Source organism: Streptomyces sp. NPDC012466 (genome assembly GCF_042955215.1).
In the GTDB taxonomy this organism is placed as follows: Bacteria; Actinomycetota; Actinomycetes; order Streptomycetales; family Streptomycetaceae; genus Streptomyces.
This window is the reverse complement of record NZ_JBIBEQ010000009.1, coordinates 115,344-171,342: the sequence shown is the minus strand read 5'-3', so window position 1 is coordinate 171,342 and position 55,999 is coordinate 115,344. Positions and strand designations below refer to the sequence as shown.

The 55,999-nt window shown below is 71.1% G+C and carries 54 protein-coding genes (2 of these 54 only partly in view); 39 read left to right on the top strand and 15 right to left on the bottom strand.

The genetic code is table 11. The features are described from left to right. Window positions 1-278 carry the end of an HU family DNA-binding protein gene (locus tag ACFY9E_RS30750; protein WP_390989417.1) on the top strand. The gene continues 364 nt to the left of window position 1, outside the view, so 278 of the gene's 642 nt are visible here — the last part of the coding sequence; the start codon falls outside the window, past its left edge; its stop codon occupies window positions 276-278. Window positions 279-349: 71 nt separating this feature from the next. Here ACFY9E_RS30750 and ACFY9E_RS30745 read toward each other — a convergent pair whose 3' ends face one another. Both ACFY9E_RS30745 and cofC read right to left on the bottom strand, forming a co-directional pair. Beyond that, entirely contained in the window at window positions 350-553 is a 204-nt protein-coding gene (locus tag ACFY9E_RS30745; RefSeq protein WP_031138097.1) for a hypothetical protein, read from the bottom strand. 9 nt (window positions 554-562) lie between these two features. Further along, window positions 563-1,201, bottom strand: coding sequence for a 2-phospho-L-lactate guanylyltransferase (gene cofC, locus ACFY9E_RS30740; RefSeq protein WP_390989414.1), 639 nt, complete (start codon window positions 1,199-1,201; stop codon window positions 563-565). Window positions 1,202-1,359: 158 nt separating this feature from the next. Between cofC and ACFY9E_RS30735 the strand changes: the two genes are divergently transcribed. From ACFY9E_RS30735 to ACFY9E_RS30725, 3 genes are read left to right on the top strand one after another with little or no spacing between them, the layout of a single operon-like run. Continuing rightward, complete coding sequence (locus ACFY9E_RS30735; protein ID WP_390989412.1) at window positions 1,360-2,151, top strand: 1-acyl-sn-glycerol-3-phosphate acyltransferase; 792 nt, start codon at window positions 1,360-1,362, stop codon at window positions 2,149-2,151. After that, a complete protein-coding gene (locus ACFY9E_RS30730; protein WP_390989410.1) occupies window positions 2,148-3,158 on the top strand; it encodes an NAD(P)H-dependent glycerol-3-phosphate dehydrogenase in 1,011 nt (336 codons plus the stop codon). Before ACFY9E_RS30735 ends, ACFY9E_RS30730 begins: the two co-directional genes overlap by 4 nt. Before the next feature lie 59 nt (window positions 3,159-3,217). Then, a complete protein-coding gene (locus tag ACFY9E_RS30725) occupies window positions 3,218-4,375 on the top strand; it encodes a D-alanine--D-alanine ligase (protein WP_390989408.1) in 1,158 nt (385 codons plus the stop codon). Between the two features lie 21 nt (window positions 4,376-4,396). Here ACFY9E_RS30725 and ACFY9E_RS30720 read toward each other — a convergent pair whose 3' ends face one another. Continuing rightward, window positions 4,397-4,915 carry a DUF3515 family protein gene (locus ACFY9E_RS30720; protein WP_390989406.1) on the bottom strand — a complete coding sequence of 173 codons (519 nt, stop codon included), beginning with the start codon at window positions 4,913-4,915 and terminating at the stop codon, window positions 4,397-4,399. A gap of 20 nt (window positions 4,916-4,935) precedes the next feature. Then, window positions 4,936-5,169 carry an Lrp/AsnC family transcriptional regulator gene (locus ACFY9E_RS30715; RefSeq protein WP_003997603.1) on the bottom strand — a complete coding sequence of 78 codons (234 nt, stop codon included), beginning with the start codon at window positions 5,167-5,169 and terminating at the stop codon, window positions 4,936-4,938. Between the two features lie 206 nt (window positions 5,170-5,375). Between ACFY9E_RS30715 and ACFY9E_RS30710 the strand changes: the two genes are divergently transcribed. Together ACFY9E_RS30710 and thiD are read left to right on the top strand one after the other, a co-directional pair. Beyond that, the gene (locus tag ACFY9E_RS30710; RefSeq protein ID WP_248507211.1) at window positions 5,376-6,341 is read left to right on the top strand and encodes a thiamine-phosphate kinase; all 966 of its coding nucleotides are present in this window, start codon (window positions 5,376-5,378) and stop codon (window positions 6,339-6,341) included. Further along, on the top strand, window positions 6,338-7,129 hold the full coding sequence (gene thiD, locus ACFY9E_RS30705) for a bifunctional hydroxymethylpyrimidine kinase/phosphomethylpyrimidine kinase (protein WP_390989403.1): 792 nt from the start codon (window positions 6,338-6,340) through the stop codon (window positions 7,127-7,129). Before ACFY9E_RS30710 ends, thiD begins: the two co-directional genes overlap by 4 nt. A 192-nt stretch (window positions 7,130-7,321) precedes the next feature. Here thiD and rpmB read toward each other — a convergent pair whose 3' ends face one another. After that, the gene (gene rpmB / locus ACFY9E_RS30700; protein ID WP_004924906.1) at window positions 7,322-7,507 is read right to left on the bottom strand and encodes a 50S ribosomal protein L28; all 186 of its coding nucleotides are present in this window, start codon (window positions 7,505-7,507) and stop codon (window positions 7,322-7,324) included. Window positions 7,508-7,773: 266 nt separating this feature from the next. Between rpmB and ACFY9E_RS30695 the strand changes: the two genes are divergently transcribed. Continuing rightward, entirely contained in the window at window positions 7,774-9,492 is a 1,719-nt protein-coding gene (locus ACFY9E_RS30695) for a DAK2 domain-containing protein (protein WP_390989401.1), read from the top strand. Between the two features lie 11 nt (window positions 9,493-9,503). On the opposite strand, the gene ACFY9E_RS30690 is transcribed toward ACFY9E_RS30695, so the two are convergent. Both ACFY9E_RS30690 and ACFY9E_RS30685 read right to left on the bottom strand, forming a co-directional pair. Further along, window positions 9,504-12,422: a tetratricopeptide repeat protein gene (locus ACFY9E_RS30690; RefSeq protein ID WP_390989399.1), complete on the bottom strand. Its 2,919-nt coding sequence runs from the start codon at window positions 12,420-12,422 to the stop codon at window positions 9,504-9,506. Continuing rightward, on the bottom strand, window positions 12,419-14,257 hold the full coding sequence (locus tag ACFY9E_RS30685) for an HSP90 family protein (RefSeq protein ID WP_390989612.1): 1,839 nt from the start codon (window positions 14,255-14,257) through the stop codon (window positions 12,419-12,421). The genes ACFY9E_RS30690 and ACFY9E_RS30685 overlap by 4 nt, the downstream gene beginning before the upstream one ends. 187 nt (window positions 14,258-14,444) lie before the next feature. Here ACFY9E_RS30685 and recG point away from each other — a divergent pair, with 187 nt between their 5' ends. The 8 genes from recG to mutM all read left to right on the top strand — a co-directional run bounded on the left by recG (window position 14,445) and on the right by mutM (window position 21,839). Then, window positions 14,445-16,673, top strand: a complete 2,229-nt coding sequence (gene recG / locus ACFY9E_RS30680; RefSeq protein WP_390989397.1) for an ATP-dependent DNA helicase RecG — start codon at window positions 14,445-14,447, stop codon at window positions 16,671-16,673. 106 nt (window positions 16,674-16,779) lie between these two features. Continuing rightward, window positions 16,780-17,367 (top strand): 16S rRNA (guanine(966)-N(2))-methyltransferase RsmD, encoded by a 588-nt coding sequence (gene rsmD / locus ACFY9E_RS30675; protein ID WP_390989396.1) that lies wholly within the window; start codon window positions 16,780-16,782, stop codon window positions 17,365-17,367. A gap of 26 nt (window positions 17,368-17,393) precedes the next feature. Continuing rightward, a complete protein-coding gene (gene coaD, locus ACFY9E_RS30670) occupies window positions 17,394-17,873 on the top strand; it encodes a pantetheine-phosphate adenylyltransferase (RefSeq protein ID WP_104781443.1) in 480 nt (159 codons plus the stop codon). A 121-nt stretch (window positions 17,874-17,994) separates the two neighbouring features. Continuing rightward, window positions 17,995-19,065, top strand: coding sequence for an ATP synthase F0 subunit B (locus ACFY9E_RS30665; RefSeq protein ID WP_390989394.1), 1,071 nt, complete (start codon window positions 17,995-17,997; stop codon window positions 19,063-19,065). 128 nt (window positions 19,066-19,193) lie between these two features. After that, the gene (locus ACFY9E_RS30660) at window positions 19,194-19,838 is read left to right on the top strand and encodes a YceD family protein (RefSeq protein ID WP_390989392.1); all 645 of its coding nucleotides are present in this window, start codon (window positions 19,194-19,196) and stop codon (window positions 19,836-19,838) included. 2 nt (window positions 19,839-19,840) lie between these two features. Beyond that, window positions 19,841-20,014, top strand: coding sequence for a 50S ribosomal protein L32 (rpmF, locus tag ACFY9E_RS30655; protein ID WP_007493396.1), 174 nt, complete (start codon window positions 19,841-19,843; stop codon window positions 20,012-20,014). A gap of 7 nt (window positions 20,015-20,021) precedes the next feature. Continuing rightward, complete coding sequence (gene rnc / locus ACFY9E_RS30650; protein WP_390989390.1) at window positions 20,022-20,873, top strand: ribonuclease III; 852 nt, start codon at window positions 20,022-20,024, stop codon at window positions 20,871-20,873. A 105-nt stretch (window positions 20,874-20,978) separates the two neighbouring features. Next, the gene (mutM, locus tag ACFY9E_RS30645) at window positions 20,979-21,839 is read left to right on the top strand and encodes a bifunctional DNA-formamidopyrimidine glycosylase/DNA-(apurinic or apyrimidinic site) lyase (protein ID WP_390989389.1); all 861 of its coding nucleotides are present in this window, start codon (window positions 20,979-20,981) and stop codon (window positions 21,837-21,839) included. Here the strand turns inward: mutM and ACFY9E_RS30640 are convergent. After that, window positions 21,829-22,227, bottom strand: coding sequence for a winged helix-turn-helix transcriptional regulator (locus ACFY9E_RS30640; protein ID WP_390989386.1), 399 nt, complete (start codon window positions 22,225-22,227; stop codon window positions 21,829-21,831). The two genes, mutM and ACFY9E_RS30640, sit on opposite strands and share 11 nt — an antisense overlap. Before the next feature lie 107 nt (window positions 22,228-22,334). Here ACFY9E_RS30640 and ACFY9E_RS30635 point away from each other — a divergent pair, with 107 nt between their 5' ends. Continuing rightward, complete coding sequence (locus tag ACFY9E_RS30635) at window positions 22,335-22,919, top strand: NAD(P)H-dependent oxidoreductase (RefSeq protein ID WP_390989384.1); 585 nt, start codon at window positions 22,335-22,337, stop codon at window positions 22,917-22,919. A 1,106-nt stretch (window positions 22,920-24,025) separates the two neighbouring features. On the opposite strand, the gene ACFY9E_RS30630 is transcribed toward ACFY9E_RS30635, so the two are convergent. Both ACFY9E_RS30630 and ACFY9E_RS30625 read right to left on the bottom strand, forming a co-directional pair. Then, a complete protein-coding gene (locus ACFY9E_RS30630) occupies window positions 24,026-24,583 on the bottom strand; it encodes an AAA family ATPase (RefSeq protein ID WP_390989382.1) in 558 nt (185 codons plus the stop codon). Next, window positions 24,580-25,338, bottom strand: coding sequence for a UTRA domain-containing protein (locus tag ACFY9E_RS30625; RefSeq protein ID WP_390989381.1), 759 nt, complete (start codon window positions 25,336-25,338; stop codon window positions 24,580-24,582). The genes ACFY9E_RS30630 and ACFY9E_RS30625 overlap by 4 nt, the downstream gene beginning before the upstream one ends. A gap of 190 nt (window positions 25,339-25,528) precedes the next feature. Here ACFY9E_RS30625 and ACFY9E_RS30620 point away from each other — a divergent pair, with 190 nt between their 5' ends. Genes ACFY9E_RS30620 through ACFY9E_RS30605 form a run of 4 tightly spaced genes read left to right on the top strand, consistent with a single transcriptional unit; the run spans window position 25,529 to window position 28,912 of the window. After that, window positions 25,529-26,056 (top strand): hypothetical protein, encoded by a 528-nt coding sequence (locus tag ACFY9E_RS30620; RefSeq protein WP_390989379.1) that lies wholly within the window; start codon window positions 25,529-25,531, stop codon window positions 26,054-26,056. A gap of 26 nt (window positions 26,057-26,082) precedes the next feature. Further along, window positions 26,083-27,480: a replication initiator protein RepSA gene (gene repSA, locus ACFY9E_RS30615; protein WP_390989610.1), complete on the top strand. Its 1,398-nt coding sequence runs from the start codon at window positions 26,083-26,085 to the stop codon at window positions 27,478-27,480. Next, on the top strand, window positions 27,477-27,671 hold the full coding sequence (locus tag ACFY9E_RS30610) for a helix-turn-helix domain-containing protein (RefSeq protein ID WP_365420006.1): 195 nt from the start codon (window positions 27,477-27,479) through the stop codon (window positions 27,669-27,671). Before repSA ends, ACFY9E_RS30610 begins: the two co-directional genes overlap by 4 nt. Further along, window positions 27,671-28,912: a tyrosine-type recombinase/integrase gene (locus tag ACFY9E_RS30605; RefSeq protein ID WP_390989377.1), complete on the top strand. Its 1,242-nt coding sequence runs from the start codon at window positions 27,671-27,673 to the stop codon at window positions 28,910-28,912. The genes ACFY9E_RS30610 and ACFY9E_RS30605 overlap by 1 nt, the downstream gene beginning before the upstream one ends. A gap of 20 nt (window positions 28,913-28,932) precedes the next feature. Here ACFY9E_RS30605 and ACFY9E_RS30600 read toward each other — a convergent pair whose 3' ends face one another. Beyond that, on the bottom strand, window positions 28,933-30,060 hold the full coding sequence (locus ACFY9E_RS30600; RefSeq protein ID WP_390989375.1) for a CAP domain-containing protein: 1,128 nt from the start codon (window positions 30,058-30,060) through the stop codon (window positions 28,933-28,935). A 161-nt stretch (window positions 30,061-30,221) separates the two neighbouring features. On the opposite strand from ACFY9E_RS30600, the gene ACFY9E_RS30595 reads away from it, so the two are divergent. The 4 genes from ACFY9E_RS30595 to ACFY9E_RS30580 all read left to right on the top strand — a co-directional run bounded on the left by ACFY9E_RS30595 (window position 30,222) and on the right by ACFY9E_RS30580 (window position 36,508). Beyond that, complete coding sequence (locus ACFY9E_RS30595; RefSeq protein ID WP_390989373.1) at window positions 30,222-30,503, top strand: acylphosphatase; 282 nt, start codon at window positions 30,222-30,224, stop codon at window positions 30,501-30,503. A 377-nt stretch (window positions 30,504-30,880) separates the two neighbouring features. After that, window positions 30,881-31,084, top strand: coding sequence for a hypothetical protein (locus ACFY9E_RS30590; RefSeq protein WP_030852030.1), 204 nt, complete (start codon window positions 30,881-30,883; stop codon window positions 31,082-31,084). 212 nt (window positions 31,085-31,296) lie between these two features. Beyond that, on the top strand, window positions 31,297-34,866 hold the full coding sequence (smc, locus tag ACFY9E_RS30585; protein WP_390989371.1) for a chromosome segregation protein SMC: 3,570 nt from the start codon (window positions 31,297-31,299) through the stop codon (window positions 34,864-34,866). Between the two features lie 223 nt (window positions 34,867-35,089). Beyond that, window positions 35,090-36,508, top strand: coding sequence for a sugar porter family MFS transporter (locus tag ACFY9E_RS30580; RefSeq protein ID WP_390989369.1), 1,419 nt, complete (start codon window positions 35,090-35,092; stop codon window positions 36,506-36,508). 111 nt (window positions 36,509-36,619) lie between these two features. Here ACFY9E_RS30580 and ACFY9E_RS30575 read toward each other — a convergent pair whose 3' ends face one another. Both ACFY9E_RS30575 and ACFY9E_RS30570 read right to left on the bottom strand, forming a co-directional pair. Further along, the gene (locus tag ACFY9E_RS30575) at window positions 36,620-36,997 is read right to left on the bottom strand and encodes a hypothetical protein (RefSeq protein ID WP_390989367.1); all 378 of its coding nucleotides are present in this window, start codon (window positions 36,995-36,997) and stop codon (window positions 36,620-36,622) included. Window positions 36,998-37,050: 53 nt separating this feature from the next. Beyond that, window positions 37,051-38,022 (bottom strand): LLM class flavin-dependent oxidoreductase, encoded by a 972-nt coding sequence (locus ACFY9E_RS30570; protein WP_390989365.1) that lies wholly within the window; start codon window positions 38,020-38,022, stop codon window positions 37,051-37,053. 307 nt (window positions 38,023-38,329) lie between these two features. Here ACFY9E_RS30570 and ftsY point away from each other — a divergent pair, with 307 nt between their 5' ends. Beyond that, the gene (gene ftsY, locus ACFY9E_RS30565) at window positions 38,330-39,529 is read left to right on the top strand and encodes a signal recognition particle-docking protein FtsY (protein ID WP_390989363.1); all 1,200 of its coding nucleotides are present in this window, start codon (window positions 38,330-38,332) and stop codon (window positions 39,527-39,529) included. Window positions 39,530-39,628: 99 nt separating this feature from the next. Here the strand turns inward: ftsY and ACFY9E_RS30560 are convergent, their stop codons facing one another. Further along, window positions 39,629-40,294: a bifunctional DNA primase/polymerase gene (locus tag ACFY9E_RS30560; RefSeq protein WP_390989361.1), complete on the bottom strand. Its 666-nt coding sequence runs from the start codon at window positions 40,292-40,294 to the stop codon at window positions 39,629-39,631. Window positions 40,295-40,739: 445 nt separating this feature from the next. Between ACFY9E_RS30560 and ACFY9E_RS30555 the strand changes: the two genes are divergently transcribed. From ACFY9E_RS30555 to ffh, 5 genes are all read left to right on the top strand, one after another. Continuing rightward, the gene (locus tag ACFY9E_RS30555) at window positions 40,740-42,233 is read left to right on the top strand and encodes a hypothetical protein (RefSeq protein WP_390989359.1); all 1,494 of its coding nucleotides are present in this window, start codon (window positions 40,740-40,742) and stop codon (window positions 42,231-42,233) included. Window positions 42,234-42,575: 342 nt separating this feature from the next. After that, complete coding sequence (locus ACFY9E_RS30550) at window positions 42,576-43,916, top strand: ammonium transporter (protein WP_390989357.1); 1,341 nt, start codon at window positions 42,576-42,578, stop codon at window positions 43,914-43,916. Continuing rightward, window positions 43,913-44,251, top strand: coding sequence for a P-II family nitrogen regulator (locus ACFY9E_RS30545; RefSeq protein ID WP_037933299.1), 339 nt, complete (start codon window positions 43,913-43,915; stop codon window positions 44,249-44,251). The genes ACFY9E_RS30550 and ACFY9E_RS30545 overlap by 4 nt, the downstream gene beginning before the upstream one ends. Window positions 44,252-44,279: 28 nt before the next feature. Next, window positions 44,280-46,727, top strand: coding sequence for a [protein-PII] uridylyltransferase (locus tag ACFY9E_RS30540; RefSeq protein WP_390989355.1), 2,448 nt, complete (start codon window positions 44,280-44,282; stop codon window positions 46,725-46,727). Window positions 46,728-46,808: 81 nt separating this feature from the next. After that, window positions 46,809-48,359, top strand: a complete 1,551-nt coding sequence (gene ffh, locus ACFY9E_RS30535) for a signal recognition particle protein (RefSeq protein WP_390989353.1) — start codon at window positions 46,809-46,811, stop codon at window positions 48,357-48,359. 153 nt (window positions 48,360-48,512) lie between these two features. Here the strand turns inward: ffh and ACFY9E_RS30530 are convergent, their stop codons facing one another. Further along, entirely contained in the window at window positions 48,513-49,367 is an 855-nt protein-coding gene (locus ACFY9E_RS30530) for a methyltransferase domain-containing protein (protein WP_390989351.1), read from the bottom strand. A gap of 559 nt (window positions 49,368-49,926) precedes the next feature. On the opposite strand from ACFY9E_RS30530, the gene ACFY9E_RS30525 reads away from it, so the two are divergent. The 9 genes from ACFY9E_RS30525 to lepB (ACFY9E_RS30485) form a co-directional block, all read left to right on the top strand. Next, window positions 49,927-50,529, top strand: coding sequence for a hypothetical protein (locus ACFY9E_RS30525; protein WP_283970237.1), 603 nt, complete (start codon window positions 49,927-49,929; stop codon window positions 50,527-50,529). A gap of 294 nt (window positions 50,530-50,823) precedes the next feature. Continuing rightward, on the top strand, window positions 50,824-51,243 hold the full coding sequence (gene rpsP, locus ACFY9E_RS30520) for a 30S ribosomal protein S16 (RefSeq protein WP_390989349.1): 420 nt from the start codon (window positions 50,824-50,826) through the stop codon (window positions 51,241-51,243). A 2-nt stretch (window positions 51,244-51,245) separates the two neighbouring features. Further along, window positions 51,246-51,485 (top strand): RNA-binding protein, encoded by a 240-nt coding sequence (locus tag ACFY9E_RS30515; protein WP_003973401.1) that lies wholly within the window; start codon window positions 51,246-51,248, stop codon window positions 51,483-51,485. Window positions 51,486-51,566: 81 nt separating this feature from the next. After that, window positions 51,567-52,109: a ribosome maturation factor RimM gene (gene rimM, locus ACFY9E_RS30510; RefSeq protein WP_283970238.1), complete on the top strand. Its 543-nt coding sequence runs from the start codon at window positions 51,567-51,569 to the stop codon at window positions 52,107-52,109. Continuing rightward, the gene (gene trmD, locus ACFY9E_RS30505) at window positions 52,110-52,943 is read left to right on the top strand and encodes a tRNA (guanosine(37)-N1)-methyltransferase TrmD (protein WP_390989347.1); all 834 of its coding nucleotides are present in this window, start codon (window positions 52,110-52,112) and stop codon (window positions 52,941-52,943) included. A gap of 136 nt (window positions 52,944-53,079) precedes the next feature. Next, window positions 53,080-53,430, top strand: a complete 351-nt coding sequence (gene rplS, locus ACFY9E_RS30500; RefSeq protein ID WP_003993262.1) for a 50S ribosomal protein L19 — start codon at window positions 53,080-53,082, stop codon at window positions 53,428-53,430. A gap of 45 nt (window positions 53,431-53,475) precedes the next feature. Then, window positions 53,476-54,201, top strand: a complete 726-nt coding sequence (lepB, locus tag ACFY9E_RS30495) for a signal peptidase I (protein WP_390989345.1) — start codon at window positions 53,476-53,478, stop codon at window positions 54,199-54,201. Then, window positions 54,194-55,288, top strand: a complete 1,095-nt coding sequence (lepB, locus tag ACFY9E_RS30490) for a signal peptidase I (RefSeq protein ID WP_390989344.1) — start codon at window positions 54,194-54,196, stop codon at window positions 55,286-55,288. The genes lepB (ACFY9E_RS30495) and lepB (ACFY9E_RS30490) overlap by 8 nt, the downstream gene beginning before the upstream one ends. After that, a protein-coding gene (gene lepB / locus ACFY9E_RS30485) for a signal peptidase I (protein WP_390989342.1) crosses the window boundary here: on the top strand, window positions 55,176-55,999 show its 5' portion. 139 nt of this gene lie beyond the right edge of the window; the window shows 824 of its 963 coding nt (coding positions 1-824); the start codon lies at window positions 55,176-55,178; its stop codon lies beyond the right edge, outside the window. Before lepB (ACFY9E_RS30490) ends, lepB (ACFY9E_RS30485) begins: the two co-directional genes overlap by 113 nt.

The window sequence follows — 55,999 nt, the reverse complement described above, 5'->3', positions numbered from 1 at the left end:
CCGCGAAGAAGGCGACCACGAAGTCGGCCGCCGCGAAGAAGACCACCGCCAAGAAGACGACGGCGAAGAAGGCCACCACCACGAAGTCGGCGGCCGCGAAGACCACCGCGAAGAAGGCGCCCGCCAAGAAGGCCACGGCGACGTCCAAGACCACCGCCGCGAAGAAGACCACCGCGAAGAAGGCCCCGGCGAAGAAGGCCACGGCCACGAAGGCGCCCGCCAAGAAGTCGACGGCGCGCAAGACCACCGCCAAGAAGACCACCGCCCGCAAGAAGTAAGGGCGCTGGGGTACTCACGCGCCGGGCCGGACTCCGCATGGAGTCCGGCCCGCGGCGTGTTCAGGAAGTGATCAGAGGGTCTGCAGGGTCACCAGTGTGATCCGCAGGGCGTCTTTCGCGCCCTCCACCTCGATCCGGACCCGCTGGCCCGGGCGCAGCAGCCGGAGGCCCCCCGCGTCGAACGCGGCCGCGTCGAAGGGCACCGGGGTGCCGTCGTCCAGGAGCACCTGCCCGCTGCGGCTTTCGGGGTCGTACGTGTACGCGGTCGCCTGCATGGCCGCAGCCTACTGCCCGGGTATCAGCAACCGCGCGGCGGCCGCGGCCGTATGAGGGCCGACCCCCAGGGCCAGCGCGCTGCGCAGGTCGGCGCCGGTGTCCACGTCCTGGCGTACGGAATCCACCGCGGTGAGGGGCAGTTCCACTGCGCCGGAGGCGCGGTGCCGGGCCCGGGAATCCGTACCGAAGGCCGGGCGCAATGCACAGCCCGGAGCGGCGGTCAGCAACGTCGTGCCGATTCCGGCCGCGTCCGGGAGAAATGCGCGCGGGAATTCGGCGGCGATTTCGAGAACCCGGGACAATTCCACGGGGCGCAGCGCCGGCAGATCGGCGTTCAGGGCGGCCACCGCACCGGACGGGCGGACGGACCGTACGGCCCGCGCCGCGTGTGCGAGGGCGGCGTTGAGGCCACCGCCCGGCTCGTCGGGGATGATCGCGGCGCCCAGTGCGGTCAGCTCACGGCCCGCCCGGGCGTCGTCCGTGACGACTGCCACATCCCGCACAGCGGGGCAGGCCAGCGCGGCCGTCACCGTGTCCTGGGCGAAGGCCAGCGCCAGGTCCGGCCGCAGCCCGTCGTCCGCGGTGTCCGCGAGCCTGCTCTTGGCCTGGGCCAGGGGCTTCAGGGGTACGACCAGGGTCCACTGCACGGATGTTCCGTCCTCCTCTTGTCGCGGTCATTGTCACCCGGGGCATCGGGCGGGCGGCGTGCCGGGGCGTACGGTGTTCTCGACAGACCGGCGGCCTGGGGCGACACTTGTGCGGCCCCCCGTGGCCCCGGCTTCAGGCCCTAGAGGAAGGTGTCCGCGTGCCCCGCCGCAGAATCGGCTTCTGGTACCGCTTCGCCGCGGTGATCTGCAAACCGCCGCTGGTGGTTCTGCTCAGGCGGGACTGGCGCGGAATGGAGCACATTCCGGCTGAGGGTGGATTTATCACCGCGGTGAACCACAATTCGCACATCGACCCCTTCGCTTACGCGCACTTTCAGTACAACACCGGTCGCGTCCCGCGATTCCTCGCTAAGAGCGGGCTTTTCAAGAAGGGATTCGTCGGGGCCGCGATGCGCGGCACCGGGCAGATCCCCGTCTACCGCGAGAGCACGGACGCGCTGAGCGCCTTCCGGGCCGCGATCGAGGCCGTGGACCGCGGCGAATGCGTCGCCTTCTATCCCGAGGGCACCCTCACCCGCGACCCGGACGGCTGGCCCATGACCGGCAAGACCGGTGCGGCGCGCGTGGCCCTGCAGACCAAGTGCCCGGTGATCCCCGTGGCGCAGTGGGGCTGCAACGAACTGCTGCCGCCGTACGCGAAGAAGCCGCATCTGCTGCCGCGCAAGACGCACCGCGTGCTCGCCGGGCCGCCGGTCGACCTCGCCCGGTTCTACGACCGGGAGATGACCGCGGACCTGCTGAAGGAGGCCACGGAGGTCATCATGGCCGCCGTCACCGCCCAGCTGGAGCTGATCCGCGGTGAGAAGGCGCCCGAGACGCCGTACGACCCGCGCCGGGAGCGGATCGAGCAGCGGCGCCGCACCCAGACGCAGACGAAGACGCACCGGAAGTCCGGGCAGACCGTGCAGGAAGAGGGGCTGGGCAAGTGAGCAAGCCGGTCAAGGCGGCGGTCCTGAGCGCCGGTTCGTGGGGTACGGCCTTCGGCATGGTGCTCGCCGACGCGGGGTGCGAGGTCACCCTGTGGGCGCGCCGCCCGGAGGTCGTGGAGGCGATCAACTCCACGCGGACCAATCCCGACTACTTCCCGGGCGTCGAGCTGCCGGAGAACGTACGGGCCACCACCGACCCCGCGCAGGCCGCCGCGGACGCCGACTTCACGGTCCTGTCGGTCCCCTCGCAGACCCTGCGCGCCAACCTCGCCGAGTGGAGCCCGCTGCTGGCCCCCGACACGGTCCTCGTGTCGCTGATGAAGGGCGTCGAACTCGGCTCCGCGATGCGGATGAGCGAGGTCGTCGACGATGTCGCCAAGGTCGGCCCGGACCGGATCGCCGTGGTCACCGGCCCCAACCTGGCCCGGGAGATCGCCGCGCGGATGCCGGCCGCGGCCGTGGTCGCCTGCACCGACGAGGCCGTGGCCCAGCGGCTCCAGGCCGCCTGCCACACGCCCTACTTCCGCCCGTACACCAACACCGACGTGGTGGGGTGCGAACTGGGCGGAGCCGTGAAGAACGTCATCGGCCTCGCCGTCGGCATCGCGGACGGCATGGGCCTCGGTGACAACGCCAAGGGCTCCCTCATCACCCGCGGCCTCGCCGAGACCACCCGGCTGGGCATGGCGCTCGGCGCCGACCCGCTGACCTTCTCGGGACTCGCGGGACTGGGCGACCTGGTGGCCACCTGCTCCTCGCCGCTGTCGCGCAACCACACCTTCGGGACCAACCTCGGCAAGGGCATGACCCTCCAGGAGACCATCGCGGTCACCAAGCAGACCGCCGAGGGCGTCAAGTCCTGCGAGTCGGTGCTGGATCTGGCCCGGCGGCACGGCGTCGACATGCCCATCACGGAGACGGTCGTCGGCATCGTGCACGAGGGCAAGCCCCCGGTGGTGGCTCTCAAGGAGCTGATGTCGCGCAGCGCGAAGCCCGAACGACGCTGAGCGACGCGAGGCCGCACGCGCTTACTCGCGGCCTTACCAACGGGTACTCTCAACGCGATATGAGCACCGAGAACCTCCCCCAGAGCCCCGAGCAGCCGCCTCGCAAGCCGCGTGTGGCCGTCGTGTTCGGCGGGCGCAGTTCCGAGCACGGGATCTCCGTGGTCACCGCCGGCGCCGTCCTCAAGGCCATCGACCGGACGAAGTACGACGTCCTGCCGATCGGCATCACCCAGGACGGGCGTTGGGCGCTCACGGCGGACGAACCGGAGCGGATGGCGATCGTCGACAGGCGTCCGCCCAGCGTCGACCTGCTCGCCGAGTCCACCGAGGGCGCGGTGATCCTCTCCGTCGACCCCGCCAGCCGCGAAGTCGTCTACAGCGAGCCGGGTTCGGTCCCCAAGGCCCTCGGCGAGGTCGACGTGGTCTTCCCGGTGCTGCACGGCCCGTACGGCGAGGACGGCACCCTCCAGGGCCTCCTGGAGCTCTCCGGCGTCCCGTACGTGGGTTCGGGTGTGCTCGCCTCGGCCGTGGGCCAGGACAAGGAGTACATGAAGCGGGTGTTCACCTCCTTCGGGCTGAAGGTCGGCCCGTACGTGGTGGTGCGCCCGCGCGAGTGGGAGCTGGATCAGGCCGCCGCCCGCAAGAAGATCGTCGACTTCGCCGGCGAGCACGGCTGGCCGCTCTTTGTGAAGCCCTCGCGGGCCGGTTCCTCGATCGGCATCACCAAGGTCGACGGCCCCGCCGGACTCGACGAGGCCATCGCCGAGGCCCAGCGGCACGACCCGAAGATCCTCGTGGAGGCCGCGCTGCGCGGCCGTGAGATCGAGTGCGGCGTCCTGGAGTTCGAGGACGGCCCCCGGGCCTCCCTCCCCGCGGAGATCCCCTCGCCCGAGACGCACGCGTACTACGACTTCGAGGCCAAGTACATCGACTCCACCCCGGGTCTCGTCCCGGCGCCCCTGACCCCCGAGGAGACGGCCGAGGTCCAGCGCCTGGCGGTCGACGCGTTCGAGGCGGCGTCCTGCGAGGGCCTGGTGCGTGCGGACTTCTTCCTCACCGAGGACGGCGAGTTCGTGATCAACGAGATCAACACGATGCCCGGCTTCACGCCCATCTCGATGTATCCGCAGATGTGGCAGGCGAGCGGGGTGAGCTACCCGGAGCTGATCGACCGCCTGGTGCAGGCGGCCCTGCGCAGGCCGACCGGGCTGCGGTGAACCGGCGCTAGAACGCGGGCATCAGGAGGCGATCCCCTCGGGGATCGCCTTCTTCACGGCCGGGGCCAGGTCGATCAGCACGCCGGAGCTGTCCGGACCCTCAGGCACCCGCACCTCCACGTAGGCCTCCCGGTTGGCGGTCGTGAAGACGTGCCCCCTGCCGTCCCGGCTCTCCATCAGCCAGTCGACGCCGTTCACACCCCCGGCGACCGCGTCCGGATCCCGTCCGTCCGCCACCTTCGGGTCGATCATCTTCGGCGGCTGCGGCACACCGCAGCGAAGTATGATCGCCGGGCTGCCCCAGCCCGCCGTCAGCGCCGACGCGGGCTCGGGATCCTCACGGCGCTCACCTTCCACCGTCGCGGGCAGTACCTTGTCCAGGTTCCGGCACAGTTCCGCGACCTTCGGGTCCGGACTGGGAACCGCCGCCGACGCGCTGTCGTCTGCTGAGGAGCAGCCCGCAACAGTGATCAACAGCGCGAGAGCGGGCAGCCGGAACACGCGGAAGACACAACGGTGCCGGTGACGGAAAGAGTTCACCGGCACAGGGTAGACGGGGGCTACAGATGGACGACCGGACAGGTCAGGGTGCGGGTGATGCCGTCCACCTGCTGGACCTTGGCGACCACCATGCGGCCGAGATCGTCGACGGTGTCGGCCTGCGCCCGCACGATCACGTCGTACGGTCCCGTCACGTCCTCGGCCTGGATGACCCCAGGGATCTTGCTGATCGTCTCGGCGACGGTCGACGCCTTGCCGACCTCCGTCTGGATCAGGATGTACGCCTGTACCACGGAACCTCCAGGGCGGCCACGAGGATCATGTGGGGAAAAGGAACGCCACGGTATCGCGTCGCCGCTCGCCGCGGGGAGACCTGCGGGGACCGGGTCTTGCGCGCCGGGGTGCAGGTCCGGCAGAACTTGACGGTCACTTCGACCGTAGCGAGGACTGAGATGCCTCGCGACCGGGCACGGACAGGGACAGAAGGGGCGAAAGGGCAATGAAGGGCACTGTTGGTGAGCTCGGTGAGTTCGGGCTCATCAGGGAGCTCACCTCCCGTCTGACCACCACCCCGGCGGTCCGGGTCGGCCCCGGCGACGACGCCGCCGTGGTGGCCGCGCCCGACCGCAGGGTCGTGGCGAGCACCGACATCCTGGTGGAGGGCCGGCACTTCCGCCGCGACTGGTCGACGGCCTACGACGTGGGCCGCAAGGCGGCCGCGCAGAACCTCGCCGACATCGCGGCCATGGGCGCCGTGCCGACGGCGCTGCTGCTCGGCCTGGTCGTCCCGGCCGAGCTGCCGGTGACCTGGCCGAGCGAGCTGATGGACGGCCTGCGCGACGAATGCCAGGTGGCGGGCGCCGCCGTGGTCGGCGGAGACGTCGTACGCGGCGACTCGATCATGGTGTCGATCACCGCGCTCGGTGATCTGCGCAATCAGGAGCCGGTGACGCGGGCGGGTGCCCAGCCCGGCGATCTCGTCGCCGTGACGGGCTGGCTGGGCTGGTCCGCGGCCGGGTACGCCGTGCTGTCCCGGGGGTTCCGCTCGCCGCGGGCGTTCGTGGAGGCCCACCGGCGGCCCGAGCCGCCGTACCACGCGGGTCCCGCCGCCGCCGGGCTCGGGGCGACCGCGATGTGCGACGTGAGCGACGGGCTGATCGCCGACCTCGGGCACATCGCCGAGGCCAGCAAGGTCCGCATCGACATCCGCTCCGGGGCGATCGACATCCCGTCCCAGATGAACGACATCGGGCAGGCCGTCGGGGTCGACCCCATGCAGTGGGTGCTGACCGGGGGAGAGGACCACGCGATCGTGGCGACCTTCCCGCCGGACGTGAAGCTGCCCGCCCGCTGGAAGGTCATCGGCGAGGTCCTCAACCCCTCGGCGCTGCCGCAGGTGACGGTCGACGGGGCGCCGTGGACCAGCAAGGGCGGCTGGGACCACTTCGCGGACATAGAGTCGTGATCCCCAACGTCCTGACGGTGGCGGGCTCCGACTCCGGAGGCGGTGCGGGCATCCAGGCCGACCTCAAGACGATGCTCGCGCTCGGCGTGCACGGCATGAGCGTCGTCACGGCGGTCACCGCGCAGAACTCCCTTGGCGTGCAGGGGGCTTGGGAACTGCCCGTGGAGGCCGTGCGGGCCCAGTACCGCAGTGTCGTCGACGACATCGGCGTCCAGGCGGTCAAGACCGGCATGCTGGCCTCCGCGGAACTGGTGGAGGCGGTGGCGGAGTTGATCGCGGGGACGGACGCCCCGGCCGTCGTCGACCCGGTGGGCGTCTCCAAGCACGGCGACGCCCTGCTCGCCGCCTCGGCGCTGGACTCCGTCCGTACGAAGCTGCTGCCGGTGGCGACGGTCGCCACACCGAACCTCGACGAGGTGGCCCAGATCACGGGCGTACGGGTCGAGTCGGAGGCGGAGATGCGCCAGGCCGCCTCGGCCGTCCTCGGGTACGGGCCGCGCTGGGTGCTGATCAAGGGCGGACATCTGCCCGGTGACGCGGTCGACCTGCTCACCGACGGCTCCGAGGAGCACTGGCTGCGGGCGCCGAGGCATGACAACCGCCACACCCACGGCACCGGCTGCACGCTCGCCTCCGCGATCGCCTCCGAGCTCGCCAAGGGGCGGTCCGTGCCTGAGGCGGTGGCGGCGGCGAAGCAGTACGTCACGGGGGCGGTCGCGGCCGGGTTCGCGCTCGGTGGGGGAATCGGGCCCGTGGATCACGGCTGGCGCTTCCGCGGCGGCGTGTAGCCGCCGAGGTGCGGTGCCGGAGTGCGACGCTCCGGCGTCAGGGCACCGCGCCGCCCGGGAACCGCCGGGCCGTGGGCTCGCGGGGAAGGCTTGGCTCGCCCGGGCAACGTCTCAGGGCACGGCAAAGAGCCGGCCCACCAGAGGTGGACCGGCTTTGCAGCGAACCAGCAGTGGCCGCGCGCTAGCTGAGCGTCAGCGCGAGACCTTGCCGGCCTTGATGCACGAGGTGCAAGCGTTCACGCGCTTCGGCGTCCCGCCCACCACGGTACGCACACGCTGGATGTTCGGGTTCCAGCGGCGGGGCGTACGGCGGTGCGAGTGCGAGATGTTGTTGCCGAAGCCCGGCCCCTTGCCGCAGACGTCGCAGTTGGCAGCCACGGGTCACTCCAAAGACTTCAGATGCACTTACGGTTGATCCCGGCAGGCCGGGATCGAGATTCTCGGGCTCCAGGAGCCCGCGAGATCTGAGTGGCGTTGCCAGGGGGAAGGCCCGATCAGATCGGGCAACCGGAGCAGCATACAACGGCTGCACCCGTGGAACGAAACTACCACGGCAGCTCAGGGGCCCGGTCCCCTCCCTCTTCCGGCGAACACCGCCCCGGGGTCTACGCTGCGTGCCACGTCCAGCAGCTCAGGGAGGCGCGGTGGCGCAGGTGCCGCAGACATTCTTCGATGCTCTCGCGGTGCGCACCTGGTGCGGTCTCGCGCTCGAGACCCTGGGGCGGGCGCGTGAGGAGATCGACGCGATCAACGTCTATCCGGTCGCGGACGGGGACACCGGCACGAACCTGTATCTGACCGTGGAGTCGGCCGTCGCGGCCGTCGAGGCGGTCTTCATCGGGCACGCGGCGGCGTCCGGCCCGGACGGCCCGACGCTCGCCGACGCGACCCGGGCGATGGCGCACGGCGCCCTCATCGGTGCCCGCGGGAACTCCGGGACGATCCTCGCCCAGCTGCTGCGCGGCATGGCCCAGGTGCTGGCCGGCGACGGCGCCGCTCGCGCGGACGGGCAGGGCCTGCGGCTCGCCCTGCGGCACGCGGCCGACTCCGCCCGCCGGGCCGTGGCCCATCCCGTCGAGGGCACCGTCCTCACCGTCGCCTCGGCCGCCGCCGACGCCGCGGACAGCGCGGAGGGCGACTGCGGGACGGTGGCCCGGGCGGCCTACGACGGGGCCCGGGCGGCCCTCGCCGCGACCCCGGCCCAGCTGCCCGTCCTGGAACGCGCCGGAGTGGTCGACGCCGGGGGACGGGGACTGGTGGCGGTGCTCGGGGCGCTGGTGGAGACGTTCACGGGGGAGAAGGCCAGGGCGCTCGCGGGGAGTGCGTGCACCGGCCCTTCCGGGACTCTCCACGCTCGCGTGGACCCGGGAGCGGGTCCCGCCCCGGTGGACGGCGTCCGGGACGAGTGCGCCGACAGCGCCGCCGCACCGGGCCGGGAAGGACCGGCGTTCGAGGTGATCTACCTCCTGGAGGCCGAGGACCGGGGCGTGGAGCGGCTGCGCGAGCGGCTCGACGCCCTCGGCGACTCCCTCGTCGTGGTCGGCGGCGACGGACTGTGGAACGTCCACGTCCACGTGGACGACGCGGGTGCCGCCGTCGAGGCCGGCATCGAGGCCGGGCGGCCCCACCGGATCCGCATCACGCACTTCGGCGCGGGCGACGTGCACACCACCGGCGCCGAGCGGCCGCCCCGGGAACGCGCCCAGCGGGCCGTGGTGGCCGTCGTGCCCGGTGAGGGCCTGGCCGGTCTGTACACCGAGGCCGGCGCGACGACCGTGCTCGCCCGCCCCGGGGAGCCGCCCGCGAGCGGTGAGCTCGTCCAGGCCGTGCGGCGGGCCCACGCGCGCGAGGTCGTGCTGCTGCCCAATGACGCCGACCTGCGCCACACGGCCGCGGCTGCCGCCGAGCAGGTCCGCACGGAGGGCATCCGCGTGGCGCTGATCCCGACCCGCTCGGCGGTTCAGGGCATCGCGGCGCTGGCCGTGCACGAGCCGGACCGCCGCTTCGACGAGGACGTCGTCTCGATGACCTCGGCCGCCGGCGCCACCCGCTACGCCGAGGTGACCGTCGCCGAACGCCAGTCCTGGACGATGGCCGGCATCTGCCAGGCCGGGGACGTCCTGGGGCTCATCGACGGGGACGTGGCCGTGATCGGCTCGGACGTCGCCGAGACCGCCGAGACCGTCCTGGACCGGATGCTCTCGGCCGGGGGCGAGATGGTCACCCTGGTCCTCGGCGACGAGGCCCCCGACACCGTCGCCGAACATCTGGAGGGCCGGGTCCGCGAGAGGTACCTCGCCGTCGACACCGTTCTGTACCGGGGCGGACGGCAGGGGGCCCTGCTCCTCATCGGCGTGGAGTAGGCCCGGCCCGCTCAGTCCGGCCGCCGTGCCGGCAGGCGGAGCAGTTCTTCCGCCTCCAACCGCCGAACCCGCACCACATCGTCCTCACCGGCACCGTGCCCCTCGTAGGCGGCCAGCACGGCACGCGCGCGTGCCATCGCGTCGGCGGGGCGGCCCAGGTCGGCCTCCAGCCGGCCCGCCGCGAGTTCCGCTCCGGTGCGGCTGTGCAGGGCGTCGTCCCCGAGAGAGGTGAACACCTCCGCCGACCGCACCACTTGAGCCAGTGCCTCCTCGAACACGGCCCGGGCCGCAGGGCCTTCGGCGTCCTCGGAGGCGGAGCGGACCAGCAGATCGCCGAACTGACCGTGGGTATGGCCCAGTTCGGCGACGAGCTGCTGCCGGGACTCCCCGTCGGACGCCGCATCCCGGGCCGCCTCGCACTCCCGGACCGCCTCCGCCATCAGGTTCCGTGCCGCTCCCGGCCCGTCCTCCGCGTGCAGCGCCAGCCAGGCGCGGGCCCGCAGGGAGCGGACCAGGCCGGTCGTGTTGCCGAGGTCGCGCCACAGGGCGCCCGCGCGCGCGTAGGCCCGGTCCGCCTCGGCGGGCAGCCCGGCCTGCCCGAGGGACTCCCCGGCCAGGTGGGCGAGGGTCGCGTGGTCGTGCTGCTCGGGCCAGTGACGGGCGATCTCGGCGGCCTGCAGGCGCCGTTCGGCGGCCGCGCGGTGCTCGCCGAGCTCGCTCAGGCAGTCACCGAGCCACCACTGCGTCTGCACGACCGCCCCGTCGCCGTGAGTCTCGGCGGTCAGGTCCGGCAGCGCCGACTCCAGCACCTCCGCGGCCTCGGCCCACCGCCCCTGCCGCAGCAGATGGCCGCCGAGCTGCTGTCGCGCCCAGGCACCCAGCGTCGCCGTCTCGCCCGCCTCGTCGGCCCAGTGCGCCGCCTCCAGGGCGTGCCGGGCGGCCTCCACGGCGTCGCCCCGGCCACCGACGACCTCGGCGAGCTGGAGGTGCAGCTGGGCCCGTCCGGGCGCCTCCAGCTCCGCTCCGCCGTGGTCCAGGGCCGCCCGCAGCGCCCGCTCCGCCTCCGCCGTGTCGCCGAGGTGGTGGGCCAGGGAGGCCAGCCGGGCCTCGTACTCCACCGCGAACCACGGCAGCCCCGCCTCGACGAACGCCGCCGCGCCCCGGGCGAACAGCTCCGCGGCCGTCTCCAGGTCCCCTGCGAGGCCCGCCAGCTCCCCGAGCATCGCCCGGGCCTCGGCGGCCCGCGCGGCCAGCCGCACGTCCTCCGCGGTCCGGCCGCCGACCAGGGCGAGGACCTCCCGGACGGCCGCCTCGGCCTCGGCCCGCACCGCGCTGTCGCCCTCGCCGTCGTGCGCCCGCCGCGTCAGGATCCGCGCCCGGCTCATCACGACGGCCGCGGTCTGCCGTATCCCCGTGCCGTCGGCGGCGTACAGGGCGAGGACCTCGTCGTACGGACCCGTCACCGCCGCGACGGCGCCGTCCACGTCGCCCGCGAGCGCGCGGACGTACGCCCCACGCGCGCGTGCCGCGAGGGCCTCGCCCGGGTCGCCCGCCTCCGAGTAGAGGCCGGCGGCCTGTTCGAAGAGGGCGATGCCCTCGGGGCCGAGGGACATCGCCTCGTGGTCGGCCATCTCCGCACGGTCGCGCGGCTCCAGTTCGACGCCCCGCGCGGCCTCGGCTACCGCCGCCCACGCCTCCACGGCGCCCGGCTGCAGGGTGTCCGACAGCCTCCGTGCCTCGGTCAGGAGGGCGGGCAGATCCGGCTGCCGGGTGACGGGGGCCGGAGCCGCGGGGGGAGCGGGCGGGGGCGCCTGCCGCACCGGCCGCACCCCCAGCGGCAGCCGTTCCACCAGCGGTCGCCGCGCCATACGCGCGCGTGCCCGTTCGCTCACGTGCGTGGTCCCGTTGCGCTCGTCGAAGCGCGCCGCCAGGGCGAGGGCCTCCTCGCGCGCGTGCGTCGCGAGGGCGCGTGCGGTCCACTCCCGGCCGGCCGGGCCCGGCACCTGCCGCTCGCCCAGCCCGAGCCCGGTCAGGCGGTCCATGAGCAGGGCCACCACGCTCATGAAGTCCAGCTTGCTCTGCGGATGCCCGTCACCGGTGAAGTACGCCGGCCGCTCGGCGAGCAGTTCGAGGCCCCGCGCCTCGTTGCCGGTCAGCGCGCAGAACTCCACGTGCTCCGCGTACGCGCCGCGCATGCTCTCCATCGTCCGGACGAGCCGCAAGCCCCGCAGGTGGTGGGCGCGGGCCTCGTCCAGGCGGCCCAGCCGCAGCAGCGGCACCAGGGAGGACGCGAGGGCCGAGTGCGGCTCGTGGGCGCAGGCGTACTCGCCCTCCAGCACCGGCCGCCACAGCTCCAGGGCCTGAGCGTCCCGCCCCTGCTCCGCCTGCCACCAGCCTTGACCGTGCAGCTCGCAGGCGTGGCAGTCGGCCATGCCGTCCCGGTCGGCGGCCAGCCACGCGGCGTACGCCCGCTCGGCCCGCGCCACGTCCCCGACATGCGCGGCCACACTGTGCTCGGCGCTGCGCACCGCCCGTTCGGAGTGCCCGGCGAGCCGGTAGCGGTGCTCCATCTCGCCGAGCCACTTCTCGATCGACGTGAGCGGGATGTGCGGCTGGTCCAGCATGCCGGCCGAGACCCACTTGAAGACCCAGTGCAGCGAGTGGGTCTCGTACGCGTCGAAGTCCTCGGGCCGTTCGTCCCACATGCGCAGCAGCCGCGCGAAGGGGACGAACATCTTCCCCTTCTCGGAGCTGTAGTTGTAGACCTTCAGCTGATGGCCGAGGGCCTCGATCACGGCGAGCGGGATGTTCAGCTTCTCGGCCGCCGTCAGCAGCTGCTCCGCGCGCGCGTTGCGGGCCGGCCCCTCCGGCCGCCCGGCGTTCTCCGCCATCGCCTCGCGCAGCGCGTCGAAGTCCAGGATCTCGCTCATGCCCGACCGTCCTCGCTGTGCGTGGCCCACTCCAGGAGGCCGATGAACGCGCGGTTGAGCAGCGCCGAGTCGGCCGGCCTCAGCGGCCGCTGCGCCATCAGCAGCGCCTGCCCGTACAGCGACTCCGTGGCGGTGCCGATCAGCTCCGGGTCGGGCAGCGCGGCGATCCGCCGCACGAGCGGGTTGAGATGGTTCAGCACCAGACGCGCGCGGGGGGCGCTGCCGCGCAGGGAGCCGAGGATGCCCGCCCACAGGTCGTCGGCCTGCGCCTCGGCGTCCGCCCTGGCCTGCTCGTGCCGGGCGTCCCGGTCGTCGAGGTGCAGCGCGGGCAGGGACAGCGGGTGGAAGGCCCGCAGGACGACGTCGCAGCCGAGCGGGTCGAGCCGGGCCCGGGCCGCCGCCAGGAAGCCGGACAGGGCCAGCTCCTCGGCCGGGTCGACCGCGTCCAGATGCGCGGTCACCGTCTCCGCGTCCAGCTCGGCGACCACCGTGCCCGGCCGCACCGACGGCAGCGCCCGCACCAGCTCGCTGTCGTACGTGTAACCGCCGTTGATCACGCCGATGCCCTGCGCGGACGCGATCGGCGCGACCTGCCGGTACTCCTCGACGGTCCGCGTGTAGTGCACCACCGCATGCCGCTGCGCGAACTCCTCCAGGGACAGCCGCCCGCCGGTCGTCTCGAACGGCAGCCACGGCAGCATCGTGCGCAGCATCTCCCGGTCGTGCCGGGCCAGCGACTTCACGCCCAGGTGGTGCACCGACAGGAACGCGGCCAGCCGCTCCGGGTCACCGGCCGCCAGCCCCGTCAGCCAGGTCCGGATCCGCTCGCCCAGCGCCTCCCGCACACCGGCCAGCGTCTCGTCCTCGTACAGCGCCTCGCGAGACGCCGTGGGCCGCAGGCTGTCCGTGTCGAGCACGCAGCGCACGAAGAACGCCCAGTCGGGCAGCAGCTGTTCGGCCCGCTCGGTCAGCAGCATGCCCTTCAGATGCACGCGGTGACCCGCGCGCTGGGCCGGGCTCACCGCCGAGGGCAGCACGTAGGCCACCCCGCGGATGCCGGCCACCGGCACGGACAGGTCGATCGTGTCCAGCGGGGTGAAGCCGAACAGCTCGTGGCAGTGCCGGGCGAGGGCGACGCGGCGGGCGGCCGGGCCCGGGTACGGACGGTCCCAGGGTGCCGGAAGGTCGGTGACCGCCTCGTCTCCGACCCGCACGTCGTACGGCAGCAGCGAACCGAAGTCCCGGGCCAGCGTCTCGACCCGCCCGGGCGCGAGCCACTCCGCGGCGCCCGCCCGGGCCACCAGATGCACGGTGGTGCCCGGTTCGGGCCGCTCGGTGTCCGGCAGCGTCCGCACGGTGTACGAACCGTCCTCGGACGCCGTCCACTCCACCGGCGGCGCCCCGGGCGTACGGGCGCTGCGGCTGACGACCCGGATCCGCTCGGCGACGACGAAACAGGCCAGCAGCCCGATCCCGAACTGCCCGAGGAAGTCGGACCGGACCTCCTGAAGCCCCTCGGCGCGCTTCGAACTGCGCCCGATGGTGGCCAGCAGGCTGTGCACGTCCGCCTCGGTGAGCCCCACGCCGGTGTCCTCGACACGCAGGGCGCCGCCCTCCGCGTACAGCCGGACCCGGGCAGGGGCGCCGGGCTCGTCCGCGCGTCTGGCCGTGATGGCGTCCACGGCGTTCTGCAGCAGCTCGCGCAGATACACCTTCGGACTGGAGTAGAGGTGCTGGGAGAGCAGGTCCACCATGCCGCGCAGGTCGACCTGGAAGGTATGAGGTGAAGGGGGCGATGGGGAGGGCTGGGATGCCTGTGAGGTCTGGGAGTCCATCATCACGGCGCCGGTGGGGGACTCGCGACGGCGCGGGGTCGGGCGGTCCCGGTGAGGCGGTGACCGCGAAGAAGGGCCGGGAGCGCGTCATCCTAAGGCCCGAACCAGCCGCCTGACCAGGGGTTTCCGGGATCTTTACGGCGATCCGGCCGCAGCCTGGAAGTCATTGTCAGTGGCGTGGTGTGCAATGGATCTCGTGCCCGCACTGGAAGAACCCCTGCGCCAACCGCTGAAGTCGGTGCTCGGCCCCGCCACCGCGAAGGTGATGGCCGAGCACCTCGGCCTGCTGACCGTCGGCGACCTCCTCCACCACTACCCGCGCAGATACGAGGAGCGCGGCCAGCTCACCCACCTTGCCGATCTCCCGATGGACGAGCACGTCACGGTGGTCGCGCAGGTCGCCGACGCCCGCCTGCACACCTTCGCCTCCGCCAAGGCCCCGCGCGGCAAGGGCCAGCGCCTGGAGGTCACGATCACGGACGGCAGCGGCCGGCTCCAACTGGTCTTCTTCGGCGCCGGAGTCCACAAGCCCCACAAGGAACTCCTGCCGGGCACCCGCGCGATGTTCGCGGGCAAGGTCTCCGTCTTCAACCGCCGCCTCCAACTCGCGCACCCTGCCTACGAGTTGCTGCGCGGTGACCCGGAGGAGTCCGTCGAGACCTGGGCGGGCGCCCTGATCCCGATCTACCCTGCCACCGCCAAGCTGGAGTCCTGGAAGATCGGCAAGGCGATCCAGACGGTCCTGCCCACCGCCCAGGAGGCCGTCGACCCGCTCCCCGACACCCTGCGTCAGGGCCGCGGCCTGGTGCCCCTCCCCGAGGCCCTCCTCAAGATCCACCGCCCGCACACCAAGGCGGACATCGAGGACGCCCGCTCCCGCCTCAAGTGGGACGAGGCCTTCGTCCTCCAGGTCGCCCTGGCCCGCCGCCGCCACGCGGACGCCCAACTCCCCGCCGTCCCCCGCAAGCCCGCCCCCGACGGCCTCCTCACCGCCTTCGACGCCCGCCTCCCCTTCACCCTCACCGACGGCCAGCAGCGCGTCTCCCGGGAGATCTTCGACGACCTGGCCACCGATCACCCGATGCACCGGCTGCTGCAGGGGGAGGTCGGTTCCGGGAAGACCATGGTCGCCCTGCGCGCCATGCTCGCCGTGGTCGACGCGGGCGGCCAGGCCGCCATGCTCGCGCCCACCGAAGTGCTCGCGCAGCAGCATCACCGGTCCATCGTCGAGATGATGGGCGAGCTGGCCGAGGGCGGCATGCTGGGCGGGTCCGAGCAGGCCACCAAGGTGGTGCTGCTCACCGGTTCCATGGGGACGGCCGCCCGGCGGCACGCCCTGCTCGACCTCACCACCGGCGAGGCCGGCATCGTCATCGGCACGCACGCGCTGATCGAGGACAAGGTGCAGTTCCACGACCTGGGCCTGGTCGTGGTCGACGAACAGCACCGCTTCGGCGTCGAGCAGCGCGACGCCCTGCGCGGCAAGGGCAAACAGCCCCCGCACCTCCTGGTCATGACGGCCACGCCCATCCCGCGCACGGTCGCCATGACCGTCTTCGGCGACCTGGAGACCTCCGTCCTGGACCAGCTCCCGGCCGGCCGCTCGCCGATCGCCAGCCATGTCGTCCCGGCCGCCGACAAGCCCCACTTCCTGTCCCGCGCGTGGGAGAGGGTCCGCGAGGAGGTGGAGAACGGCCATCAGGCGTACGTCGTCTGCCCCCGCATCGGCGACGAGGAGGACGACCCTAAGAAGGCCGGCAGGAAGAAGGCCCCGCAGCCCCCGGAGGACGCCGCGGAGAAGCGCCCGCCGCTCGCCGTCCTCGAGGTGGCCGACCAGCTGTCCAAGGGCCCGCTCCAGGGCCTCCGGGTCGAGGTCCTGCACGGCAGGATGCACCCCGACGACAAGGACGCCGTCATGCGCCGCTTCGCCGCCGGCGAGACCCACGTCCTGGTCGCCACGACGGTCATCGAGGTCGGCGTCAACGTCCCCAACGCCACCGCCATGGTGATCATGGACGCCGACCGCTTCGGCGTCTCCCAGCTCCACCAGCTGCGCGGTCGCGTGGGCCGCGGCTCGGCCCCCGGCCTGTGCCTCCTGGTCACCGAGATGCCCGAGGCGAGCCCGGCCCGCCAGCGCCTGGGCGCGGTCGCCGCCACCCTCGACGGCTTCGAACTGTCCCGCATCGACCTCGAACAACGCCGCGAGGGCGACGTCCTGGGCCAGGCCCAGTCGGGCGCCCGCACCTCCCTGAGGATGCTCGCGGTCATCGAGGACGAGGAGATCATCGCCGAGGCGAGACAGGAGGCGACCGCGGTGGTGGCGGCCGACCCGGAGCTGACCGGCCTGCCCGGCTTGCGCACGGCCCTCGACGCCCTTCTGGACGAGGAGAGAGAGCAGTACTTGGACAAGGGGTGAGTACGGCCACCTCAGGGGCGCGGGGCGTAATCCATATGCGGCTACCACCGCGAGGGCGCGACCAGCCACACTGAAACTTGATGCGACCCACGACCAAGGACGACAGATGACCCGCGTGATCGCCGGCCAGGCCGGCGGACGCCGCCTGGCCGTTCCGCCAGGGACGGGAACCCGCCCCACCTCCGACCGAGCCCGGGAGGGCCTCTTCTCCACCTGGCAGTCGCTCCTCGGCGGCCCCCTGGAAGGTGAACGCGTCCTCGACCTCTACGCCGGCTCGGGGGCCGTCGGCCTGGAGGCCCTCTCCCGGGGCGCCGGCCACGCCCTCCTCGTGGAGGCCGATGCCAAAGCCGTCCGCACGGTCCGCGAGAACGTGAAGAGTCTCGGGCTCCCCGGCGCGGAGGTCAGATCGGGCAAAGCGGAACAGATCATCCGCACGGCACCCCCCGGTGACCCGTACGACCTCGTCTTCCTCGACCCGCCGTACGCCGTCTCGGACGACGATCTTCGGGAGATCCTCCTCACACTCCGCACGGAGGGGTGGCTCACCGGGGAAGCCCTCGTCACCGTGGAGCGCAGCACCAGAGGCGGTGAATTCCGGTGGCCCGAGGGTTTCGAACCCCTCCGGGCCCGTCGCTACGGCGAGGGAACGTTTTGGTACGGTCGCGCCGCCTCTACGTGCGAAGACGCACGATGACCGGACCGGAGAGCGAGGGATCACAAGTGCGCCGCGCCGTCTGTCCCGGGTCGTTCGACCCGATCACCAACGGACACCTCGACATCATCTCCCGCGCCTCCAGGCTGTATGACGAGGTCTACGTCGCGGTGATGATCAACCAGGCCAAGAAGGGCCTGTTCGAGATCGAGGAGCGGATCGACCTGATCCGCCGGGTCACCGCCGAGTACGGCAACGTCCGCGTGGAGGCCTTCCACGGCCTGCTCGTCGACTTCTGCAAGCAGCGCGACATCCCCGCCATCGTCAAGGGCCTGCGCGCGGTCAGCGACTTCGACTACGAGCTGCAGATGGCCCAGATGAACAACGGCCTCTCGGGTGTGGAGACCCTCTTCATCCCCACCAACCCCACCTACAGCTTCCTGTCGTCCTCCCTGGTCAAGGAGGTCGCGACCTGGGGTGGCGACGTCTCCCACCTGGTCCCGGCGGAGGTCCTCCAGGAGCTCACCGAGCGCCTGCGCAAGGACTGAGGTCGCCCCGGGCCTCCCACGGGGTCCTGACTGCCCGTCACCCGGTGTCCCGGGGCGACCTCATGGCCGTACAGTCGTCCCGTCCGTCTCCAACGCATCTGTAGAGAGTGGCGAGCACACGGTGGACGTGCAGAAGAAGCTCGACGAGATCGTCTCCGCGGTCTCCGGCGCCCGGTCCATGCCCATGTCGGCCTCGTGCGTGGTCAACCGCGCCGACCTGCTCGCGATGCTGGAAGAGGTGCGCGCGGCCCTGCCCGACTCCCTCGCCCAGGCGCAGGAGCTGATCGGCGGCCGTGAGCAGATGGTCGAGCAGGCCCGCCAGGAGGCTCAGCGGATCATCGAGAGCGCGCACGCCGAACGCGGCTCGCTGATCTCCGGCACCGAGATCGCCCGCCGCTCCCAGGCCGAGGCCGACCGGATCCTCGCCGAGGCCCGCCAGGAGGCCGAGGAGATCCGCGCCGAGGCCGACGAGTACGTCGATTCCAAGCTCGCCAACTTCGAGGTCGTCCTCACCAAGACCCTGGGTTCCGTCGGCCGCGGCCGCGAGAAGCTCCTGGGCACCGGCCCCGGCACCGACGAGCAGGGCTACGAGGATGAGGACGCCCCCGAGCGCAGCCACGACCCGGAGACCCAGCGCCGCAGCGCCGACGAGTACGTCGACGTCAAGCTCGGCGCCTTCGAGGCGGTCCTCGCCAAGACCCTGGAGGCGGTCGGCCGCGGCCGGCAGAAGCTGCACGGCCGGATCGCCACCGACGACCTCGGCGCCCTCGCCCACGACGCGAGCACCGTCCAGCACTCCAGCGACGCCGACTACCTCGCCGACCTGGCCGCCCTCGCGGAAAAGCCCCCGGCCGAGCGGCCCGCGGCTCGGGAGGACTACGGGCAGCCGCAGCCGGCGTACGCCCCCGTCCAGCAGCAGCCCGACCCGTACGCGGGTTACCCGCAGCAGGCCTACGCCGCCCAGCAGGACCAGTACGGCTACCCGCAGGTCGATCCCTACGCCTACCAGGGCTACGACCCCCAGCAGGCCGCCTACGACCCGCACCAGGCCCAGCAGCAGGCGCAGCAGGCCCAGGAACAGGTGCAGCAGGCCCAGCAGGGGTACGCCCTCGACGAGACCAGCCTCTTCGACACCGGCATGATCAGCGCCGAGCAGCTGCGGGCCTACGAGCAGGGCCGCGGCCAGGGCTGAGCACCGGATTGGGCCGACAGCGAAAGGTCCAGTATCCTGGCTCTTCGGTCGCGCGTACGTCCGCGATCAACGCTGCCCGGAACACCGAAGGGCGGCGGCTCCCCGAGTTCCACAGATCGAAAGCAGGAATGGCTCTGAACGCCCGCCTCGACCACCGCAACCCCCTCGTGTTCGACACGCACGAGCTGGGCCGGCGGCCTGGTGCGCTCCAGCGCCTGACCCGCACGGTCGACGCTCCCAAGGACCTCGGTCTCAAGGGAGTCATCGGAGTGCCGGAAGGCGCCCCGGTGGAACTCGAACTCCGCCTGGAGTCGGTCATGGAAGGGGTGCTCGTCACAGGCACCGCCCGTGCCGCGGCCGAAGGGGAGTGCGTAAGGTGTCTGGAGCCGCTCGAGCAGGAGCTCGAAGCGGATTTCCAGGAGATGTTCTCGTACCCTGACGCCGATGACCGGGGCCGCGTGATCGCGGAACCGGGCGACGACGCCGAGGACGACGAGGACAGGCTCTTCCTCGAGGACGGCTTGTTCGACCTCGAGCCCGTGCTGCGTGATGCGGTGGTGCTCGCACTGCCGATGCAGCCGGTGTGCCGGGAAGACTGCCCCGGTCTGTGCGCCGAATGCGGCGCGCGGCTGGCGGACGACCCGGACCACCACCACGACGCCGTCGACATCCGTTGGGCGGCATTGCAGGGACTCGCCGGCACCATGAAGGACGGCGAGAAGGACGAGATGAGCGGCGCCGAAGCGGGCGTCGACGAGAAGCAGGAGAAGTAGCCGTGGCTGTTCCGAAGCGGAAGATGTCGCGCAGCAACACGCGCCACCGCCGGTCGCAGTGGAAGGCTGCGGTCCCCACCCTGGTTGCGTGCGAGCGCTGCCACGAGCCCAAGCTGCAGCACATCGCGTGCCCGTCGTGCGGCACCTACAACAAGCGCCAGGTCCTCGAGGTCTGAGCGGCTGGTGAGAGGCACTGTGTCCACGCCTAAGAACAAGTCTTCCCGTGTGAGCGGGAGTGCTCCGGCGGACAACAACCAGGCCTCGTCCCACACGCTTCTGGAAGGGCGGCTCGGCTACAAGCTCGAGTCCGCCCTTCTGGTGCGCGCACTGACCCACCGGTCGTACGCATACGAGAACGGCGGTCTGCCGACCAACGAGCGCCTGGAGTTCCTCGGGGACTCCGTCCTCGGCCTCGTGGTCACGGACACGCTGTACCGCACCCACCCCGACCTGCCGGAAGGCCAACTGGCCAAACTGCGGGCCGCGGTGGTCAACTCGCGTGCACTCGCCGAAGTGGGCCGCGGGCTCGACCTGGGCTCCTTCATCCGGCTCGGCCGGGGTGAAGAGGGCACGGGCGGCCGGGACAAGGCGTCCATCCTCGCCGACACCCTCGAAGCGGTGATCGGCGCGGTCTACCTCGACCAGGGCCTGGACTCGGCGGCGGAGCTCGTGCACCGCCTGTTCGACCCCCTGATCGAGAAATCCTCGAATCTCGGAGCCGGCCTGGACTGGAAGACCAGTCTCCAGGAGCTCACCGCGACCGAGGGGCTCGGCGTTCCCGAGTACCTGGTCACGGAGACCGGCCCGGACCACGAGAAGACCTTCACTGCTGCCGCCCGCGTCGGAGGCGTCTCGTACGGCACCGGCACCGGCCGCAGCAAGAAGGAGGCGGAGCAGCAAGCCGCCGAGTCCGCATGGCGGTCCATCCGGGCCGCGGCGGACGAGCGCGCCAAGGCGGCGAAAGCCGCGGAGGCGACGCAGACGGCAGCCGCTCAGGCCGCCCACGAAGCCGTCGACGCCGCCGCCGACGGCTGACCGCCGCCGCCCTGCACCGGGCGGCATGTGTGCAGCGCACCCGAGCGCCCGCCCCTGCCCGGGGCGGGCGCTCGCGCCATCCACAGGTTTGTGACGGGGGACCCCATGCCCGAGTTGCCCGAGGTCGAGGTCGTACGGCGCGGTCTCGAGCGGTGGGTCGCCCACCGCACCGTCGCCGAGGCCGAGGTGCTGCACCCGCGTGCGGTGCGCCGCCACCTCGCGGGCGCCGACGACTTCGCGCACCGCCTGAAGGGCCACCGCATCGGCGTCCCCAGCCGTCGCGGCAAGTACCTGTGGCTGCCCCTGGAGGACACGGACCAGTCGATCCTCGCCCACCTCGGCATGAGCGGCCAGCTCCTGGTCCAGCCGCACACGGCCCCGGACGAGAAGCACCTGCGCATCCGGGTCCGTTTCACCGACGCCCTGGACACCGAACTCCGCTTCGTCGACCAGCGGACCTTCGGCGGTCTGTCGCTGCACGAGAACACCCCCGAGGGCCTGCCCGACGTCATCGCGCACATCGCCCGCGACCCGCTCGACGAGCTCTTCGACGACGAGGCCTTCCACCAGGCGCTGCGCCGCAAGCGGTCCACGATCAAACGCGCCCTGCTCGACCAGTCGCTGATCAGCGGCGTCGGCAACATCTACGCGGACGAAGCGCTGTGGCGCGCCCGCATCCACTACGAGCGCCCGACCGCGACCTTCACGCGCCCGCGCACCCTGCTGCTCCTGGGCCATGTGCGGGACGTGATGAACGCCGCCCTCGCGGTGGGCGGCACCAGCTTCGACAGCCTGTACGTCAACGTCAACGGCGAATCCGGCTACTTCGACCGGTCGCTCGACGCGTACGGCCGCGAGGGCCTGCCCTGCCGGCGCTGCGGCACGCCCATGCGGCGGCGGCCCTGGATGAACCGGTCGAGCTACTTCTGCCCGAAGTGCCAGCGGCCGCCGCGGATCACGCCCTAGCGGAGTCGTACCGCTCGCGCGCGGCCAGGACGTCGTCCATGCTGCCCTCCACGAAGTGGATGAGGGCGAGCAGGCGCTCGGCCACGGCGCGTCCCAGCGGCGTCAGTTCGTAGTCCACGCGGGGCGGGTTGGTGGGCTGGGCCTCGCGGTGGACCAAGCCGTCGCGCTCCAGGGCGTGCAGGGTCTGGGACAGCATCTTCTCGCTCACCCCGTCGACGCGGCGGCGCAGCTCGTTGAAGCGCAGCGAGCCCTCGTACAGGGCGCCGAGCGTGAGGCCGCCCCAACGGCCCGTGATGTGCTCCAGCGTGCCGCGCGACGGACAGGCCTTGGCGAACACGTTGTACGGGAGGTCGTCCAGCCCCTCCGCGAGCTCCTGGGTGGTGGTCATATGCCCAGCCTACGTCAGCGCAGCGCTAACCAACAGGTTGCACTAACCAGAAGTTAGTGCTTTCCTTTGGTCATCTTCAGCCACCTGCCTATTTCAGGAGCACTCACGTGACCACCCCTGTCGTCTCCCTCGCCTACCACTCCGGCTACGGCCACACCGCCGTGATCGCCGAGGCCGTCCGTGCCGGTGCCGTCGAAGCCGGTGCCGAGGTCCATCTGATCAGGGTCGACGAGATCACCGAGGAACAGTGGGCGATCCTCGACCGCTCGGACGCCATCGTGTTCGGATCGCCGACCTACATGGGCACCGCGTCCGGCGCCTTCCACGTCTTCGCGGAGGCCACCTCCAAGCGCTGGGCCACCCAGGCCTGGAAGGACAAGCTGGCCGCGGGCTTCACCAACTCCGCGTCCAAGAGCGGCGACAAGCTGCACACCCTGCAGTACTTCCAGATCCTCGCCGCGCAGCTCGGCATGCACTGGGTCAGCCTCGGTCTGCTCCCGGGCTGGAACAGCAGCACCGGCTCCGAGCACGACCTGAACCGTCTCGGCGTCTTCCTGGGCGCGGCCGCTCAGACCAACGCCGACGAGGGCCCGGACGCCGTCCACAAGGCCGACATCGCCACCGCCGAGCAGCTGGGCCGCCGCGTGACGGAGACGGCCAGGGTGTTCCTCAAGGGCCTGGCCGCCGCCTGAGCGTCGTCCGCGGGGTCTAGTAGCCGAAGAAGTGATGGGCCGGGTCTCTGACCTGCGGCCCCGTAATCGATCAACACTGCGACCTGCGACTTAGCTGTCGGTGGTTGTCAGTGTTGGTCGTCGTTGAGCGCCCTTCGACGGCCCAGAGACGGCCCCATTCCGAAAACACGGGCAGATGGGTGTTGGGCCGCTGATACGGTCCCCATGTGGTGGATCTTGTGGGGGTGCTTCAGCTCCTCGGCGCTGGCAGCGCGGGGGCAGTTGTTGCCCAGTACGTCAGTGCCGCTCCGGAGCGTCGCCAGGCTCGTGCCGCTGCTCGCACCGCAATGACGACTCTGGAAGAAGCGGTTTGGTCCCAAGGCGACCCTGAAGAGTGGCGACGGCTACGCAGAGCGGTTCACGCTTTTGAGTCAGCCGCCATGATCGCCGGGGTGCCACGCGAAGTATCTGAGTGGTACACGCGGACTCGTGTGGCCTTCTACTTGGAAAGTCGGCGCAGCTTTGAGGAGTACCCCGATCCTGAGTACGGCGGGGGCCTGGCAACCCGGTATGTCAGAGGCTTGAACGCGGCGAGCGAGGTTGTCTATCACTCGCTCTGGCATCCACAACGTTCCCGACTCCTCTGGAAAGCACGTCTTAAGAGAGCCATGGCGGACGCCCGAGCTGCTGTAGCCGATTCCCCTGAGCTTCTTCGGCACCTCAACGAAGGCGCCAGGATCTGAGGGCTCGGACTAGGTCGGCGGAGCGGCTTTGGGCGGGAGCTGCTTTGGGGCGAGTGATCATGGCCCCGTAAGCTTCCGGCGCGTCGGGCAGTCTGTGGACCTGCCCGTTAAAGCACGACGTTGGGGCCATGATCTTAGAGGCTCGCCCCAAAGTGGCTGCCTAAAGCCGTGGAGCCGACCGCCCCAGCCACGACGTGTTCTGACCTCATGCCGTCGGCCTACCCATACCAGGGCGCGCGTCGGCGCAGCGCGGGCGGAGCGGGCCGAAGGCAGGAGCGGCGCCCGGAGCGGAGCCGGGAAGCGCGCCCGGCGGAGCGGAGCGCAGCCGGGGCTTGATGAGGTAGAGAAACCTGTAACTCGTGCCCTGGCGGTCTCTTGTCCCGGCTATGAGCGGCTCAGCTCTGACTGCAGTGCCTTAAGGACAGACTCAGGGTCGCCGTCATAGACAAGGTGCGGTTCGTCGGGCTTCGGGGCAACGAACCGCTTGCGATAGCGGATTAGGTCGCTCTCGGCGAAGTAGATCGAGTTCGGGTCGTCCTCATGCCGAGCATTGCGCTTGCTCACGCGGGACCACAGTTCCTCGTGGCTGGCCTCGAGGTAAACCACCACCGAGACTCCTCCACCTTCAGTCGCAACCGAGCGCCAGTGAGCACGGTCTTCCGGCGTCCAGAAGCCATGGTCGACCACCACATCGTGCCCGGCCTGGAGCTGGTCACGGAGTGCCACTGCTGTCTCTTCGAGGATCGGTCGCTCAAGGGTCGGGAACGTTCCTCGGGGGAAGTCCACCCCGTACACCCCGTGTCGGCGGAACATCTCCTCATCCGGGCAGAGTCGGACGAACCCTCGTGCTGTCAGCGCACGGGCCAGAGTGGTCTTCCCTGAGCCGGGGAGCCCCGCCATGAGGACGCAGAACGGTTGACGAGCGCTGTCCACGGCGGTCACTGGGCGACTTCCGATGCCGTCTGCCACGTACGGCCGGGGCCGCCGAGGTCGACACCGTACTCAACGACCGTGCCCTCACTGTCGACGAACTTCGCAGTCATGACGACCACGGGGTCCTGCGGCGCCGCCTCGGGATCCAGCTCCAACAACTGCGCGTCCTCGGGCGTGAGCAACCGAGCCGACGCGGTGTCGAACCGGTGCGTGATGGGGCGTCCGGTTGCCTGGGCGATGAGTTGCAGCGACGTTCCGCCGGTCAGTCGCTCACTGCTCGTGAGCTGTGGGATCAGCTCTCCGTACCGGACGGGAATCCATGAGGTCGAGTGCGCGACGATTCCATGCCGGTCGCGGTAGACCCGGCTGCGCCGGATCACGCTGGAACCGGGCTTGAGGTCCAGCGCTTGCGCCACGTCCGCGGGCGCCGGCACCACCGACGCCTGATGGGAATCGGACCGTTCGCCGGTTCCCCAGCTGGACCCGGTTCGGCGGCCTCGGTCTTGGCGCTGAGCCCCAGAGGACATAGGCGCGGGACGGTCCAAAACCTCGGTCCCGATGCCGTGGATGCCCCTGACGAGGCCCTCGTTACGCAACTTCCGCAAGGCCTTCTCCGCAGTCGCGGTGCTGACGCTCCACTCCTGCGAAAGGGTCTTGATGCTTGGCAGAAGCGAGCCCGGCTGGAGTTCGCCAGACGTGATCAGCTCCGCGTAGTGGGCGGCAATCTGCGCATAGGGCGCTCGATTGTCTGCCTGGTCGGCCATTGCGTCAGCTCCCTTGTCCGTGGCTACTTCCCTAGCGTACCGCTTGACACCCTAAGGTGCCCTAGGGAACCTTAGGGATGTAGCACCGCAAGGACGAGAGATCTGGCACCACCAAACCTCTGCCCAGGGACGGCGCCTCAACCGCCAAGAAGAACCGCCGCCCCTGGCTCCCTCGAAGGGAAGTCCCATCATGCCCGCAACCATGGTTGCTGAGCACGTCTCCTCGGCCGGTTTACCTGTGCCGTCCGTATCGGTCGAAGACCTGTCTAACGGAGAGCGGACTGTGGCGCTGTACGCCTCAGATCTGCCGGACGGCTACCGGTACAAGCGCGGCGACGAAGCGCACCTCATTGCCTGGATCATCCAGGGCGTCAATCGGGTGGGCCTGGACCGGCTCCGTGACATCGCTGCTCTAGAGGCCGGATACCGGCGCTGCCGTGCACGGAAGAGGGCCACGGCCGAACAGAATCGGGCTCACGCCGAGCGGTTCCCCAGCCCCACGCGCGACCGGCGGGCCGCGGAGCTGGCGGCGCTCGTCACGCTGTTCGTTCCGGTGAACGATGAGGCCCGGGAACGGGGCCTTCGCTTCCTTTTGGACGGACCGTGCCCCGCGTGCCACGACACCCGGCGGGTGTGGGCGTGCTGGGCCGTCGACGTGGATGCGGACTGGTACGAGGAGGGCTACGGTCCCTGCTCGCTGTGCGGGGGTGCCGCGTGACGGTGTTCCCCGTCCCCCCGGAGGCCGTGGCCGGTGCTGCGGCCTCCCTGGGGGTTAACCCTGTGACCCTGGCAGACCTGCTGCGAGTGGCGAACACGTCAGGCTTCGACCGGTGGCAGGAACAAGTGCGCCGTACTGGCGGCTGCGCCAACCCGATCCGGCTTATGGGCCAGACGGTGACCCGCGATGCCGCGACCGGTGACGTCCTGTACTCCTACAGCACCGAACATGAGCCGGGCGGCATGCTGCGGGTCGCCTGTGGTAACCGGCGGGCCTCACGCTGCCCAGCATGCGCCTGGACCTACGCGGGCGACACCTATCACCTGATCCGGGCCGGGATCACGGGCGACGAACGCAAAGACGTGCCCGCGACCGTGCGGGACCACCCGCGCGTCTTTGCCACCCTCACCGCGCCGTCGTTCGGCCCGGTCCACAATCGCCCCGACTCCGGACGCTGCCGCTGCGGGACCGTCCATGCCGAGGATGATCCAGCGCTCGGTACGGCCCTCGACCCGGAGCGGTACGACTACGCGGGGTCGGTCCTGTTCAACAACTACGCCGGTGACCTGTGGCGGCGCTTCACCATCTACTTGCGTCGGGAGATCGCCGCACGGGCGGGCCTGACACAGTCGGCGCTGCGAGAGGTATGCCGGGTCTCCTTCGGCAAGGTCGCTGAGTTCCAGAAGCGCGGGGCAGTGCACTTCCACGCCGTGGTGCGCCTGGACGGCCCGGCCGGTCCCGACACTGCTCCGCCAGCGTGGGCCACGGTGGCTCTTCTGGACGGTGCGATCCGGGCCGCCGCCGGGCGGGTCTCGGTGCGAGTGCCTGTCTCCGGTGACCACCCGGCGCGGGTCCTGCGCTGGGGCTCTCAGGTCGACGTGCAGGCCATCGGGGCTATGGGGCACGAGGAACTGACCGAACAGGCCGTCGCCTCCTACGTGGCCAAGTACGCCACCAAGGCGGCTGAGACCACAGGCACGGTGGATCGCCGGATCGGGGAGCTGCCCGAGCTGGACAAGCTGCCGCTGCCTGCGCACACCCGGCGGCTCATCGAAGCGTGCTGGGCGTTGGATGACGCGTACCCGGAACGGCTGCTGGCCCGGTGGGCTCACATGCTCGGCTTCCGCGGCCACTTCTCCACCAAATCCCGCAGCTACTCGACGACCCTCGGCACGCTGCGCCAGGCGCGGGCTGACTTCCGCGCCCGGCAGGAACGCCGCGAACGCGGGCTCTCCGAAGACTTCGACGACACGGACGGCTCCACGCTCGTCCTCGCCCACTGGACGTACGCCGGACAGGGCCACAGCCCCGGCGAATCCTGGCTCGCCGCCAGCATCGCCCGAGACCTGCGCCTGAATCGCGAGACAGCACGCGAAGCACTCGCTGACCTGCACGACATGGACGACGTGGAGGTGTGGGCTTGAAGCGCTCGCTGCCCGACCGCTACCTGACCCCCGTCGACCTGGCCGACCTCCTCGGCGTCCCCGTCGAGACCGTCTACCAGTGGCGCCGCAAGCAGACCGGACCGCGCGGCTTCCGCGTCGGCCGGCACCTTCGCTTCGACCCCGAAGACGTCCGCGTCTGGGTCGAGTCCCAGATGGAAGAGGCAGCCTGATGGCCGGACACGTGCAAGACCGCTGGTACAAGGTGGAGCCCGGTGCCGACGGCAAGACCGTCAAGGTCAAGACCGACCGCTTTGGCGTCGGCCTGCGCTATCGCGCCCGATACGTCGGCCCCGACGGCTCCGAGAAGTCCAAGAGCTTCCCTGACAAGCAGAAGCGCAAGGCGGAGCAGTGGTTGGCGAACATCGAGGCCGACATGTCGCGGGGGGACTACGTGGACCCCGGAGCTGGCAAGGTCACGTTCGAGCAGTACGCCACTGAGTGGATGGCCTCGCAGATCACTGACCCGCTGACTCGCGAGGCGGTGGAGAGTCGTCTGCGACTCCACGCGATCCCGTACCTGGGCACGCGGCCTCTAGCGTCCTTCACCCCGTCCCATCTGCGCGTCTGGTTGCGGACGCTGGAGGACCGCGGGCTCTCCGCCGGGTACCGGCGCGGCATCTTCGCCCACGTGTCGACGGTGTTCACCGCCGCCGTGGAAGACCGGATCATCCGCGCCAACCCATGCAGCGCTCGGTCCGTGCGGGCGCCGCGTCTAGAGCCTCGCAAGGTCAAGCCTTGGCCTGCTGAGCGGATCATGGATGTGCGCTCGGCCCTGCCGGACCGCTACCAGGCGCTCGTCAACGTCGCTGCCGGATGCGGACTACGTCAGGGAGAGGTCTTCGGCCTGGCCGTGGAAGACGTCGACTTCCTCGGGGGAGTGGTCCACGTAGTGCGGCAGGTCAAGCTACTGCGGCAGCACCGGCCGGTGTTCGCTCCTCCGAAGGGCGGCAAGGAACGGGATGTGCCACTGCCGCAGTCCGTCGCCTTCGCCTTGGCCGCTCACCTCAAGCGCCACCCCGCGACGCGGATCACGCTTCCGTGGAAGAACCTCGACGGTCCGCCGGTCACGGCATCGCTCATCTTCACTGGGCCTGCCGGACTGCCGCTCGACCGGAACCGCTTTAACGATCGCGTCTGGCGGCCGGCGCTTCGGGCCGCGAGTGTCGAGACCGGGCGGGACAACGGCATGCACGCCTTGCGGCACTTCTATGCCTCGGTCCTGCTGGACGCGGGGGAGAGCATCAAGGCTCTCAGCGAGTACCTGGGACACCACGACCCCGGCTTCACCCTGCGGACGTACACGCACCTGATGCCGTCGAGCGGGACCCGGACCCGGGCCGCTGTGGACCGCGTCTTCTCGGATGGGGAAGCCGCCGCTGACGGCCCGGACGCGGCCCACGAGGGTGCCTAGCCCGCTGACCTGCGGTTATCTCAATAGCCGAAGTTCTGGGTCCACCAGGGGCCGCCCGAGCCGAGCTCGACACCGACGCCCAGCGTCTTGAAGTCGCAGTTCAGTATGTTCGCGCGGTGGCCGGGGCTGTTCATCCAGGCGTCCATCACGGCCGCGGCGTCGGCCTGGCCGCGGGCGATGTTCTCACCGCCCAGGTTGGATATCCCGGCCTTCTCGGCCCGGTCCCAGGGCGTGCGGCCGTCCGGGTCGGTGTGGTCGAAGAAGCCCCGCGCGGCCATGTCCTCGCTGTAGCTCTGGGCCAGGCCGGTCAGGGCGCTGTTGGCGGCGACCGGACTGCAGCCCACCTTGGCCCGCTCCTCGTTCACGAGGCTGAGCACCTGGGCCGCGGCGCTGGATTCGCCGGACAGGGCGGCGGAAGCGCTGGGCTTCCGCGGCGCCTTCGTGGCCGTGCGTGAGGGCGTGTCGTCCGGCTTCTCGCTCGGGGTGGCCGCCGGCTTCTTCTTCTCCGGAGTCTTCTCCTGCGTCTTCTCCGGCTTCTCCGGCGTCTTCGTCGGCGCGGCCGACGACTTCGAGGCGGACGGCGACGGCGAGCCGGCACGCTCGGCGTTCCGGCTGGTGGACGCCTCGTCTCGGCTTTCGGCGCTGCCCGAGGTGCCGCCCTGCTCGATCGGGGTGTTCGTCGGCGTGTCCCCAGCCTGGACCTTGTCGGCTCCGCCGTTGCCGCCGAGCTGGTAGTTCTCGAGACCGGGCACGGCGCCCGTGGCGACCGCGACCGTGCCGAGGGCGACGGCGGCGGAGACACCGAGCAGTCCGGTGCGCATGGGCCGGGCGGCCTTCTTGCGGCGGCGGTGCGAACCCGCGCGCCGGGCGCCGCCGTCGGGTGTGAAGCCGTCGCTCGCGAAAACGGCCGAGTCTTCGTAGCGGTCACCCGCGGCGGCCGCCTCCGCCCCGAACAGGTAGGCCTCGCTCTTCGCGTAGCTGTGGGCGTACGCCTCCGGGTTCAGATAGGGCGCGATGCCCATCGTCGGGGCGTCGTCCGCGCCGGAGTACAGCGGATCGTGGCCCTCCGCGAAGCCGTCGGCGTGGGTGGTTCCCGTGGCGCGGCCCGTGGCGGCGCGGCCGGCGTCGGAGCGTCGGTGGCGTCCCATGTCCTGGCCTTCCTCGTCCTGGCGGTCGACTCGTCCTCGAGATCAACACCAAACTCACTCGATCGTGTGAGTTTCATATGAGATTCGTTGAGGGGGGACGGTACCGCATGGCGCAAGGGGAGGAAGTGCCCGGAGAGAGATTGGGCGGTTAGGTTGCAGTCATGAGCGAGGATGTGCGATTGGTCGCCTGGGTGCGTGGACGCGTCCAAGGTGTGGGTTTCCGCTGGTTCACGCGGGCCAAGGCATTGGAGATCGGTGGCCTGAGTGGCTTTGCTCTCAATTTGGGCGACGGACGGGTTCAGGTGGTCGCCGAGGGCGGGCGCCAGGGCTGCGAAGGCCTGCTGGAGTGGCTCCGGAGTGACGACACGCCCGGCCGCGTGGACGGCGTCACCGAGATCTGGGACACACCTCGCGGCGGTTATGACGGCTTCGCCGTCCGGTGATCACCCCCGCCGGGCGGTGGCCGGCGCCGCCCGACAGCGGCTCGCTCACGACCGCCCCGGAGGGAAACTCCCTGGTGATTGCCGGAACCGCTTGCCTTGGCCCGCTCCACACGCAAGGATGATCGCCACGCCCCGAGGGCCCCGCAGAAGCCGCAGTACGGCCGTTCCAGGCCGCGCGTGCCCGGGTCGCCCCCAATACGGGGCGTGATCGTGTTGACCGTCAAACTTTTTGGTGAGACGCTGAAAGCCCCGCGCACCTTAGCTGTTTGGCATGGCTGAACGGCAGTACAACTCCAGGCCCTGCCAAGACCGCGGGTGCGAATCCCTCACGACCCACACCGCAGCGGTCGGTCACGCATTGTGGAGGACCATCCATCATGGCAAAGGCGCTTCTCGGTTACGTCGGCGGCTCCGACCCGCGACTCCTCGCCGAGATGCGACGGCTCCAGCAGCGCGTCCAGGACCTGGAATCCGAGCTCGGACGAATCCAGGCCGAGAACGAAGCGCTGACGGCTGCCGCTTCTCACGACAGGATCATGGAGAGCGTTGACGCACACCAGGCGGAGCCTGCGCTCACCTGATCACTGCATCGCTCCACAACAGCACAGCAGTGGTTGGGCCGCCCGTCACAACCGCCTAGTTGTCAGAAGTGCAAGGGACGCCCTGTCGGCGTCCCTTCTTTCTTGCCCCCGCATCCTTTCACCGTCTTTAACGTCTGATGTGCCCTGCGTGTTCAGCGGCGAAACCGCGGGTTCATGGAGTGAGACCGACCCGGGCGGTAGAGTCCGGCGGCGTGCACCTCAAGGCCCTGACCCTCCGCGGGTTCAAGTCGTTCGCCTCTGCGACCACCCTCCGGTTCGAGCCGGGGATCACGTGCGTCGTCGGACCGAACGGCTCGGGCAAGTCCAACGTCGTCGACGCGCTCAGCTGGGTCATGGGCGAGCAGGGCGCCAAGTCGCTGCGCGGCGGCAAGATGGAGGACGTCATCTTCGCCGGCACCACCGGCCGCCCCCCGCTGGGCCGCGCCGAGGTGTCCCTGACCATCGACAACTCCGACGGGGCCCTGCCCATCGAGTACGCCGAGGTCACCATCACGCGGATCATGTTCCGCAACGGCGGCAGCGAGTACCAGATCAACGGCGACACCTGCCGTCTCCTCGACATCCAGGACCTCCTCTCCGACTCCGGCATCGGCCGCGAGATGCACGTGATCGTCGGGCAGGGCCAGCTCGACTCCGTGCTGCACGCCGATCCCATGGGCCGCCGCGCCTTCATCGAGGAGGCCGCCGGCGTCCTCAAGCACCGCAAGCGCAAGGAGAAGGCGCTGCGGAAGCTGGACGCGATGCAGGCCAACCTCGCCCGTGTGCAGGACCTCACCGACGAACTCCGACGCCAGCTCAAGCCGCTCGGCCGCCAGGCCGCCGTCGCCCGCAGGGCCGCCGTCATCCAGGCCGACCTGCGCGACGCCCGCCTGCGCCTCCTCGCCGACGACCTCGTACGGCTCCGGGAAGCCCTCAACGCCGAGGTCGCCGACGAGGCCGCGCTGAAGGAGCGCAAGGAGTCCGCGGAGCAGGAGCTGCGCAAGGCACTCCAGCGCGAGGCCCTCCTGGAGGACGAGGTCCGGCGGCTCGCGCCGCGCCTCCAGCGGGCCCAGCAGACCTGGTACGAGCTCTCCCAGCTCGCCGAACGGGTACGCGGCACGATCTCGCTGGCCGATGCCCGGGTGAAGAGCGCCACCTCCGCGCCCCCCGAGGAGCGGCGCGGCCGCGACCCCGAGGACATGGAACGTGAGGCCGCCCGCATCCGCGAGCAGGAGGCCGAGCTGGAAGCGGCCCTGGAGGCGGCCGAACGCGCCCTGGAGGACACGGTCGCCCACCGCGCCGAGCTGGAACGCGCGCTCACCCAGGAGGAACGGCGTCTGAAGGACGCCGCCCGCGCCATCGCCGACCGGCGTGAGGGCCTGGCCCGGCTCGGCGGCCAGGTCAACGCCGCCCGCTCGCGCGCGGCCTCCGCCCAGGCCGAGATCGAACGCCTGGCCGCCGCGCGCGACGAGGCGCAGGAACGTGCCGTCGCCGCCCAGGAGGAGTACGAGGCACTCAAGGCCGAGGTCGACGGCCTCGACGCCGGCGACGCGGAGCTCTCCGAGCTGCACGAGGCGGCGAAGCAGCGGCTGGCCGAGGCCGAGGCCGCCCTCACGGCGGCGCGCGAGGACGCCACGGCGGCGGAACGCAAGCGGGCCGCCACCCAGGCCCGTCACGAAACCCTGGCACTCGGTCTGCGCCGCAAGGACGGCACCGGGATACTGCTCGCAGCGAAGGACCGCCTCTCCGGCCTGCTCGGCCCGGCGGCGGAACTCCTCACGGTGACCCCGGGGCACGAGGTCGCCCTGGCCGCGGCGTTCGGGGCGGCGGCGGACGCCATCGCGGTGGCGAGCCCGGCATCGGCGGCGGACGCGATCAGACTCCTGCGCAAACAGGACGGAGGCCGGGCGACACTGCTCCTGGCGGGAGACGCTCACCCCGGAGGCGCGGCGGGCGGCCCCGACGGACCCGCGGACGCCGGTCACACCTTCGCCGCGGAACTGGTCCGCGGCCCTTCCGACCTCATGCCGGCCGTCCGCCGCCTCCTTGACGGCATCGTCGTCGTCGGCACCCTCGAAGACGCCGAAGACCTCGTCTACTCCCACCCCGGCCTCACCGCGGTCACCGCCGAGGGTGACCTCCTGGGCGCGCACTTCGCCCATGGCGGCTCCGCCGGCGCCCCCAGCCTCCTGGAGGTCCAGGCCTCCGTCGACGAGGCCGCCGCCGAGCTCGAAGAGCTGGCGGTCCGCTGCGAGGAGCTCACCGAGGCCCAGCACACGGCCGTCGAACGGCGCACGGAGTGTGCCGCGCAGGTCGAGGAACTGGGGGAGCGGCGCCGGGCCGCCGACCGGGAGAAGTCGTCCGTCGCCCAGCAGCTCGGCCGCCTCGCCGGACAGGCGCGCGGAGCGGCGGGGGAGGCCGAGCGGTCCGCCGCCGCCGCGGCCCGGGCACAGGAGGCCCTCGACAAGGCGCTCCAGGAGGTCGAGGAACTCGCCGAGCGGCTCGCCGTCGCCGAGGAGATGCCGATCGAGGAGGAGCCCGACACCTCCGGACGGGACCGGCTCGCAGCCGACGGTGCCAACGCCCGCCAGACCGAGATGGAGGCACGTCTCCAGGTCCGTACGCACGAGGAACGTGTCAAGGGACTGGCGGGCCGGGCCGACTCCCTGGACCGGGCCGCCCGCGCGGAGCGCGAGGCACGCGCGCGTGCCGAGCAGCGGCGGGCCCGGCTGCGGCACGAGGCGGCCGTCGCCGAGGCCGTCGGCGCGGGTGCCCGGCAACTGCTCGCGCACGTCGAGGTCTCCCTGGCCCGGGCCGACGAGGAGCGCACCGCCGCCGAGGCCGCCAAGGCCCGCCGGGAGCAGGAACTCGTCCGCGCCCGCACCGAGGGACGCGACCTCAAGGCCGAGCTCGACAAGTTGACGGATTCGGTCCACCGTGGCGAGGTACTCGGCGCCGAGAAGCGGCTGCGCATCGAGCAGCTGGAGACCAAGGCGCTGGAGGAGCTGGGTGTCGAACCGGCCGGACTGGTGGCGGAGTACGGGCCGCGCCAGCTCGTGCCGCCCTCGCCCCCCGCCGAGGGCGAGGAGCTGCCGGAGGACCCGGAGCACCCGCGCAACCGGCCCCGGCCGTTCGTCCGGGCCGAGCAGGAGAAGCGTCTGAAGGCCGCCGAGCGTGCCTACCAGCAGCTCGGCAAGGTGAATCCGCTCGCCCTGGAGGAGTTCGCGGCGCTGGAGGAACGCCACCAGTTCCTCAGCGAGCAGCTCGAGGACCTGAAGAAGACGCGAGCGGACCTCCTGCAGGTGGTGAAGGAGGTCGACGAGCGCGTCGAGCAGGTCTTCACCGAGGCCTACCGCGACACGGCCCGGGAGTTCGAGGGCGTCTTCAGCCGGCTGTTCCCCGGTGGTGAGGGGCGGCTGGTGCTGACCGACCCCGACAACATGCTCACCACGGGCGTGGACGTCGAGGCGCGGCCGCCGGGCAAGAAGGTCAAGCGGCTGTCGCTGCTCTCGGGCGGGGAGCGGTCGCTGACGGCGGTGGCGATGCTCGTGTCGATCTTCAAGGCGCGGCCCAGTCCGTTCTACGTCATGGACGAGGTCGAGGCCGCCCTCGACGACACCAACCTCCAGCGGCTCATCCGGATCATGCAGGAGCTCCAGGAAGCCTCCCAGCTGATCGTGATCACCCACCAGAAGCGCACGATGGAGGTCGCCGACGCGCTCTACGGCGTCTCCATGCAGGGCGACGGTGTGTCGAAGGTCATCAGCCAGCGCCTTCGCTAGGTGCGTGGCCCATACACCGGTCTCACCTGCGGCTCCTCGGTGACTTCAACTCTTGAACACATAGCTGACACACTCCTGCATCGGATTCACAGCAGCCGACTATTGACTTCGAAACTTGAAGGCATAGTCTCGGCAACGTTCCTTTTACCTTCAGGTACCTTCAGGTGGCACCTCGAAGGGCTGATCCCCTCCGGCAGCGTTGCCGGTGGCCCGAGGAGTACACGTGACCAGCACAGCGCAGGCACCCAAGTCAGGAGCCAGGACGGCTCACCCCGATCATCTCGGGCACGTCATCTTCATCGCCGCGGCGGCCGCCATGGGCGGTTTCCTCTTCGGCTACGACAGCTCCGTGATCAACGGCGCCGTCGAGGCCATCCGCGGCCGCTACGACGTCGGCTCCGCAGCCCTGGCCCAGGTCATCGCCATCGCCCTCATCGGCTGCGCCATCGGCGCCGCCACCGCCGGCCGCATAGCCGACCGCATCGGCCGTATCCGGTGCATGCAGATCGCCGCGGTTCTCTTCACGATCAGCGCCGTCGGCTCCGCGCTGCCCTTCGCGCTGTGGGACCTCGCCTTCTGGCGTGTCGTCGGCGGCTTCGCCATCGGCATGGCCTCCGTGATCGGCCCGGCCTACATCGCCGAGGTCGCCCCGCCCGCCTACCGCGGCCGGCTCGGCTCCTTCCAGCAGGCCGCGATCGTCATCGGCATCGCCGTGTCGCAGCTGGTCAACTGGGGTCTGCTGAACGCCGCCGACGGTGACCAGCGCGGCAAGCTGATGGGCCTGGAGGCCTGGCAGGTCATGCTCGGCGTCATGGTCGTCCCGGCCGTCCTCTACGGGCTGCTCTCCTTCGCCATCCCCGAGTCCCCGCGCTTCCTGATCTCCGTCGGCAAGCACGAGCGCGCCCGGGAGATCCTCACCGAGGTCGAGGGCAAGGACGTGGACCTCGACGCCCGTGTCGCCGAGATCGAGGGCGCCATGAAGAGTGAGCACAGGTCGAGCTTCAAGGACCTGCTCGGCGGCAGCTTCTTCTTCAAGCCGATCGTCTGGATCGGTATCGGCCTGTCGGTCTTCCAGCAGTTCGTCGGCATCAACGTCGCCTTCTACTACTCCTCGACGCTGTGGCAGTCGGTCGGTGTCGACCCGACGGACTCGTTCTTCTACTCCTTCACCACGTCGATCATCAACATCCTCGGCACCGTCATCGCGATGATCTTCGTCGACCGCATCGGACGCAGGCCGCTCGCGATCATCGGCTCGGTCGGCATGGTCGTCGGCCTCGCGCTGGAGGCCTGGGCGTTCTCCTACCACCTCGTCGACGGCAAGCTGCCGGCCGCGCAGGGCTGGATCGCCCTGATCGCCGCGCACATCTTCGTCCTCTTCTTCGCCCTGTCCTGGGGCGTGGTCGTCTGGGTCATGCTCGGCGAGATGTTCCCGAACCGGATCCGTGCCGCCGCGCTGGGCGTGGCCGCCGCCGCGCAGTGGATCGCCAACTGGGCCATCACCGCGAGCTTCCCGTCGCTGGCCGACTGGAACCTCTCCGTGACCTACGTGATCTACACCGCCTTCGCCGCGCTGTCGATCCCGTTCGTCCTGAAGTTCGTCAAGGAGACGAAGGGCAAGGCCCTGGAGGAGATGGGCTGACCCGTTCCCCCGACTCGGGGAGAAGGGCCAAAGTCCCCGCTGCCCCTCTCCCCGTAACCCGCCACCGCCCCGGTTCGGCCACTGCCCGAGCCGGGGCGGTGGTCCGTCGTGTCACCAGACGAGGACGCCGCCCCCGACCACCCGGGTGTGCAGGGCGGCCACCTCCAGGTTCCGCAGGCGACGCACCAGCCCCTCCCGGTGCTCGGCGAGCCCCCGCGGGCGCTCTGTGCTCGCGGCGATGGCGTCGAGGTGATCGCGCAGCAGCGCCACCTCGCGCAGGAATTCCGCCACGTCCCCGGCCTCGACCTCCAGGTCGCGGTCGGCAAGCACCGGAAGGAACCGCGCCCCCAGCGCGCGCACCGGCGGTGATCCCCACACCGTTTCGCGCCAGGACTCGAACCCGGCCGAGTCGTCGCGCCCCTCGGGGACGTCGAGTATCCGCCGTCGTCCGTCCGGCTCGTGCAGGAACACGTCGACCGAGAGACTCATGACGTCAGTGGATCACCGGGGCGCCCCGGCCGGCCACCGGATATCCGTGAGCGTCAGCTCCCCAGCCGCGGCAGCACCTGCTCGCAGAAGAGCTGCAGACTGCGCCACCCCTCCTCCACCGGCATCCCGCCCGCCAGCGGATGCAGGACATAGGAGTCCAGCCCCAGCGCCACACACGCCTCCGGCGTGAGGATCCGGTAGACGCCCTCCGCGCGCAGGTCCTCCACGGTCGTGGCGGCCGACTTCACGGCGGAGCGCACCTCGCCCGACTGCCAGGAGGCGTACGTCCGGGCCTCGTGCAGGAAATGCCGGCCGTACCGCGCCCAGGCCCGGTCCGGGTCCTCGGCCACGTGCAGCAGGGGAGTCTCGGCGGCGGGCATCATGACCCAGCCCTCGGTGCCGTACTCGACGAGCAGCTCCTTGTAGTACGCCTCCAGCTCCGGCAGATGCGCGCTCGGGAAGAAGGGCAGACCGAGCCGGGCGGCCCGGCGCGCCGCGGCCCTGGAGGAGCCGCCGACCAGGAGCAGCGGGTGCGGTTCGGTGAAGGGGCGCGGGGTGATGCGGACCGTGCGGCCCCGGTAGGTGAAGGGTTCGCCGGTCCACGCCTTCAGCAGGGTCTCCAGCAGTTCGTCCTGGAGTGCGCCGCGCCTGGCGAAGTCCACGCCGAACAGGTCGTACTCCTGCGGCCGGTACCCGATGCCGGCGACCGTCACCAGCCGGCCGTTGCTCAGCAGGTCCAGCACGGCCATCTCCTCGGCCAGCCGCAGCGGGTCGTGCAGCGGGCCGATGATCGCCGAGACGGTGACCGCGACGCGCCGGGTGGCGCCGAAGACGGCCCCCGCGAACGCGAACGGCGACGGCAGCCAGTTGTTGTCCGCCCCGTGGTGCTCCTCCGTCTGCACCGTCGTGACGCCCCGGTCGTCGGCGTACGCGGCCATCTCCAGGGCCGTCCGGTACCGGGCGCCGAGCTCGGCGGGACCGGCCCCGGGAGCGACGAGGTTGAAGCGTGCGACCGTGACGGGCATGGGACGTGTCCCCCTTCACCGGTGGCTGTGCGGGGACCATAGCTGACGGGCCGTCAGGCTGCTAGATGCTCTCACCGGGAAAAGAAGGGTGTGTCACGGCCCACCGCATGGGCCGTGACACACCCTGGGGGCGCTGCACGCGCACCCTGCGAGTCCAAGCTGATACGGGACGCGTTGTGACTCCGCCCCGAGGGGCTTCCGGCCGACGCGAGGTCGGACGGCGGGCCGGCCCGGCCCGGTGGGGCTTTAGCGGCCCCGCGTGGACAACGAACGACCGGGCGTGCGGTCACGCCATACTGGGCTTGTTATGGAAATCGTCATCCTTGCTGTAGTCATCGCCGTGGTCGTGATCGGCGCGCTCGGCGGGCTCATCGTCGGCAGCCGGCGCAAGAAGCAGCTGCCCCCGCCCCCGCCCGCAGCGCCCGACATCACCGCCCCACCGGCCGAGCCGCACGTCGGCGACGAGGCCGAGACGCCGCGGGAGGAACCGCGGCGCACGATAGAGGAGGTGGATCTCCCGGACGGCTCGGCTCCGGTCGTAGTCGAGGAGCCGCCCGCCGAAGCTCCCGCGATCGAGATCCCGGAACCGACCGCCGGCCGCCTGGTCCGGCTGCGGACCCGGCTCTCCCGCTCGCAGAACGCCCTCGGCAAGGGACTGCTCACCCTGCTGTCGCGCGAGCACCTCGACGAGGACACCTGGGAGGAGATCGAGGACACGCTGCTCACCGCCGACGTCGGCGTGCAACCCACCCAGGAGCTGGTCGAGCGGCTGCGCGAGCGCGTGAAGGTGCTCGGCACCCGCACCACCGAGGAGCTGCGCACCCTGCTCCGCGAGGAACTGATCACGCTGGTCGGCCGTGACCTGGACCGCGCGGTCAAGACCGAGCCCGAGGACCGCAAGCCGGGCATCGTCATGGTCGTCGGCGTCAACGGCACCGGCAAGACCACCACCACCGGCAAGCTCGCCCGTGTCCTGGTGGCCGACGGCCAGAGCGTCGTTCTCGGCGCCGCCGACACCTTCCGGGCCGCCGCGGCCGACCAGCTGCAGACCTGGGGCGAGCGTGTCGGCGCCCACACCGTGCGCGGACCCGAGGGCGGCGACCCGGCCTCCGTGGCGTTCGACGCGGTCAAGGAGGGCAAGGAGATGGGCGCGAACGTCGTGCTCATCGACACCGCCGGCCGTCTGCACACCAAGACCGGCCTCATGGACGAGCTCGGCAAGGTCAAGCGGGTCGTGGAGAAGCAGGCCCCGGTCGACGAGGTACTGCTCGTTCTGGACGCCACCACCGGCCAGAACGGCCTGGTCCAGGCGCGGGTCTTCTCCGAGGTCGTCAACATCACCGGCATCGTGCTCACCAAGCTCGACGGCACGGCCAAGGGCGGCATCGTGGTCGCGGTCCAGCGTGAGCTGGGCGTCCCGGTCAAGCTCATCGGGCTCGGCGAGGGCGCGGACGACCTGGCGCCGTTCGAGCCGGAGGCCTTCGTTGACGCCCTTATCGGGGAGTGACCTCCCCACAGTCGTACCGCGCGATCCGTGCGTCGCAGAAGCGCCCGTCCCGAGATGCAGTCGGGGGCGGGCGCTTCGCTGTGTACGTCTGCGGCGCGGTCAGGCCCGCGACCGGTGGGCCACATAGGCCAGCGTGCCCAGCACCAGGCGGGCTTCCGGCGGGCGGGACGCCGAGTCCAGGGCGGGGGAGCGCAGCCAGCGCACCGGGCCGAGGCCCCCGCGGTCGGACGGCGGTGCCGTGATGTGCGCGCCGGGGCCGAGGCCGCGCAGGTCGAGGGAGGCCGGGTCGTCCCAGCCCATGCGGTAGAGCAGGCCGGGCAGATCGGCGGCGGCGCCGCGGGCGACGAAGAAGTGCGCGCGGCCGTCCGGGGTCGCCGCGACCGGGCCGACGGGCAGGCCCATGCGCTCCAGCCGGGCCAGCGCACGGCAGCCGGCGGGCTCCGCCACCTCGATGACGTCGAACGCCCGGCCCACCGGCAGCATCACCGAGGCGCCGGGGAACTCTCCCCAGATCTCGGTCACGTCGTCCAGCGTGGCGCCGGCGGCGAGCACCGGCGCGAAGTCCAGCGGGTGCGCGCCCGGCGCCGGGCAGTCGCCGCGGCCGCAGGAGCAGGCGCCCGCCGAGGCCCGGGCCCCCGGCACCACGTCCCAGCCCCACAGCCCTGTGTACTCGGCCACGGCCGTGCCGTCCGACGTGCGGCCGCGGCGGCGTGAGCCGGACCGGATGTCGCGCATGCCCCGGCTGATGCCGATCGTGAAGCCCATGCCCCCTCCAACGGGTCCGACGCACCGGTGGTTACGCTGCGGACGCGATACGTGACTCTCCGTTTCCGGCTTCCCGGTGGCGGTCGGTTCATTCAGCGCCCGGATGTGCCCAGAGTGGCGTGCCCGACGACGCGCGCCCCCGAGTGCATCGCTGCACCCGCTCCCGGTTGTGCTGTGTCAAGTGAATCGCGCCCAGGCGTACAGGAGTTCATTCGATGGGGTGGCGAATGGTGGCGTTTCCGTGTGAGCCGTGGCCGGACGGGTGATCGTAGGATTACTTTGTGTGCACGAGGCCTGGGGGCACATGCGCTCGTGGGTATGCCGGAGGCAAGTCGTCATTCCGTTCGAAGGGTGACAAGGGCCGGACGGACGGCAGGACGAACCGGCATGCTGATAGGGCTTGGCGCACTCGGCGGCAAGTGGTCTCAGGGATGGGGGCGTTCCAGTGAGCGGCAACGGCGGAAGCGGGACGGACGCTGCGAGCGCGACGCACGCTGACAAGCGCCCGAACGAGCTGCTCACCTCCTGGTTCGTGCGCAGCGGCTGGTCCAAGGGCGAGCTCGCCCGCCAGGTCAACCGCAGAGCACGGCAGTTGGGCGCCAACCACATCTCCACGGACACCTCCCGTGTGCGCCGCTGGCTCGACGGCGAGAACCCCCGCGAGCCGATCCCCAGGATCCTGTCCGAGCTGTTCTCCGAACGCTTCGGCGTCGTCGTCTCCGTCGAGGACCTGGGGCTGCGCACCGCGCGCCAGTCGCCCTCCGCGACCGGCGTCGACCTGCCCTGGACGGGCCCGCAGACCGTGGCCCTGCTCAGCGAGTTCTCGCGCAGCGACCTGATGCTGGCGCGGCGCGGCTTCCTCGGGAGCTCGCTGGTCCTGTCTGCGGGCCCGGCCCTCATCGAACCCATGCAGCGCTGGCTCGTCCCCTCGCCGCCGGCCCCGCGTTCCGAGCCCGACCCCGCTTCCGGGCGCGCCCGCGGCCGGCTCTCCAAGCCGGAGCTGGACCTGCTGGAGTCCACCACGGTGATGTTCCGGCAGTGGGACGCCCAGTGCGGCGGCGGCCTGCGCCGCAAGGCGGTCGTCGGGCAGCTGCACGAGGTGACGGACCTCCTCCAGGAGCCCCAGCCCGAGGCCACGACCCGGCGGCTGTTCAAGGTCGCCGCCGAACTCGCCGAGCTGGCCGGCTGGATGTCGTACGACATCGGGCTCCAGCCGACCGCGCAGAAGTACTTCGTCCTCGCGCTGCACGCCGCCAAGGAGGCCGGTGACCGGCCCCTCGGCTCGTACGTGCTGTCCAGCATGAGCCGCCAGATGATCCACCTCGGGCGGCCCGACGACGCGCTGGAGCTGATCCACCTCGCGCAGTACGGCAGCCGGGACTGCGCGAGCCCGCGCACCCAGTCGATGCTGTATGCGATGGAGGCCCGCGCCTACGCCAACATGGGGCAGCCCGGCAAGTGCAAGCGGGCGGTCCGGATGGCCGAGGACACCTTCTCCGAGGCCGACGAGTGGGACGAGCCCGACCCCGACTGGATCCGCTTCTTCTCCGAGGCCGAGCTGTACGGCGAGAACTCCCACTCCTACCGCGACCTGGCCTACGTCGCCGGGCGCAGCCCCGCCTACGCCTCGCTGGCCGAGCCGCTGATGCAGCGAGCGGTGGAGCTCTTCGCCGAGGACGGCGAGCACCAGCGGTCGTACGCACTGAACCTCATCGGCATGGCCACGGTGCACCTCCTCCGGCGCGAGCCCGAGCAGAGCACGGTCTTCGCCGCCGAGGCCATGCAGGTCGCCAAGAAGGTCCGCTCCGAGCGCGTCAACACCCGCATCCGCAAGACGGTCGACACGGCCGCCCGCGACTTCGGCGACCTCGGCGAGGTCGTCGACCTCACCGAGCGGCTCGCCGCCGAACTGCCCGAGACCGCCGCCGAAGCGGTCTGATCGAGCCGCACGACCCCACCCCGGAACCCCGGCCGCGGCCGGCCCTCCCGAACTGCCCGACTCGGCTCCCCCATGCCAGGTCATCGGAAGGCCGACCGCGGCCGGTCCGTGCGCCCACGGCTGCCTGAAACCGAAGGTTGCGCCACGATAACGATCGGCGCGCCGGCAATCCGGCAGTTCATCGAGGCGTAACACAGCAGGCGCCTTCGTCACGGCCGCGAAACAACGAGGGGCTTCGACCGAAACCGCGCTGCGTCAATCTCGTGGCGCATAACCGGCCCACCCCTCATTCCGCTCGAGGCTTCGCCCGCACGGGGCCGTACCAATGACGAGGAGACGCCGATGGCACCAGCCATCACCCTTGCCGCAGAAGCACCCAAGCTCTCTGCCGCGAACACAGGGTTCATGCTCATCTGTTCCGCCCTGGTGATGCTCATGACGCCGGGTCTGGCCTTCTTCTACGGAGGCATGGTCCGCGTCAAGAGCACCCTGAACATGCTGATGATGAGCTTCATCAGCCTTGGGATCGTCACCATCCTGTGGGTGCTGTACGGCTTCTCCATGGCGTTCGGCACCGACTCCGGCAGCCTCATCGGCTGGAACTCCGACTGGGTCGGCCTCGGCAACATCGGCCTGACGGAGCTGTGGCCCGGCTACACGATCCCGGTGTTCGTGTTCCTGGTCTTCCAGCTGATGTTCGCGATCATCACGCCCGCCCTGATCAGCGGTGCCCTCGCGGACCGCGTCAAGTTCAGCGCCTGGGCGCTGTTCATCGCCCTGTGGGCCACGGTCGTCTACTTCCCGGTCGCGCACTGGGTGTGGGGCGCCGGCGGCTGGGCCTTCGAAATGGGCGTCATCGACTTCGCCGGTGGTACGGCGGTGCACATCAACGCCGGTGCCGCGGCGCTCGGCGTGATCCTCGTCATCGGCAAGCGCGTCGGCTTCAAGAAGGACCCGATGCGCCCGCACAGCCTGCCGCTGGTCATGCTCGGCGCCGGTCTGCTGTGGTTCGGCTGGTTCGGCTTCAACGCCGGCTCCTGGCTCGGCAACGACGACGGTGTCGGCGCGCTGATGTTCGTCAACACCCAGGTCGCCACCGCCGCCGCCATGCTGGCCTGGCTCATCTACGAGAAGATCCGCCACGGTGCCTTCACCACGCTGGGCGCCGCCTCCGGCGCGGTCGCGGGCCTGGTCGCCATCACCCCCGCCGGCGGCGCGGTCACCCCGCTCGGCGCGATCGCCGTCGGCGCCATCGCCGGTGTGCTGTGCGCCATGGCCGTCGGCCTGAAGTACAGGTTCGGCTACGACGACTCCCTCGACGTCGTCGGCGTCCACCTGGTCGGCGGTGTCCTCGGCTCCCTGCTGATCGGTTTCTTCGCCAGCGGCAAGGGCCAGTCCGAGGTCGAGGGCCTCTTCTACGGCGGCGGCCTGACCCAGTTCTGGAAGCAGTGCGCCGGTGTCTTCGCGGTGCTCGCCTACTCCCTGATCGTCTCCGCGCTCCTCGCCTTCATCCTCGACAAGACCATGGGCATGCGGGTTCCCGAGGACGACGAGGTCGCCGGCATCGACCAGGCCGAGCACGCCGAGACCGCATACGACTTCAGTGGTGCCGGTGGCGGCGCCGCCAAGACGGCTGTCACGGCCCCGGTCGCCGCAGCCGCGAGCAAGAAGGTGGACGCATGAAGCTCATCACCGCCGTCGTGAAGCCGCACCGGCTCGACGAGATCAAGGAGGCCCTGCAGGCCTTCGGAGTACACGGCCTGACGGTCACCGAGGCCAGCGGCTACGGTCGTCAGCGGGGCCACACCGAGGTCTACCGCGGTGCCGAGTACACCGTCGACCTGGTCCCCAAGATCCGCATCGAGGTCCTGGTCGAGGACGACGACGCCGAGCAGCTGATCGAGGTGGTGGTCAAGGCGGCCCGCACCGGCAAGATCGGTGACGGCAAGGTCTGGTCCATCCCGGTCGAGACGGCCGTACGGGTCAGGACCGGCGAGCGCGGCCCCGACGCGCTCTGAGGCAGGACGACGGAACAGGAGCCACTGGGTGACGGGTACGGACGTGCAGAAGGAAGCAGAGGACTCGGGACCCAGCGGCTACGCGGCGGCCCGGCTGCGTCTCCTCACCGAGGAGACGCGGTCCGGGCCGCCGCGCCGTGCGGCCCTGGCCGAACTGACGGACGACTGGCTGACCGGCCTGTTCAGCGCGGGCGCGGAGGGGCTGCGCGGGGCCTCCCTGGTCGCCGTCGGCGGTTACGGGCGCGGAGAGCTGTCCCCGCGCAGCGACCTCGACCTGCTCCTGCTGCACGACGGCAGCGACGCCAAGGCGGTGGCCGCCCTGGCCGACCGGCTCTGGTACCCCGTCTGGGACCTGGGCCTGGACCTCGATCACTCCGTCCGCACACCCGCCGAGGCCCGCAAGACCGCGGGCGAGGACCTCAAGGTGCAGCTGGGCCTGCTCGACGCCCGGCACATCGCCGGCGACCTCGGGCTCACCGCCGGACTGCGCACCGCCGTCCTGGCCGACTGGCGCAACCAGGCGCCCAAACGCCTCCCCGAACTCCAGGAACTGTGCGCCGAGCGTGCCGAACGCCAGGGCGAGTTGCAGTACCTGCTGGAGCCCGACCTGAAAGAGGCCCGCGGCGGGCTGCGGGACGCCACCGCCCTGCGGGCCGTCGCCGCCTCCTGGCTCGCCGACGCCCCCCGCGAGGGCCTCGCCGACGCCCGGCGCCGGCTCCTCGACGTCCGGGACGCCCTGCACCTGGCCACCGGGCGCGCGACCGACCGGCTCGCCCTCCAGGAGCAGGACCAGGTGGCCGCCGAGCTCGGCCTGCTCGACGCGGACACACTGCTGCGGCAGGTGTACGAGGCGGCACGGCTCGTGTCGTACGCCAGTGATGTCACCTGGCGTGAGGTGGGGCGCGTCCTGCGGTCGCGCGCCGTGCGGCCTCGGCTGCGCGCCATGCTGGGCGGCGGGAAGCCGACCGCCGAGCGGTCCCCGCTGGCCGAGGGCGTGGTCGAGCAGGACGGCGAGGTGGTGCTCGCCCGGGCCGCGCGCCCCGAGCGCGACCCGGTACTGCCCCTGCGTGCCGCGGCCGCCGCCGCGCAGGCCGGACTCCCGCTCTCGCTGCACGCCGTACGGCGCCTGGCGGCCACCGTGCGCCCGCTGCCCACGCCCTGGCCCGCCGAGGCCCGCGAACAGCTCGTCACCCTGCTCGGCTCCGGCCGCCCCACCATCGAGGTGTGGGAGGCGCTGGAGGCGGAGGGGCTGATCACCCGGCTGCTGCCCGACTGGGAGCGGGTCCGCTGCCGCCCCCAGCGCAACGCCGTGCACCTGTGGACCGTCGACCGGCACCTGATCGAGACGGCCGTGCGCGCCTCCGAGTTCACCCGCCGGGTCAGCCGCCCCGACCTGCTGCTGGTCGCCGCGCTGCTGCACGACATCGGCAAGGGCTGGCCCGGCGACCACTCGGTCGCCGGCGAGATCATCGCCAAGGACGTGGCCGCCCGCATCGGCTTCGACCGCCACGACGTGACCGTCGTCGCCACCCTCGTACGCCACCACCTGCTGCTCATCGACACCGCAACCCGGCGCGACCTGGAGGACCCGGCCACCGTGCGCGCGGTCGCCGAGGCCGTCGGCTCCCAGGGCACCCTGGAGCTGCTGCACGCGCTCACCGAGGCCGACGCCCTCGCGACCGGCCCGGCCGCCTGGTCGTCCTGGCGCGGCTCCCTCGTCGCCGACCTGGTCAAACGGGTCTCGGCGGTGCTCGCCGGAGACGCCCCGGACGACCCCGAGGAGGCCGCGCCGACCGCCGAACAGGAGCGCCTCGCCCTGGAGGCGGCCGCGACGGGCAGCCCGGTCCTCGCCCTGCGGGCGCAGACCGAGCCGCCGGCCGGGCAGGAACCGTCCGGCGACCCCGAGCCGCTCGGCGTGGAGCTGCTCATCGCCGTCCCCGACCAGCCCGGGGTGCTGCCGGCTGTGGCCGGTGTCCTCGCCATGCACCGGCTGACCGTACGGACCGCGGAACTGCGCTCCCTGCACCTCCCGGACGGTGTCGAGGGCTCCGTCCTGCTGCTGGACTGGCGGGTCGCCGCCGAGTACGGCTCCCTGCCGCAGGCCGTCCGGCTGCGCGCGGACCTGGTCCGGGCCCTGGACGGCTCCCTGGACATCGCCGGCCGCCTCGCCGAACGGGACGCGGCCTATCCGCGTCGCCGGGGCGTGATCGCGCCGGCGGCCCGGGTGTCCGTCCACCCGGCCGCCTCCCGCCTGGCCACGGTCATCGAGGTCCGCTCCCAGGACGCCCCGGGCCTGCTGTTCCGCATCGGCCACGCCTTGGAGGAAGCGGGTGTGCAGGTGCGCAGCGCGCATGTCTCGACGCTCGGCGCCAACGCCGTCGACGCCTTCTACGTGACCGGGCCGCAGGGCGCGCCCCTGCCCGGGGAGGAGGCGGCATCCGTGGCGCGGAAGCTGGAGGAGACACTGCGGGGGTGAGGCCGACCCGGCGACTTGTCACGCCGGGATACCCTGGAGGGCGATTCCCTGTAGCCACCGACCCCGAGGACCGCGAGCGCCGTGTTCGATACTCTTTCCGATCGCCTCTCAGCGACCTTCAAGAACCTGCGCGGCAAGGGACGGCTCTCCGAGGCGGACATCGACGCCACGGCGCGCGAGATCCGGATCGCGCTCCTCGAGGCGGACGTGGCGCTTCCCGTCGTCCGGACGTTCATCAAGAACGTCAAGGAGCGCGCCCTCGGTGCCGAGGTCAGCAAGGCGCTGAACCCCGCCCAGCAGGTCCTCAAGATCGTCAACGACGAACTCGTCACCATCCTCGGCGGCGAGACGCGTCGCCTGCGCTTCGCCAAGCAGCCGCCCACCGTGATCATGCTGGCGGGTCTGCAGGGTGCCGGTAAGACGACCCTCGCGGGCAAGCTCGGCCACTGGCTCAAGGAGCAGGGCCACTCGCCGCTGCTGGTCGCCTGTGACCTCCAGCGCCCCAACGCGGTCAACCAGCTCAGCGTCGTCGCCGAGCGCGCCGGTGTCGCGGTCTACGCCCCCGAGCCGGGCAACGGCGTCGGTGACCCGGTCAAGGTCGCCAAGGACTCCATCGAGCACGCGAAGACCAAGGTCCACGACATCGTGATCGTGGACACCGCCGGCCGTCTCGGCATCGACCAGGAGATGATGCAGCAGGCCGCGGACATCCGCGACGCCGTCTCCCCGGACGAGATCCTGTTCGTCGTCGACGCGATGATCGGCCAGGACGCCGTCAACACCGCCGAGGCCTTCCGCGACGGTGTCGGCTTCGACGGCGTGGTGCTCTCCAAGCTCGACGGTGACGCCCGCGGTGGTGCCGCCCTGTCGATCCGGCAGATCACCGGCAAGCCGATCATGTTCGCGTCGAACGGCGAGAAGCTCGACGACTTCGACGCGTTCCACCCTGACCGGATGGCCTCCCGCATCCTCGACATGGGTGACCTGCTCACCCTGATCGAGCAGGCGGAGAAGACGTTCAGCCAGGAAGAGGCCGAGAAGATGGCCTCCAAGCTGGCGTCCAAGAAGGGCCAGGACTTCACCCTGGACGACTTCCTGGCCCAGATGGAGCAGGTCCGCAAGATGGGCTCCCTCTCCAAGCTGCTCGGCATGCTGCCGGGCATGGGCCAGATGAAGGACCAGATCAACAACCTCGACGAGCGGGACGTCGACCGCACGGCCGCGATCATCAAGTCGATGACCCCGGCCGAGCGCCAGGAGCCGACGATCATCAACGGCTCGCGCCGCGCCCGTATCGCCAAGGGCTCCGGCGTCGAGGTCAGCGCGGTCAAGAACCTGGTCGAGCGGTTCTTCGAGGCCCGCAAGATGATGTCCCGCATGGCCCAGGGTGGCGGCATGCCCGGGATGCCGGGGATGCCCGGCATGGGCGGCGGTCCCGGCCGGACGAAGAAGAAGCAGAAGCAGGCCAAGGGCAAGCAGCGCTCCGGCAACCCGATGAAGCGCAAGCAGCAGGAGCAGGAGGAGGCCGCCCGCCGGGCCGCCGCAGCCGAGGGCGGCAACGCGTTCGGGCTGCCGCAGCAGGGCGGCAAGGACTTCGAACTCCCCGACGAGTTCAAGAAGTTCATGGGCTGACGACCCGCACGGAACCGCGGCGAGGGGCGCCCACCTTTCCCAAGGGGGACGCCCCTCGCCTTCGCCGTCTGCCTCGGTGTCCACGTCGACCTTGGGCGCCAGGACCCCGGTGCTTTCCTCGCGCCCTTCACACCCGCGTCGGAAGCCGGTCCGTCAGGGCGTCCGGGCGATCAGATACCGGAACACGTTCGGCATCCACACCGTCCCGTCCTGGCGCTGGTGCGGATGCAGGGCCTCGGCCAGTTCCTTGTCCACCTGCACCTGGTCCGTCGCCGTCATCGCCGCGTCGAACAGCCCCGTCGACTTCAGGCCGCGTACCGCGCTGTCCACGTCGGCGTAGCCGAAGGGGCACGCCACCCGCCCCGACCCGTCCGGCTTGAGCCCGGCCCGCTGGGCGACGTCCTCCAGGTCGTCCCGGCAGGCGGGACGCCAGCTGCCCGAGGTGCGCAGCGGCTCCGCCAGCTTCGTGGCCACCCGCATCACGGACGCCGTCGCGCAGCGCTCCGGCGGGCCCCAGCCGGCCAGCACCACGGCCGCACCGCGCTGGGCGAGCGGCGTGGCTTCCGCGAGCAGTCCGCCCAGCCCCTCCGAGTCGCCCGCGAGGCACCCGATCGGCTCGAAGGCGGTCACCACGGTGTACCCGGGAGCGCCCGGCTCCGCGGTGTCCCGGGGCGAGCCGTCGACCAGCCGGGTGTGCGGACGCGAACGGGCACCCGGCGCCTCGGGGAGCAGCCGCTCCCGCGCCAGGGCCATTCTTTCGGGGGAAGCGTCGACACCGGTGACCGCCGCTCCCCGGGCGGTGGCCATCAGCAGGGAGAGTCCGGAACCGCAGCCGAGGCCGAGCAGCCGCGTGGCGGGACCCACTTCCAGTCGCTCGTAGACGGCCTCGTAGAGCGGTACGAGCATCCGCTCCTGGATCTCGGACCAGTCACGCGCGCGTGCACGCACATCCACGCGGGGTGCGGTCCCCGCGTGAGGCAGGTGCTGCCGCACGAGCGTAGGTGTCATAAGTAAGCGCCCCAATCCGCCGAGAGTTGCCTCTTGCCCGATTCCATGGCCCCCGTGACAGTGCGCTCGCACTACCCCCGTATGCCAGGAAACTCCCCCCTCGACCTGTCGTCCAGTGGGATGCGGCCCGGTTCGTGAGTTGTCATGTGCCTATGGCGAGATTTCACATTCCGGCAACCTGGTCCCGCCGATCGCGGCGACCGTACGGTGTCCGGCCGCCTAGGACGGGCCGGTGCCGTACGCCGACGACGCACCGGGTAACGTCGCGGTCGTCGCACGCGCTTACCAAGTGGTGCCCGCGCTCACCGAACGGTGCGCGAGGTGACCGAAACGCCTCTTGCGCATCGGCGGATCCCTGGTGCAACGGCGCGCGGACGCGCTCTACGCGTCGGCGCGTACGCGGAACTACGCACCACCTTGTGGTGAGCTGTGAGGCTTCTCCACAGATCAGCGCACCCGCCCTCGTCGGGACGCATCAGAGGCAACTGACGGGTACGTGCAAATTATTTGGGATGGCCCGGAATCGGAACACTGGGGCACCCCGGCTCGTTGTCATTACGTGAGCACGACACAGACACCACCTGTACTCGCCGCAGAGCTGGCACAGGCGTGGGCCGACATTCAGCGGTACCACCCCGAGCTGCCCGACCTTGCCGCGCCAGAGTCCCTGATCGGGGAGTCGTCGTCCGCGTGCGGTCACGAGCTCTCCTTCGAGCGACTGCTCCATGAGGCAGTCCATGGCATCGCCGCCGCGCGCGGCGTCCGCGACACCTCCCGTGCCGGCCGCTACCACAACCGCAGATTCCTCGCGATCGCCGAGGAGCTGGGCCTGGACCACCCCGAGGAACCGCATCCCAGCAGCGGCTTCTCCCTGGTCACGCTCACCCCCGAGGCGAAGCGCCGCTACCGCCCGACCATGGAGCGCCTCCAGCGCGCCCTGAAGGCCCACACCGCCGCGACCTCCTCCGACACCTCACGCACCTTCCGGGGCCCGGCCGCCCGCCACGGCTCCTCCGGCGGCGGCGTCCGGGTCAAGGCGGTCTGCGACTGCGGCCGCAACGTCCGGGTCGTACCGTCCGTCCTCGCCCAGGCCCCCATCGTCTGCGGCGGCTGCGGCAAGCCGTTCCGGATCCCGGACGTCGTGGGAGCGGTAGCGAGCTGACGCCCTTCACCGGCATCTCGTGGCTGCCGGTCAGTGGCGCAGGGCTCGGGCCGTGACGCGCACCCGACGGGCTTCACCTCCACGCCGGGTGCGCTTTCGGCATGCCCGCGCAGCGGCTCATGACCCCGGCCCGGAGGGACCCGCGGGGTGTGGCACAATGGCTAGCTGTACTCGACAGCCGCACAGGAACCCTCTCGCCTCCGGCTGACGCGTCCATCGGGCACTCGGGTACCGCAACCCCACGCGGCTTTCTCGCCGTGCCCAACCACGTCAAAACCAGGAGAACCCACTCCCGTGGCAGTCAAGATCAAGCTGAAGCGTCTGGGCAAGATCCGTTCGCCTCACTACCGCATCGTCGTCGCCGACTCCCGTACCCGCCGTGACGGCCGGGCCATCGAGGAGATCGGCAAGTACCACCCGACGTACAACCCGTCGGTGATCGAGGTCGACGCCGAGCGCGTGGCGTACTGGCTCGGTGTCGGCGCTCAGCCGACCGAGCCCGTGATGGCCATCCTCAAGAAGACCGGCGACTGGCAGAAGTTCAAGGGCGAGCCCGCCCCGGCTCCGCTGCTGACGCAGCCGGAGAAGGCCGCGCGTCCGTCGTTCGAGGCCATCGGCGGCGACGACGAGGGCAAGGGTGAGGCGATCACCCAGAAGAAGAAGGCTGAGAAGAAGGACGAGGCCGACGCCGAGTCCGCTTCGACCGAGGCCTGAGCATGCTCGAGGAGGCTCTCGAGCACCTCGTGAAGGGCATCGTCGACAACCCTGACGATGTGCAGGTCGCCTCGCGCAACCTGCGCCGCGGTCGCGTGCTCGAGGTCCGGGTCCACCCGGACGACCTCGGCAAGGTGATCGGCCGCAACGGCCGCACCGCACGCGCCCTGCGTACCGTCGTGGGCGCCATCGGCGGTCGCGGAGTCCGCGTCGACCTCGTCGACGTGGACCACGTCCGCTGACGCTTATCGCAACCGGCTCGGGCCGGGGAGGGCCTGAGGGCCGTCCCCGGCCCGTCGCTGTATGACAGGAGACTTGGACACGTGCAGCTGGTAGTCGCACGGATCGGCCGTGCCCATGGCATCAAGGGTGAGGTCACCGTCGAGGTACGGACCGACGAGCCGGAGCTGAGGCTCGCCCCCGGTGCCGTGCTCGCCACCGATCCCGCCACCACGGGACCGCTCACCATCGAGACGGGCCGCGTCCACAGCGGCCGCCTCCTGCTGCGCTTCGAAGGCGTCAGCGACCGCAGCGGCGCCGAGGCCCTGCGCAACACCCTCCTGATCGCCGAGGTCGATCCGGAGGAACGTCCCGAGGACGAGGACGAGTACTACGACCACCAGCTCATCGACCTCGACGTCGTCACCGCGGACGGCACCGAGGTCGGCCGGATCACGGAGATCTCCCACCTGCCCTCGCAGGACCTGTTCATCGTGGAGCGCCCCGACGGCAGCGAGGTGCTGATCCCCTTCGTCGAGGAGATCGTCACCGAGATCGACCTGGAGGAGCAGAGGGCCGTCATCACCCCGCCGCCCGGGTTGATCGACGACCGCGCCGAGATCGCCTCCAGCCGGGAAGAGCCGTAAATGCGCCTCGACGTCGTCACGATCTTCCCCGAGTACCTGGAACCCCTGAACGTCTCCCTCGTCGGCAAGGCGCGCGCACGGGGACAGCTCGGCGTGCACGTCCACGACCTGCGGTCCTGGACCTACGACCGCCACAACACCGTCGACGACACCCCGTACGGCGGCGGCCCCGGCATGGTCATGAAGACCGAGCCGTGGGGGGACGCGCTGGACTCCGTCCTGGCCGACGGCTACGAGACGGGCTCCCGGGCGCCCGCCCTCATCGTGCCCACGCCCAGCGGCCGCCCCTTCACCCAGGAACTCGCCGTCCACCTCTCCGAGCGCCCGTGGCTGATCTTCACGCCGGCCCGCTACGAGGGCATCGACCGCCGCGTCATCGACGAGTACGCGACCCGGATGCCGGTCTACGAGGTGTCCATCGGCGACTACGTCCTGGCCGGCGGCGAGGCGGCCGTCCTCGTCGTCACGGAGGCCGTGGCGCGGTTGCTGCCCGGCGTCCTGGGCAACGCCGAGTCCCACCGGGACGACTCCTTCGCGCCCGGCGCCATGGCGAACCTGCTGGAGGGGCCCGTCTACACCAAGCCCCCCGAGTGGCGCGGCCGGGACATCCCCGACGTGCTGCTCAGCGGCCACCACGGCAAGATCGCCCGCTGGCGCCGCGACGAGGCACTGAAGCGCACCACCGCCCACCGGCCCGACCTCATCGAGCGCTGCGACCCCAAGGCCTTCGACAAGAAGGACCGCGAGATGCTCTCCATCCTGGGGTGGGCGCCGGACCCGGCGGGGGAGCCGTACGGCCGATTTTGGCGCAGGACCGAGGGCGTGGAAGAATAGCCAGCTGTTGTGCGTCCGTCCGGCGTGCGCCCCTGCCACAGGGGGAGACGACGTCCGCCCCGACCCGCGCAACCCACCTTCCGAAAGACCTAGTTTCCGTTGATGACCTGTGGCATCAGCGAGGAAAGCAGACGAAATGTCTCACCTGCTCGACACCGTCGACTCCGCGTCGCTGCGCAGCGACGTCCCCGCCTTCCGCCCGGGTGACACGGTCAACGTGCACGTCCGCGTCATCGAGGGCAACCGCTCCCGTGTGCAGCAGTTCAAGGGCGTCGTGATCCGCCGCCAGGGCTCCGGCGTGCGCGAGACCTTCACGGTCCGCAAGGTCTCCTTCTCCGTCGGCGTCGAGCGCACCTTCCCGGTGCACACCCCGATCGTGGAGAAGATCGAGCTCGTCACCAAGGGTGACGTCCGCCGCGCCAAGCTGTACTACCTGCGCGAGCTGCGCGGCAAGGCCGCGAAGATCAAGGAGAAGCGCGAGAGCTGAGCGCTCTCCGGGGTTCGCGTCGGGGCCGGATAGCATCTGGCTCCGATGGACACCGAAGCACAGCCGACGGAGCGCGACCGCTCCTCCCGCCCTTCCGGTTCCGAGGCGACGACCTCGGAAGCCGCAGGGCCGGAGGACCGGTCGCGTTTCGCGTTGGTGGCGCGGATCAGCTCCTGGGTCCCGGGCGGCCGCATCACTCTCACCCCGCTGCTCTGCCTGCTGTTCCTGCTGCTGCTCAGCACGTTCGTGCTGCGCCCGTTCCAGATCCCCAGCGGATCCATGGAACAGGGATTGAGGATCGGGGACCGGGTTCTCGTAAATAGGTTGGCGTACCGTTTCGATGCCGCGCCGCAGCGGGGAGACATCGTCGTGTTCGACGGGACCGGGTACTTCGGGCACGCGGACTACATCAAACGCGTTGTCGGCGTGGGGGGAGACCACGTGGTCTGCTGCGACAGCGAGGGGAGGATCCAGGTGAACGGCCGGCCGGTCGACGAGTCGGGCTTCCTGTATCCCGGCGACAGCCCGTCCGCGGTGCCCTTCGACGTCGTCGTGCCCGACGGCACCCTGTTCGTCCTCGGCGACCACCGCGGCGACTCCAGCGACTCCCGCGACCACCTCGGCTCGCCCGGCGGCGGCATGATCCCCGTCGGCGAGGTGATCGGCCGCGCCGACTGGATCGTCTGGCCCTTCGGCCACGCCGGCCGGCTGCACCGCCCCGACGCCTACGCGCGCGTGCCCGCGGCCGCGAGGGCGGGCGCCCATGGGTAACCGAGGCAAACCGCGCGGCGTCCCCGCGGGCCCCGCGGAGAACCTGCTGCCCACCGGCGCCCGACGCGCCGCCGCCCCGTCCGGCAGCGGTCGTACGCGCGCCGAGCGCCGCAAGCTCCAGCGCAAGGTCAAGCGGCGCCGCAGGCGCGGTGCCGTCAAGGAGATACCGCTCCTCGTGGGCGTCGCCGTCCTCATAGCGCTCGTGCTGAAGACGTTCCTCGTCCAGGCCTTCGTCATCCCGTCCGGCTCCATGGAGCAGACGATCCAGATCGGCGACCGCGTCCTGGTCGACAAGCTCACCCCGTGGTTCGGCTCGAAGCCGCAGCGCGGGGACGTCGTCGTGTTCAAGGACCCGGGAGGCTGGCTCAAGGACGAGCAGCCCACCACGCAGAAGGCCGACCCCATCGTCGTCAAGCAGGTCAAGGAAGGGCTCACCTTCATCGGCCTGCTGCCCTCCGAGAACGAGAAGGACCTCATCAAGCGGGTAGTCGGCGTCGGCGGCGACCGGGTCAAGTGCTGCGACACGCAAGGGCGCGTGACCGTCAACGGCGTCCCGCTGATCGAGGACTACCTGTATCCCGGCGCCGCCCCGTCCGACACGCCGTTCGACATCACCGTCCCCCAGGGGCGGTTGTGGGTCATGGGCGACCACCGGAACAACTCCGCGGACTCCCGCGCGCACCAGGACACCGACTACGGGGGCACGGTCTCCGAGGACGAGGTCGTGGGCCGCGCCATGGTGATCGCCTGGCCCTTCGGCCACTGGAACACGCTGGAGGAACCGAATACGTACGCCTCCGTGTCCGACTCGGCCACCGGGTCGACCGCTGCTCCCGAACTGTCGCATAGGGTTGGCCCCTACGATTCGAACGGAACGATCCAGCTCCCGACCCCTGCGGAACTCCCGCTCGTTATGGGAGTGGTGGGCCTGCGCCGTATCGGCGGCAGGCAGCGGCACAGAGTGAGGAGTTGGCGTGGGGGATGTGGCGGTTGGCGCACGGTCCGGACACGACGGCGAGGAGCATCGCGGACGCCCCGCGGAATCCGCCGTCCCGGCCGCGGACAGCGCCGTGACCTCCGGGAATGACTCCGGGGCAGCCGAGGACGACAGGGTGACGGGCGAGCACACGACAGCCGAGGACCAGGGGCCGGGCGGCACGGCCCGGACACCGAAGAAGCCGCGCTCCTTCTGGAAGGAGCTGCCCATCCTGATCGGTATCGCGCTGGTACTGGCGCTGCTGATCAAGACCTTCCTGGTGCAGGCCTTCTCCATCCCCTCCGACTCGATGCAGAACACCCTCCAGCAGGGTGACCGGGTCCTGGTCGACAAGCTCACCCCCTGGTTCGGGTCCGAGCCCGAGCGTGGCGAGGTCGTCGTCTTCCACGACCCGGACAACTGGCTGGCGGGCGAGCCGACCACGGACCCGAACGCCCTGCAGACCTTCCTCAGCTGGATCGGCCTCATGCCGTCCGCCGAGGAGAAGGACCTCATCAAGCGCGTCATCGGCGTCGGCGGCGACACGATCCAGTGCAAGGGCACCGGCCCGCTCACGGTCAACGGCAAGGCGCTGGACGAGCGGTCGTACGTCTACGCCGGCAACACGCCGTGCAGCCAGGACGACCAGGGCGGCCAGTTCAAGGTGAAGGTCCCCGAGGGCTTCATCTGGGTCATGGGCGACCACCGGCAGAACTCGCGGGACTCCCGCTACAACCAGGCCGACAAGAACCACGGCATGGTCCCGGTGAAGGACGTCGTCGGACGCGCCGTCGTCGTCGCCTGGCCGATCAACCGCTGGGA

What these genes read in the sequence shown, in the direction of transcription:
- ACFY9E_RS30600 (WP_390989375.1), bottom strand. Translation starts at nt 30,060, where the DNA reads ATGGGACGCCACCGACGCTCCGACGCCGGCCGCGCCGCCACGGGCCGC.
- lepB (WP_390989344.1), top strand. Translation starts at nt 54,194, where the DNA reads ATGGGTAACCGAGGCAAACCGCGCGGCGTCCCCGCGGGCCCCGCGGAG.
- ACFY9E_RS30590 (WP_030852030.1), top strand. Translation starts at nt 30,881, where the DNA reads ATGGCAAAGGCGCTTCTCGGTTACGTCGGCGGCTCCGACCCGCGACTC.
- ACFY9E_RS30570 (WP_390989365.1), bottom strand. Translation starts at nt 38,022, where the DNA reads ATGCCCGTCACGGTCGCACGCTTCAACCTCGTCGCTCCCGGGGCCGGT.
- recG (WP_390989397.1), top strand. Translation starts at nt 14,445, where the DNA reads ATGGATCTCGTGCCCGCACTGGAAGAACCCCTGCGCCAACCGCTGAAG.
- ACFY9E_RS30710 (WP_248507211.1), top strand. Translation starts at nt 5,376, where the DNA reads ATGAAGGGCACTGTTGGTGAGCTCGGTGAGTTCGGGCTCATCAGGGAG.
- ACFY9E_RS30595 (WP_390989373.1), top strand. Translation starts at nt 30,222, where the DNA reads ATGAGCGAGGATGTGCGATTGGTCGCCTGGGTGCGTGGACGCGTCCAA.
- rplS (WP_003993262.1), top strand. Translation starts at nt 53,080, where the DNA reads ATGTCTCACCTGCTCGACACCGTCGACTCCGCGTCGCTGCGCAGCGAC.
- ACFY9E_RS30545 (WP_037933299.1), top strand. Translation starts at nt 43,913, where the DNA reads ATGAAGCTCATCACCGCCGTCGTGAAGCCGCACCGGCTCGACGAGATC.
- ACFY9E_RS30620 (WP_390989379.1), top strand. Translation starts at nt 25,529, where the DNA reads ATGCCCGCAACCATGGTTGCTGAGCACGTCTCCTCGGCCGGTTTACCT.
- ftsY (WP_390989363.1), top strand. Translation starts at nt 38,330, where the DNA reads ATGGAAATCGTCATCCTTGCTGTAGTCATCGCCGTGGTCGTGATCGGC.
- ACFY9E_RS30685 (WP_390989612.1), bottom strand. Translation starts at nt 14,257, where the DNA reads ATGGACTCCCAGACCTCACAGGCATCCCAGCCCTCCCCATCGCCCCCT.
- ACFY9E_RS30575 (WP_390989367.1), bottom strand. Translation starts at nt 36,997, where the DNA reads ATGAGTCTCTCGGTCGACGTGTTCCTGCACGAGCCGGACGGACGACGG.
- ACFY9E_RS30530 (WP_390989351.1), bottom strand. Translation starts at nt 49,367, where the DNA reads ATGACACCTACGCTCGTGCGGCAGCACCTGCCTCACGCGGGGACCGCA.
- lepB (WP_390989345.1), top strand. Translation starts at nt 53,476, where the DNA reads ATGGACACCGAAGCACAGCCGACGGAGCGCGACCGCTCCTCCCGCCCT.
- ACFY9E_RS30605 (WP_390989377.1), top strand. Translation starts at nt 27,671, where the DNA reads ATGGCCGGACACGTGCAAGACCGCTGGTACAAGGTGGAGCCCGGTGCC.
- ACFY9E_RS30660 (WP_390989392.1), top strand. Translation starts at nt 19,194, where the DNA reads ATGGCTCTGAACGCCCGCCTCGACCACCGCAACCCCCTCGTGTTCGAC.
- ACFY9E_RS30550 (WP_390989357.1), top strand. Translation starts at nt 42,576, where the DNA reads ATGGCACCAGCCATCACCCTTGCCGCAGAAGCACCCAAGCTCTCTGCC.
- ACFY9E_RS30745 (WP_031138097.1), bottom strand. Translation starts at nt 553, where the DNA reads ATGCAGGCGACCGCGTACACGTACGACCCCGAAAGCCGCAGCGGGCAG.
- ACFY9E_RS30625 (WP_390989381.1), bottom strand. Translation starts at nt 25,338, where the DNA reads ATGGCCGACCAGGCAGACAATCGAGCGCCCTATGCGCAGATTGCCGCC.
- ACFY9E_RS30725 (WP_390989408.1), top strand. Translation starts at nt 3,218, where the DNA reads ATGAGCACCGAGAACCTCCCCCAGAGCCCCGAGCAGCCGCCTCGCAAG.
- trmD (WP_390989347.1), top strand. Translation starts at nt 52,110, where the DNA reads ATGCGCCTCGACGTCGTCACGATCTTCCCCGAGTACCTGGAACCCCTG.
- ACFY9E_RS30640 (WP_390989386.1), bottom strand. Translation starts at nt 22,227, where the DNA reads ATGACCACCACCCAGGAGCTCGCGGAGGGGCTGGACGACCTCCCGTAC.
- ACFY9E_RS30560 (WP_390989361.1), bottom strand. Translation starts at nt 40,294, where the DNA reads ATGGGCTTCACGATCGGCATCAGCCGGGGCATGCGCGACATCCGGTCC.
- rsmD (WP_390989396.1), top strand. Translation starts at nt 16,780, where the DNA reads ATGACCCGCGTGATCGCCGGCCAGGCCGGCGGACGCCGCCTGGCCGTT.
- ACFY9E_RS30690 (WP_390989399.1), bottom strand. Translation starts at nt 12,422, where the DNA reads ATGAGCGAGATCCTGGACTTCGACGCGCTGCGCGAGGCGATGGCGGAG.
- mutM (WP_390989389.1), top strand. Translation starts at nt 20,979, where the DNA reads ATGCCCGAGTTGCCCGAGGTCGAGGTCGTACGGCGCGGTCTCGAGCGG.
- ACFY9E_RS30515 (WP_003973401.1), top strand. Translation starts at nt 51,246, where the DNA reads ATGCTCGAGGAGGCTCTCGAGCACCTCGTGAAGGGCATCGTCGACAAC.